At 45.1% G+C, this 57671-nt stretch carries 49 protein-coding genes and 1 tRNA gene (2 of these 50 cut by a window edge); 19 read left to right on the top strand and 31 right to left on the bottom strand.

The features are described 5' to 3' along the window. On the top strand, nucleotides 1–1231 hold the 3' portion of the coding sequence (locus KO473_RS08560; protein ID WP_032531956.1) for an RNA degradosome polyphosphate kinase. Its footprint begins 845 nt before the window's first position; only the last 1231 of its 2076 coding nucleotides appear in the window; the start codon falls outside the window, past its left edge; it ends in the stop codon at nucleotides 1229–1231. A gap of 65 nt (nucleotides 1232–1296) precedes the next feature. Next, the gene (locus KO473_RS08555) at nucleotides 1297–3546 is read left to right on the top strand and encodes an inorganic phosphate transporter (protein WP_005808257.1); all 2250 of its coding nucleotides are present in this window, start codon (nucleotides 1297–1299) and stop codon (nucleotides 3544–3546) included. Between the two features lie 78 nt (nucleotides 3547–3624). Here the strand turns inward: KO473_RS08555 and KO473_RS08550 are convergent, their stop codons facing one another. Further along, a complete protein-coding gene (locus KO473_RS08550) occupies nucleotides 3625–4023 on the bottom strand; it encodes a response regulator (RefSeq protein ID WP_122130364.1) in 399 nt (132 codons plus the stop codon). Between the two features lie 116 nt (nucleotides 4024–4139). Between KO473_RS08550 and KO473_RS08545 the strand changes: the two genes are divergently transcribed. The 6 genes from KO473_RS08545 (at nucleotide 4140) to KO473_RS08520 (ending at nucleotide 12607) form a co-directional block, all read left to right on the top strand. After that, a complete protein-coding gene (locus tag KO473_RS08545) occupies nucleotides 4140–5774 on the top strand; it encodes an ABC-F family ATP-binding cassette domain-containing protein (RefSeq protein WP_122130365.1) in 1635 nt (544 codons plus the stop codon). A 118-nt stretch (nucleotides 5775–5892) separates the two neighbouring features. Then, nucleotides 5893–6168: a hypothetical protein gene (locus KO473_RS08540; RefSeq protein ID WP_122130366.1), complete on the top strand. Its 276-nt coding sequence runs from the start codon at nucleotides 5893–5895 to the stop codon at nucleotides 6166–6168. Between the two features lie 124 nt (nucleotides 6169–6292). Next, the gene (locus KO473_RS08535) at nucleotides 6293–6697 is read left to right on the top strand and encodes a DUF6769 family protein (protein ID WP_122130367.1); all 405 of its coding nucleotides are present in this window, start codon (nucleotides 6293–6295) and stop codon (nucleotides 6695–6697) included. A 170-nt stretch (nucleotides 6698–6867) separates the two neighbouring features. After that, entirely contained in the window at nucleotides 6868–8106 is a 1239-nt protein-coding gene (locus KO473_RS08530; protein WP_122130368.1) for an efflux RND transporter periplasmic adaptor subunit, read from the top strand. A gap of 76 nt (nucleotides 8107–8182) precedes the next feature. Beyond that, on the top strand, nucleotides 8183–11269 hold the full coding sequence (locus KO473_RS08525) for an efflux RND transporter permease subunit (RefSeq protein WP_122130369.1): 3087 nt from the start codon (nucleotides 8183–8185) through the stop codon (nucleotides 11267–11269). 159 nt (nucleotides 11270–11428) lie between these two features. Further along, nucleotides 11429–12607, top strand: a complete 1179-nt coding sequence (locus KO473_RS08520; RefSeq protein ID WP_101603647.1) for a TolC family protein — start codon at nucleotides 11429–11431, stop codon at nucleotides 12605–12607. 144 nt (nucleotides 12608–12751) lie between these two features. Here the strand turns inward: KO473_RS08520 and KO473_RS08515 are convergent, their stop codons facing one another. Genes KO473_RS08515 through KO473_RS08505 form a run of 3 tightly spaced genes read right to left on the bottom strand, consistent with a single transcriptional unit; the run spans nucleotide 12752 to nucleotide 15521 of the window. Continuing rightward, complete coding sequence (locus KO473_RS08515) at nucleotides 12752–13498, bottom strand: hypothetical protein (RefSeq protein WP_044302044.1); 747 nt, start codon at nucleotides 13496–13498, stop codon at nucleotides 12752–12754. Between the two features lie 35 nt (nucleotides 13499–13533). Next, on the bottom strand, nucleotides 13534–14952 hold the full coding sequence (locus tag KO473_RS08510; protein WP_122130370.1) for an rRNA cytosine-C5-methyltransferase: 1419 nt from the start codon (nucleotides 14950–14952) through the stop codon (nucleotides 13534–13536). Continuing rightward, nucleotides 14949–15521 carry an ORF6N domain-containing protein gene (locus KO473_RS08505; protein ID WP_122130371.1) on the bottom strand — a complete coding sequence of 191 codons (573 nt, stop codon included), beginning with the start codon at nucleotides 15519–15521 and terminating at the stop codon, nucleotides 14949–14951. Before KO473_RS08505 ends, KO473_RS08510 begins: the two co-directional genes overlap by 4 nt. 118 nt (nucleotides 15522–15639) lie before the next feature. On the opposite strand from KO473_RS08505, the gene KO473_RS08500 reads away from it, so the two are divergent. From KO473_RS08500 to KO473_RS08475, 6 genes are all read left to right on the top strand, one after another. After that, a complete protein-coding gene (locus KO473_RS08500; protein ID WP_005821627.1) occupies nucleotides 15640–16266 on the top strand; it encodes a DUF6249 domain-containing protein in 627 nt (208 codons plus the stop codon). Further along, the gene (locus KO473_RS08495) at nucleotides 16263–16811 is read left to right on the top strand and encodes an RNA polymerase sigma factor (protein ID WP_005808274.1); all 549 of its coding nucleotides are present in this window, start codon (nucleotides 16263–16265) and stop codon (nucleotides 16809–16811) included. Before KO473_RS08500 ends, KO473_RS08495 begins: the two co-directional genes overlap by 4 nt. After that, nucleotides 16795–17124 (top strand): DUF5056 domain-containing protein, encoded by a 330-nt coding sequence (locus tag KO473_RS08490; protein ID WP_122130372.1) that lies wholly within the window; start codon nucleotides 16795–16797, stop codon nucleotides 17122–17124. Before KO473_RS08495 ends, KO473_RS08490 begins: the two co-directional genes overlap by 17 nt. Nucleotides 17125–17598: 474 nt before the next feature. Beyond that, nucleotides 17599–18873 carry a cardiolipin synthase gene (cls, locus tag KO473_RS08485; RefSeq protein WP_032531962.1) on the top strand — a complete coding sequence of 425 codons (1275 nt, stop codon included), beginning with the start codon at nucleotides 17599–17601 and terminating at the stop codon, nucleotides 18871–18873. 66 nt (nucleotides 18874–18939) lie between these two features. After that, nucleotides 18940–19734 carry a thymidylate synthase gene (locus tag KO473_RS08480; protein WP_005781248.1) on the top strand — a complete coding sequence of 265 codons (795 nt, stop codon included), beginning with the start codon at nucleotides 18940–18942 and terminating at the stop codon, nucleotides 19732–19734. Between the two features lie 17 nt (nucleotides 19735–19751). Beyond that, nucleotides 19752–20246, top strand: coding sequence for a dihydrofolate reductase (locus KO473_RS08475; protein ID WP_032542738.1), 495 nt, complete (start codon nucleotides 19752–19754; stop codon nucleotides 20244–20246). Nucleotides 20247–20248: 2 nt separating this feature from the next. On the opposite strand, the gene KO473_RS08470 is transcribed toward KO473_RS08475, so the two are convergent. Next, nucleotides 20249–20725 carry an Lrp/AsnC family transcriptional regulator gene (locus tag KO473_RS08470; RefSeq protein ID WP_005781250.1) on the bottom strand — a complete coding sequence of 159 codons (477 nt, stop codon included), beginning with the start codon at nucleotides 20723–20725 and terminating at the stop codon, nucleotides 20249–20251. A gap of 150 nt (nucleotides 20726–20875) precedes the next feature. On the opposite strand from KO473_RS08470, the gene KO473_RS08465 reads away from it, so the two are divergent. Then, nucleotides 20876–22156, top strand: a complete 1281-nt coding sequence (locus tag KO473_RS08465; protein WP_122130828.1) for an IgA Peptidase M64 — start codon at nucleotides 20876–20878, stop codon at nucleotides 22154–22156. 285 nt (nucleotides 22157–22441) lie between these two features. Here the strand turns inward: KO473_RS08465 and KO473_RS08460 are convergent, their stop codons facing one another. From KO473_RS08460 to KO473_RS08420, 9 genes are all read right to left on the bottom strand, one after another. Next, complete coding sequence (locus KO473_RS08460) at nucleotides 22442–22906, bottom strand: biopolymer transporter ExbD (protein ID WP_005781259.1); 465 nt, start codon at nucleotides 22904–22906, stop codon at nucleotides 22442–22444. After that, nucleotides 22906–23496: a biopolymer transporter ExbD gene (locus KO473_RS08455; protein WP_005781261.1), complete on the bottom strand. Its 591-nt coding sequence runs from the start codon at nucleotides 23494–23496 to the stop codon at nucleotides 22906–22908. The genes KO473_RS08460 and KO473_RS08455 overlap by 1 nt, the downstream gene beginning before the upstream one ends. Before the next feature lie 36 nt (nucleotides 23497–23532). Beyond that, complete coding sequence (locus KO473_RS08450; protein ID WP_005781263.1) at nucleotides 23533–24003, bottom strand: hypothetical protein; 471 nt, start codon at nucleotides 24001–24003, stop codon at nucleotides 23533–23535. A 6-nt stretch (nucleotides 24004–24009) separates the two neighbouring features. After that, nucleotides 24010–24834, bottom strand: coding sequence for a MotA/TolQ/ExbB proton channel family protein (locus tag KO473_RS08445; protein ID WP_005808294.1), 825 nt, complete (start codon nucleotides 24832–24834; stop codon nucleotides 24010–24012). Nucleotides 24835–24913: 79 nt separating this feature from the next. Further along, nucleotides 24914–25001, bottom strand: a tRNA-Ser gene (locus tag KO473_RS08440). Nucleotides 25002–25162: 161 nt separating this feature from the next. Continuing rightward, on the bottom strand, nucleotides 25163–25939 hold the full coding sequence (locus tag KO473_RS08435; RefSeq protein WP_005781265.1) for a TatD family hydrolase: 777 nt from the start codon (nucleotides 25937–25939) through the stop codon (nucleotides 25163–25165). Nucleotides 25940–25942: 3 nt separating this feature from the next. Next, complete coding sequence (locus KO473_RS08430) at nucleotides 25943–26653, bottom strand: hypothetical protein (protein WP_005821640.1); 711 nt, start codon at nucleotides 26651–26653, stop codon at nucleotides 25943–25945. Nucleotides 26654–26660: 7 nt separating this feature from the next. Further along, a complete protein-coding gene (locus tag KO473_RS08425; RefSeq protein ID WP_005821642.1) occupies nucleotides 26661–27635 on the bottom strand; it encodes a polyprenyl synthetase family protein in 975 nt (324 codons plus the stop codon). Between the two features lie 80 nt (nucleotides 27636–27715). Next, complete coding sequence (locus KO473_RS08420) at nucleotides 27716–28399, bottom strand: energy transducer TonB (protein WP_005821644.1); 684 nt, start codon at nucleotides 28397–28399, stop codon at nucleotides 27716–27718. Nucleotides 28400–28554: 155 nt separating this feature from the next. Here KO473_RS08420 and cmk point away from each other — a divergent pair, with 155 nt between their 5' ends. From cmk to pfkA, 3 genes are all read left to right on the top strand, one after another. Beyond that, nucleotides 28555–29244 carry a (d)CMP kinase gene (cmk, locus tag KO473_RS08415; protein WP_032537559.1) on the top strand — a complete coding sequence of 230 codons (690 nt, stop codon included), beginning with the start codon at nucleotides 28555–28557 and terminating at the stop codon, nucleotides 29242–29244. Nucleotides 29245–29356: 112 nt separating this feature from the next. After that, nucleotides 29357–30229, top strand: coding sequence for a 4-hydroxy-3-methylbut-2-enyl diphosphate reductase (locus KO473_RS08410; RefSeq protein WP_005808303.1), 873 nt, complete (start codon nucleotides 29357–29359; stop codon nucleotides 30227–30229). Between the two features lie 74 nt (nucleotides 30230–30303). After that, nucleotides 30304–31284, top strand: coding sequence for a 6-phosphofructokinase (gene pfkA / locus KO473_RS08405; protein ID WP_005781272.1), 981 nt, complete (start codon nucleotides 30304–30306; stop codon nucleotides 31282–31284). A 60-nt stretch (nucleotides 31285–31344) separates the two neighbouring features. Here pfkA and KO473_RS08400 read toward each other — a convergent pair whose 3' ends face one another. The 6 genes from KO473_RS08400 to KO473_RS08375 form a co-directional block, all read right to left on the bottom strand. Continuing rightward, complete coding sequence (locus KO473_RS08400) at nucleotides 31345–32211, bottom strand: SDR family NAD(P)-dependent oxidoreductase (RefSeq protein ID WP_005821646.1); 867 nt, start codon at nucleotides 32209–32211, stop codon at nucleotides 31345–31347. Further along, the gene (locus KO473_RS08395) at nucleotides 32211–33443 is read right to left on the bottom strand and encodes an NADH:flavin oxidoreductase (protein WP_005821647.1); all 1233 of its coding nucleotides are present in this window, start codon (nucleotides 33441–33443) and stop codon (nucleotides 32211–32213) included. Before KO473_RS08395 ends, KO473_RS08400 begins: the two co-directional genes overlap by 1 nt. A 14-nt stretch (nucleotides 33444–33457) precedes the next feature. Continuing rightward, complete coding sequence (locus KO473_RS08390) at nucleotides 33458–34219, bottom strand: DUF1295 domain-containing protein (protein ID WP_005781275.1); 762 nt, start codon at nucleotides 34217–34219, stop codon at nucleotides 33458–33460. A gap of 116 nt (nucleotides 34220–34335) precedes the next feature. Further along, on the bottom strand, nucleotides 34336–35679 hold the full coding sequence (locus tag KO473_RS08385) for a citrate/2-methylcitrate synthase (RefSeq protein ID WP_005781276.1): 1344 nt from the start codon (nucleotides 35677–35679) through the stop codon (nucleotides 34336–34338). A 12-nt stretch (nucleotides 35680–35691) separates the two neighbouring features. Next, complete coding sequence (gene icd / locus KO473_RS08380; protein WP_005781277.1) at nucleotides 35692–36882, bottom strand: NADP-dependent isocitrate dehydrogenase; 1191 nt, start codon at nucleotides 36880–36882, stop codon at nucleotides 35692–35694. A 116-nt stretch (nucleotides 36883–36998) separates the two neighbouring features. Next, the gene (locus KO473_RS08375; RefSeq protein WP_005821648.1) at nucleotides 36999–39242 is read right to left on the bottom strand and encodes an aconitate hydratase; all 2244 of its coding nucleotides are present in this window, start codon (nucleotides 39240–39242) and stop codon (nucleotides 36999–37001) included. Nucleotides 39243–39380: 138 nt separating this feature from the next. Between KO473_RS08375 and KO473_RS08370 the strand changes: the two genes are divergently transcribed. After that, complete coding sequence (locus KO473_RS08370; RefSeq protein WP_032537691.1) at nucleotides 39381–41285, top strand: AAA domain-containing protein; 1905 nt, start codon at nucleotides 39381–39383, stop codon at nucleotides 41283–41285. A gap of 166 nt (nucleotides 41286–41451) precedes the next feature. Here KO473_RS08370 and KO473_RS08365 read toward each other — a convergent pair whose 3' ends face one another. The 11 genes from KO473_RS08365 to KO473_RS08315 all read right to left on the bottom strand — a co-directional run. Next, nucleotides 41452–43383 (bottom strand): LruC domain-containing protein, encoded by a 1932-nt coding sequence (locus tag KO473_RS08365; RefSeq protein WP_005821649.1) that lies wholly within the window; start codon nucleotides 43381–43383, stop codon nucleotides 41452–41454. A 196-nt stretch (nucleotides 43384–43579) separates the two neighbouring features. Continuing rightward, nucleotides 43580–44623: a ketol-acid reductoisomerase gene (ilvC, locus tag KO473_RS08360; protein ID WP_005808312.1), complete on the bottom strand. Its 1044-nt coding sequence runs from the start codon at nucleotides 44621–44623 to the stop codon at nucleotides 43580–43582. Nucleotides 44624–44709: 86 nt separating this feature from the next. Continuing rightward, complete coding sequence (locus KO473_RS08355) at nucleotides 44710–45294, bottom strand: porin family protein (RefSeq protein ID WP_005821653.1); 585 nt, start codon at nucleotides 45292–45294, stop codon at nucleotides 44710–44712. 16 nt (nucleotides 45295–45310) lie between these two features. Next, on the bottom strand, nucleotides 45311–46054 hold the full coding sequence (locus KO473_RS08350; protein ID WP_005821654.1) for an acyl-[acyl-carrier-protein] thioesterase: 744 nt from the start codon (nucleotides 46052–46054) through the stop codon (nucleotides 45311–45313). After that, entirely contained in the window at nucleotides 46055–46615 is a 561-nt protein-coding gene (gene ilvN, locus KO473_RS08345; protein WP_005781288.1) for an acetolactate synthase small subunit, read from the bottom strand. It lies immediately after the preceding gene. 13 nt (nucleotides 46616–46628) lie between these two features. Continuing rightward, nucleotides 46629–48326 carry a biosynthetic-type acetolactate synthase large subunit gene (ilvB, locus tag KO473_RS08340; RefSeq protein WP_005821655.1) on the bottom strand — a complete coding sequence of 566 codons (1698 nt, stop codon included), beginning with the start codon at nucleotides 48324–48326 and terminating at the stop codon, nucleotides 46629–46631. A gap of 54 nt (nucleotides 48327–48380) precedes the next feature. Further along, entirely contained in the window at nucleotides 48381–50183 is a 1803-nt protein-coding gene (gene ilvD, locus KO473_RS08335; protein ID WP_005821656.1) for a dihydroxy-acid dehydratase, read from the bottom strand. A 613-nt stretch (nucleotides 50184–50796) separates the two neighbouring features. Beyond that, nucleotides 50797–52872, bottom strand: a complete 2076-nt coding sequence (locus KO473_RS08330) for a PL29 family lyase N-terminal domain-containing protein (protein ID WP_005821657.1) — start codon at nucleotides 52870–52872, stop codon at nucleotides 50797–50799. A 16-nt stretch (nucleotides 52873–52888) separates the two neighbouring features. Next, nucleotides 52889–55039: an FISUMP domain-containing protein gene (locus KO473_RS08325; RefSeq protein ID WP_005821658.1), complete on the bottom strand. Its 2151-nt coding sequence runs from the start codon at nucleotides 55037–55039 to the stop codon at nucleotides 52889–52891. Between the two features lie 18 nt (nucleotides 55040–55057). Further along, complete coding sequence (locus KO473_RS08320; RefSeq protein WP_005821659.1) at nucleotides 55058–57214, bottom strand: FISUMP domain-containing protein; 2157 nt, start codon at nucleotides 57212–57214, stop codon at nucleotides 55058–55060. A 5-nt stretch (nucleotides 57215–57219) separates the two neighbouring features. Next, nucleotides 57220–57671, bottom strand: partial view of an OmpA family protein gene (locus tag KO473_RS08315; RefSeq protein WP_181996065.1) — the 3' end only. The gene runs 856 nt beyond the window's last position; the window shows 452 of its 1308 coding nt (coding positions 857–1308); the start codon falls outside the window, past its right edge; its stop codon occupies nucleotides 57220–57222.

Here is a 57671-nt window from a genome sequence, read left to right as displayed (position 1 = left end):
AGATGCCTTCCGAATCCAACGTGAAGAGTTGGTACCGGGAGACAAACATCTGAATCTGGAAGACCTGCGCCATCTGCCCAATCCCAGCCATTCTATTCCCCGGATGGAGAAACCTGTACCGATGAAACTGAACCGGCTGAATGATAAGGAGTCTATTTTCAGTTACGTAGAAAAGAAAGATCTGTTATTATACTACCCTTACCACTCTTTCGACCATTTCATTCATTTCCTTTACGAAGCCGTGCACAATCCCGAGACCCGGGAGATCATGGTGACGCAATATCGGGTAGCGGAAAATTCGGCTGTCATCAATACCTTGATTGCCGCGGCACAGAATGGCAAGAAAGTAACGGTATTTGTAGAACTCAAAGCCCGCTTTGATGAAGAAAATAATCTTGCCACTGCCGAAATGATGAAAGCTGCCGGCATCAATATCATATATAGTATACCGGGACTGAAAGTTCACGCCAAAGTGGCCCTTATACGTCGCCGTAGTTTCAACGGAGAAAAGATTCACAGCTATGCTTACATCAGTACCGGCAATTTCAACGAAAAGACAGCAACGCTATATGCGGACTGCGGATTATTCACCAGCAATCCGGTCATCGTACATGACCTTACCAACCTCTTCCGTACCTTGCGCGGTAAAGAAAATCCCAAGTTCACCCGGCTGCTCGTGGCCCGTTTCAATCTGATTCCCGAACTAAACCGATTGATCGATAAGGAGATCGAACTGGCCGAGAAAGGAAGAGGCGGCAGGATTATTCTGAAGATGAATGCCTTGCAGGACCCTATCATGATTGACCGACTCTATGAAGCGTCACAAAGGGGTGTAAAAATAGACCTGATTGTGCGGGGCATTTGTTGCCTGATCCCCGGACAGGAATACAGCCGTAACATACGTGTCACCCGTATTGTAGACAGTTTCCTGGAGCATGCCCGCATCTGGTATTTCGGTAACGCCGGACATCCCAAAGTATATCTGGGTTCACCCGACTGGATGCGCCGAAACTTGTACCGGCGAATAGAAGCCGTGGTGCCTGTCCTCGACAGTGAATTACGGGAAGAAATCGTCGACATGCTGCATATCCAGCTATCAGACAATCAAAAGGCCTGCTTCGTTGACGAAAAGCTGAATAACATATTCAAATTCAAAGCAAGTGCTGCACCGGTCAGGGCACAGTATACCTTTTATAATTACCTTAAAGAGAAGAATGAAACATTTCTGTAACATGTATGACATTTCTCTGCAATACGAAAATCCGTCCTTTGCAGCCAGAAATAACATACACATTTATGGAGACAATTTATCTATGTATCATTATCTTCCTATTCGTGCTTGCCGTATTCGATTTGATGGTCGGCGTAAGTAACGATGCGGTAAATTTCCTGAATTCGGCTGTCGGAGCGAAGGCGGCATCTTTCAAAACAATATTGTTTATAGCCGGTGCCGGCATCTTCATCGGGGCCTCCTTATCAAACGGCATGATGGACATTGCAAGACACGGCATCTACCAACCGGAGCATTTCTACTTTGCCGAAATCATGTGCATCCTGCTTGCCGTAATGCTGACGGACGTCGTCCTGCTCGACGTTTTCAACTCAATGGGAATGCCTACCTCCACCACCGTTTCGATGGTATTCGAACTTCTCGGAGGTACTTTTGCCCTGGCACTGATTAAAGTGCACAACAGCGACACGCTGGGACTGGGAGATCTTATCAACACCGACAAAGCCCTGTCCGTCATCATGGCAATCTTTGTCTCAGTTGCCATTGCCTTCTTCTTCGGTATGCTTGTACAGTGGTTGGCACGTATGGTGTTTACATTCAATTATAAAAACAAGATGAAATACAGCATTGCCCTGTTCGGTGGCATTGCTTCCACTGCCATCATCTATTTCATGGTAATAAAAGGATTGAAGGACAGCTCGTTCATGACTTCTGAAAACAAGCAGTGGGTACAAGAAAATACAATGATGCTGGTAAGCTGTTTTTTCGTCATCTCTACCATCCTGATGCAGATATTACACTGGTTGAAAGTAAATGTATTCAAAGTAGTTGTCCTGCTGGGAACTTTTGCATTGGCATTGGCATTTGCAGGTAACGACCTTGTCAACTTCATCGGTGTACCTTTGGCTGGTTACTCTTCTTTTATGGATTATACAGCTAACGGAACCGCTGTAGGTCCTGATGGTTTCCTGATGACCTCACTGATGGGTTCAGCCAAAACACCGTGGTACTTCCTGATAGGTGCCGGAGCCATCATGGTATATGCCTTGTGCACCTCCAAAAAAGCACATGCAGTAATCAAGACTTCAGTAGACCTCTCCCGCCAGGATGAAGGAGAAGAGAACTTCGGAAGCACACCGATAGCACGTACCTTGGTACGCTTCAGCCTCACGCTTGCCAACGGCATTTCACGTATTACTCCCGAAAGCGCCAAACGCTGGATGGATACCCGCTTCCGCAAAGACGAAGCCATCATAGCCGACGGAGCGGCATTCGACCTGGTTCGTGCCTCTGTCAATCTGGTACTTGCCGGCCTTCTGATCGCCGTGGGTACTTCACTGAAACTCCCCCTCTCTACCACTTATGTTACTTTCATGGTGGCCATGGGTACTTCACTTGCCGACCGTGCCTGGGGACGTGATTCAGCCGTTTACCGCATCACAGGTGTACTAAGTGTCATTGGCGGATGGTTCATCACAGCCGGAGCCGCTTTCACCATCTGTTTCTTCGTTGCTATGATCATCCATTTCGGAGGCAGCATTGCCATCATCGCACTGATCGGACTGGCAGCATTCACATTGATCCGCAGCCAGTTGATATACAAGAAGAAAAAAGAAAAGGAAAAAGGCAATGAAACCCTGAAACAACTGATGCAAGCTACAAGTAGCCACGAAGCCTTGTCGTTGATGCGCAAACACACACGTGAAGAACTGGGCAAAGTATTGGAATATGCAGAACAAAACTTCGAACTGACCGTCACATCGTTCTTACACGAAAACCTCCGCGGACTACGCAGAGCAATGGGATCTACCAAATTCGAAAAACAACTGATCAAACAGATGAAACGCACCGGGACTGTAGCAATGTGCAAACTGGATAATAACACCGTACTTGAAAAAGGACTTTATTACTATCAGGGAAATGACTTTGCCAGTGAATTGGTATACAGTATCAGCCGTCTGTGCGAGCCCTGCCTTGAACATATCGACAATAACTTCAATCCGCTGGATGCCATCCAGAAAGGTGAATTCGGAGATGTAGCCGAGGACATCACCTATCTGATCCAGCAATGCCGCCAGAAGTTAGAAACCAACAATTACAATAACTTTGAGGAAGATTTGCGCCGTGCAAACGAACTGAACTCACAACTCTCACATCTGAAGCGCCAGGAGTTACAGCGTATCCAGAGCCAAACAGGCAGTATTAAAGTGAGCATGGTTTATCTGACCATGATTCAAGAAGCACAAAACGTAGTGACTTACACGATCAATCTAATGAAGGTAAGCCGTAAATTCCAAATGGAAACAGAAATCTGAAAACAAATATCCTCTTAAAATAAATAGGGCTGATTTCATTATTGAAGTCAGCCCTATTTATTTTAAGAGGATATAATCTTACCATTTAATCTCGGGGAAATAACTATTCAGGCAATTCCGGAGAGCACTTACCGTAATGGGCTTTACCAGCACCTCGGTTGCACCGGCCTCGATGGCATTATCCCGGTCCGAACTGAAGGCATAAGCAGTCTGCATGATGATAGGCAGGGTAGCTCCTTGTTGACGAATGATCCGGGTTGCTTTCAGTCCATTCATAATCGGCATCTTAATATCCATTAAAATAGCCCACGCTTCTTTTCCGTGATCACGGTATAAGTTCAGCATTTCTTCACCGTTCTTTGCCCATAGAATGTCGCATTTTTTACCGATAATAGCTTTAATCAATTTGAAGTTACTATCATCATCTTCGGCCACAAGAATAAGAGGACGAAGACTTTTTATTTCTTCATTTTCCATTTTATATAATAGGTTTACTTTTAATTCTACATTCAATCTTATTCGATTCAGCCCGCAAGGTATAAAAAAAAATCATAGTTTTGATTATCTTTGCGGCTAAAATTTAAAGAAGCGATATGATTTCAGTAGACGGATTGGCCGTGGAATTCGGCGGAACCACTTTATTTAGCGATATTTCATTTGTCATTAACGAAAAAGACCGCATCGCGCTCATGGGAAAAAACGGTGCCGGCAAAAGTACCTTGCTCAAAATTCTGGCAGGAGTACGCCAGCCTACCCGTGGCAGAATATCTGCCCCTAAAGAGTGCGTCATTGCTTATCTGCCCCAGCACCTGATGACAGAAGACGGACGGACGGTTTTCGAAGAGACAGCGCAAGCTTTTGCCCACCTTCACGAGATGGAAGCCGAAATAGAACGTATGAACAAAGAGTTGGAAACACGCACAGATTATGAAAGCGACAGCTATATGGAGCTAATAGAAAATGTGTCGGCCCTCAGCGAAAAGTTCTACGCCATCGATGCCACCAACTACGAAGAGGATGTAGAAAAAGCACTGCTCGGTTTAGGATTCATGCGTGAAGACTTCCACCGGCAAACAAGTGACTTCAGTGGCGGATGGCGGATGCGCATCGAACTGGCAAAACTTTTATTGCAAAAGCCGGATGTACTTTTACTGGACGAGCCTACCAACCATTTGGATATCGAATCCATCCAATGGCTGGAGGATTTCCTGATCAATAACGGAAAGGCGGTAATTGTCATCAGTCACGACCGAAAATTCGTCGATAACATTACTACCCGCACCATCGAGGTGACCATGGGACGTATTTACGACTACAAAGTAAACTATTCCAAATACCTGGAATTGCGTAAAGAACGCCGCGAACAGCAACAGAAAGCCTATGAAGAACAACAGAAGTTTATCGCTGAGACAAAAGACTTCATCGAACGCTTCAAAGGTACCTACTCAAAAACACTTCAGGTACAAAGCCGGGTAAAAATGCTCGAAAAACTGGAAATACTGGAGGTGGACGAAGAAGACACATCGGCATTGCGTCTGAAGTTCCCGCCTTCACCCCGTTCGGGCAACTATCCTGTCATTATGGACGGTGTCGGCAAAACCTATGGCGACCATGTTGTTTTCCGTAACGCCACTCTGACAGTTGAACGCGGCGATAAAGTAGCATTTGTCGGCAAAAACGGTGAAGGTAAATCGACATTGGTAAAATGTATCATGAACGAAATAGAACATGACGGAACACTGACCCTGGGACACAATGTCCAAATAGGATACTTCGCTCAAAATCAGGCATCATTGTTGGACGAGAACCTAACTGTGTTCCAGACAATCGATGATGTGGCCAAAGGAGAAATACGTAATAAAATACGCGACCTGCTGGGAGCGTTCATGTTTGGCGGACCGGAAGAGTCGATGAAAAAAGTAAAAGTACTTTCAGGAGGTGAACGTACACGCCTGGCCATGATCAAGCTGTTGCTGGAACCTGTGAATCTGCTGATTCTTGACGAACCTACCAATCACCTCGACCTGAAAACCAAAGACATCCTGAAGCAGGCACTGAAAGATTTCGATGGTACACTGATTGTGGTATCACACGACCGCGATTTTCTGGACGGACTGGTGACCAAGGTATATGAGTTTGGCAACAAAAAAGTAACAGAACACTTATGCGGCATCTATGAATTCCTTGATAAAAAGAAAATGGATTCGCTACGGGAGTTGGAAAGATAATACTTCCATGATTTATTCGCATGAATTTAATATTTGATAACTAACATACGGCAACCCTTACCTGTTAAATTATAAAGAAAGGTACAAAAACCGTTTAATCAACTAAAAAAGAAACCGTATGAAGAAATTAGTTTTCTGTGCTGCTTTCGTTGCAGCAATGTGCATGGTGGGCACTACTGCCCAAGCTCAGGACGCAAAGAAGAAAGAAGTCAAGAAAGAGCAATGTGATAAAAAAGACAGCAAAGCATGCTGTAAAAAGGAAGAAAAAGCATGTTGCAAGAAAGAAGCAGGTAAGAAAACAACTGACGGATGCAAACAAAAAGCTGATTGTAAAGCCAAAACCGGATGTAAAGACGCCCAATGCACCAAAGACAAAGGAGGAAAGAAAAAATAAACGTTTCTGACGTTCTCTTCTGAAAAGACAAGTAGTTATCTGCTTGTCTTTTTGTTTTTTAAGTAACACTGTTTGTTTTTTACCCGATGATAGACTATCTTTGTCGCTCAATATAAAAATAAGAATGAGGAATAAACGGTACATACTCTCTTTTCTCCTTTTTATCAGCATGATCATGTTGGTCGTACCCGTTATTCCACATCATCATCATGCCAATGGCATGATATGTATGAAAAATGATGTGACACCAGAGCCTCAGTGCACCAAACATCATCATTATCCAAGCAATGATTCGTGCTGCAATGACGGATGCATGACACGTCTCAATTCGCCAACCCCATCCGTACAGGCAGACCACAGCCCTCACTATCTGTTTACTGCCATCTTATTTACGGACCTTATCATAGAGAATTTATTCAAGCCCCAAGAGCGGCGTATTAAGAATTATTACGCCTACCGGGAATCTCTTCACAGCACGGTTATCAACTGTGCCTTCGGCCTTCGTGCCCCTCCATACCCTGTTGTATAGGCTTATAAGCCCTATTTCGTAAGGTTAGGAATCTACTGACCGTTGGTTTAAAACCAATGGGATATTCCTTTAAAACCAACGATGCCTTAGCTTTAAACCAAAGGCATTTGGTTTAAAACCTACACAGATCTACTTCCCAGAATCATCAAAAGTAAAGAATTTATATCATCATGAAGAAACTTATCTTTATGGGAATCCTCGGATTGTTTATCCTGGGTTCCTGCAACAGTAAATCGGGTGGCAACCACGAAGGCCACGACCATGGAACAGAAGCACATGACCACGACCATGAAGGTGAAAACCACAATCACGAAGGCGAAGATCATGAAGGACATGATCACGAGGGTGAAGAACACAGCCAAAGTACCGAACCGGTAGCCGGTCACAGTGACGAAATCATCCTGCCGAAAGCAAAAGCTGAAGCAGCCGGAGTGAAAACAAGCGTCATCGCACCGGAAGCTTTTGAACAAGTGATAAAAACGAGCGGACAAGTGCTGGCTGCACAGGGAGACGAATCCGTAGCGGTAGCTACTGTGGCCGGGGTCGTTAGTTTTCGCGGTAAAGTGACCGAAGGCATGAGTGTGGGCAAAGGCACTGCATTGGTGACCATTTCATCCAGCAACATTGCCGATGGCGACCCGGTACAACGTGCCCGCATCGCCTACGAAATATCCAAGAAGGAGTACGAGCGTATGCAAGCACTTGTAAAAAACAAAATCGTATCCGACAAAGAGTTTGCACAAGCAGAACAAAATTATGAAAATGCACGTATCAGTTATGAAGCACTTGCCAAGAATCATTCGGCAGGCGGACAAGCTGTGGTTTCCCCTATTGCCGGGTTCGTAAAGAATATCCTGGTGAAAGAAGGAGATTACGTGACCATCGGCCAGCCATTGGTCAGCGTTACACAGAACCGCCGTCTCTTCCTGCGAGCCGAAGTTTCGGAGAAATACTATCCGTCTCTGCGCACCATCGGTTCGGCCAATTTCAAGACACCGTATGATGATAAAGTATACGAACTGAAAGGATTGAACGGCCGCCTTTTGTCATTCGGCAAATCGGCCGGCGACAATTCATTTTACGTGCCGGTCACTTTCGAATTCGACAATAAGGGTGACATCATTCCGGGTTCGTTCGTTGAAGTATACCTGCTGTCGTCACCCATGGAAAACGTGATATCGCTTCCACGCACCGCACTAACCGAAGAACAGGGCCTATTCTTCATCTATCTGCAACTGGATGAAGAAGGATATAAGAAACAGGAAGTCACCCTCGGAGCCGATAACGGTAAGAGCGTACAGATACTTTCGGGTGTTAAAGCCGGTGACCGGGTAGTGACCCAAGGTGCTTATCAGGTAAAACTGGCTTCAGCAAGCAACGCAATACCTGCACACAGTCACGAACATTAAAAGATTTACGATTGGAAGATTTACAATCGAAGTAAATCCGGCAATCATAGGTTACAAACTATAAACAAAGAATATTGTGTTAAATAAAATCATACATTTCTCTCTTCAGAACCGTATCCTGGTGCTTGTAGCCTCGGTACTGTTGCTGATTGGCGGAACTTATACCGCCATGCATACCGAAGTAGACGTGTTCCCCGATCTCAATGCCCCGACGGTGGTCATTATGACCGAAGCCAACGGTATGGCAGCCGAAGAGGTGGAACAACTCGTGACTTTTCCCGTAGAAACAGCCGTAAACGGTGCCACCGGTGTGCGCCGTGTACGTTCGTCTTCGACCAACGGATTCTCTGTCGTATGGGTAGAATTCGACTGGGGAACCGACATATACCTTGCCCGCCAGATTGTAAGCGAAAAGCTGGCCATCGTAGGCGAAGAACTTCCTTCGAATGTAGGTAAACCGACACTGGGACCACAGTCGTCCATTCTGGGTGAAGTCCTGATTATCGGATTAACAGCCGACTCGACTTCCATGCTCGACCTGCGCACCATTGCCGACTGGACCATCCGTCCGCGCCTGCTCTCTACCGGAGGTGTAGCACAGGTAGCCGTATTGGGAGGTGAATTGAAAGAATATCAGATTCAACTCGATCCGGAACGTATGCGTCATTACGGTGTATCGATGAACGAGGTGATGACCGTCACCCGGGGAATGAACCTGAATGCAAACGGAGGAGTACTTTACGAGTATGGCAACGAGTACATTGTACGCGGCGTACTTTCTACCGCCAAAGTAGATCAGTTGGGCAAAGCAGTGGTAAAGAGCATCAATAGTGTACCCGTACTGCTGGAAGACATAGCCGATGTCCGGATTGGCCCAAAAGCTCCCAAACTGGGTACCGCCTCGGAAAGAGGGAAACCCGCAGTACTGATGACCGTCACCAAACAACCTTCCACCAGTACGTTGGAACTGACCGATAAACTGGAGGCTTCACTGAAAGACCTGCAAAAGAATCTGCCACCGGATGTAAAAGTATCTACCGACATTTTCCGCCAGAGCCGTTTCATCGAGAGCTCCATCAGCAATGTAAAGAAGTCACTCTTTGAGGGCGGCATCTTTGTAGTCATCGTCTTGTTCCTGTTCCTTGCCAATGTTCGGACTACGGTCATTTCACTGGTGACACTGCCTCTCTCACTGCTTGTCTCCATACTTACCTTACACTTCATGGGACTGACCATCAATACCATGAGTCTGGGAGGTATGGCCATCGCCATCGGTTCGCTGGTGGACGACGCCATTGTCGATGTAGAAAACGTATACAAACGGTTGCGTGAGAACCGCCTCCTGCCCGAGAGTGAACGCCTTTCGGTTATCCAGGTGGTATTCAACGCTTCCAAAGAGGTTCGTATGCCTATCCTGAACTCTACGCTGATTATTGTCGTCAGCTTTGTGCCTCTCTTCTTCCTTTCCGGTATGGAAGGACGCATGCTGGTTCCGCTGGGCATTGCCTTCATCGTAGCATTATTCGCATCGACGATAGTGGCATTGACACTGACCCCGGTACTTTGCTCGTATCTGCTGGGTAAAGACAAAGGGGACAAACTCCCGAAAGAGGCCCTCGTAGCGCGCTGGATGAAAGGAGGGTATGAAAAAGCACTGACTTGGGTATTATCCCACAAACGCGTAACTTTGGGAAGTACCATCGGGCTATTCATCATCGCTCTGGGATTCTTCTTCACTTTGGGACGCTCGTTCCTTCCGCCGTTCAACGAGGGGTCGTTCACTATCAACATCAGTTCGTTGCCGGGTATCTCACTCGAAGAGAGCGATAAGATGGGACACCGTGCCGAGGAACTTCTGCTCTCCATCCCCGAGATACAGACAGTGGCCCGCAAGACCGGACGTGCCGAACTGGACGAACATGCCTTAGGTGTAAACGTATCGGAAATAGAAGCGCCATTCGAACTGAAAGACCGCTCGCGTACCGAACTGATGGCGGATGTACGAGAGAAATTAAGTACCATCACCGGAGCAAATATCGAAATAGGACAGCCCATCAGCCATCGTATCGACGCTATGCTCAGTGGTACCAAAGCCAATATCGCCATCAAACTGTTCGGTGACGACCTGAACAAGATGTTCTCTCTGGGCAACCAGATAAAAGGGGCTATCGGCAACATTCCGGGCATCGCCGACCTGAACGTAGAACAGCAGATCGAACGTCCGCAATTGAAGATCACCCCCAAACGGGAAATGCTGGCTAAATATGGCATTACTCTGCCGGAATTCTCTGAATATATCAATGTGGCATTGGCCGGTGAAGTGATTTCGCAAGTATACGAACAGGGTAAGAGCTTCGACCTGATTGTGAAAGTGGAAAACAATTTCCGTGACGAAGCCGAAAAGATACGCAACCTGATGGTAGACACACAGGACGGAAAGAAAGTGCCGTTGAGTTACATTGCCGACGTAGTTTCGGCTATGGGGCCGAATACCATCAACCGCGAAAACGTAAAACGCAAAATCGTCATTTCTGCCAACGTAGCCGATCGTGATTTGCGAAGTGTGGTAAATGATATTCAAAAGCAGGTGGACGAACAAATCAAGCTCCCCGAAGGTTATCACATCGAATACGGCGGACAATTTGAAAGCGAGCAGGCAGCCAGCCGCACTCTGGCACTGACCTCATTCATGTCCATTGTAGTGATCTTCTTGCTGCTGTATCATGAGTTCCGCAGCGTGAAGGAGTCGGCGGTCATCCTGATAAACCTGCCTCTGGCACTGATCGGAGGTGTGTTTGCCTTGCTGATCACAACGGGAGAAATCAGCATCCCGGCCATCATCGGTTTCATTTCGCTGTTTGGTATCGCCACGCGTAACGGTATGTTGCTTATCAGCCATTACAACCACCTGCAACAGGTAGAAGGATTGGGAGTATACGACAGCGTTATCCGTGGATCACTCGACCGTCTGAACCCGATTGTAATGACAGCCCTCTCGTCCGCTCTGGCACTGATACCGCTGGCATTAAGCGGAAGTCTGCCCGGTAACGAAATTCAAAGTCCGATGGCAAAGGTAATCCTGGGCGGTCTGTTGACGTCGACTTTCCTGAACGGATTTATTATCCCGATTGTTTATCTGATGATGAACGGAAAAAGAAAATAATAAAAGGCCTCACTCCTGAGAGTGTGTCATCATGCACCACAGAGTTACCTTAATCTATTGATAACTTGATAGTCATCTGTGGAACTCTGTGATACTCTGTGGTGAATACGAATTTCGATATACCCTCAGAGATGTGAAGCCATAAACCCCAATAATCATATGAAACGAATAACCATACTTGCCGCCACCCTCTTTGCGCTATCCGGATTGCAGGCACAAACCGGTATAGACGGGGTACTGCGCAACATCGAAACCAATAATAAAGAGTTGCAAGCCAACGCACAATTGATTGCCTCACAGAAGCTGGAAGCCCGGACGGACAATAATCTGCCTGACCCTACCCTTTCGTATGCCCATTTGTGGAACAACAAAGATAAGAATAATACGATCGGTGAGCTTGTAGTCTCCCAAAGTTTCGACTTTCCGAGCCTGTATGCCACCCGCAATCAACTGAACCGACTGAAGTCCGGTGCTTTTGACGGGCAAAAAAATGTATTCCGCCAAAGTATCCTGTTACAGGCTAAAGATGTTTGTCTGGATATCATCATGTTGCGCAAGCAACAACAGATACTGGCAGAACGTTTGCGAAACGCCGAGGAGCTATCTGCCATGTATGCCAAACGTTTGCAAACAGGAGATGCCAACGTGATCGAAACCAATAAGATCAATCTGGAACTGCTGAACGTGAAAACAGAAGCATCGTTAAACGAAACGGCCCTTCGGAATAAAATACAGGAGCTGACGGCACTGAACGGAAACATACCGGTCGTGTTTGAAGACTCCGACTATCCGGCTGTTATCTTTCCTACCAATTACGAAGAACTGAAAACGGAAGTTCTGGCATCGGACTACACACTGCAGGCTCTCAACAGTGAAAGTGCCGCCGCCCGCAAACAAATCTCAGTCAACAAATCGCAATGGCTTCCGAAGCTGGAACTGGGATACCGTCGGAATACCGAATCGGGCGAGCCTTTCAACGGAGTTGTCGTAGGTTTCTCATTCCCCCTGTTTGAGAACCGCAACAAAGTGAAGATAGCCAAAGCACAGTCACTGAACATCGACTTGCAACGGGCCAATACTTCGGTACAGGTGGAATCGGAACTGACACAACTTTACCGCGAAGCCCACACACTACGCACTTCAATGGAAGAATACGAGAAAACCTTTCAGGCACAACAGGATTTATCTTTGCTGAAACAAGCACTGACAGGCGGACAAATCAGTATGATAGAATATTTTGTAGAAGTATCGGTAGTATATCAGAGCAAACAGAACTATCTGCAACTGGAGAACCAGTATCAGAAGGCCATGGCAAAGATATATAAGAATAAACTATAAGAGTTGAGTTGCCCCCTTTTCACCACAGATTACGCAGATTAACATAGATTGAATTGCAAGCTGTTGATTATCAAAATGAATTATCTATGAGAATCTGTGTAGTCCGTGGTAAAAAAGACTTTTGACACCTCAACTGAAAGTCCGTCAGAATATCCGATAAGATAACTGGAAGTTCAGTACGGGATAAGCCTTAAAGTTTTTCAGGAATTTATTGAAACGGCTCAGTTCCTGGTCAACCGCATCTTCCACGATCTTTCCGGTAGTTGCTTCAATCTTCGGATTGCCATGGAACATAGCTCCCAATTCGAACTTGAAACCTACGCGTGAGTGAGCCACCGAACGCCCGAATCCGAGTCCGACGTAAGGCTTCACGGCATTGGTTTTCAGAGCAGCTTCCACACGTCCGTCCGCTCCCGGCTCGATGATAATATCTCCCACCTCAATCCGTTCGTCTGTCTCACCCGACACTTTCAGGATGGACGACGTTCCGAAAAGCAGTCCGGCAGTCACATGGAAGACTGATCTTCTGAACGGGAAATAATCAAGCAACACCATTCCGTTTGCCATATTTGCTTTGGCCTTCAAAGGAACCGTATAATATCTATCCGGATCCTCATTACCGACACGGGCATTTGCCGGCAACGGACCTTCATAGGTTCCGTCATAATCATAATTATAATTGAACTTCAACAAAGAGAATCCGGCACGAAGTCCCAGATAATCGTTCAACGGAGCGGCCACCTGCAATCCTCCTCCCAGTGTTCCCGCATTCAGCGAAACAGATAAATGACTGAAAGGTTTTACCCTTTCCGTACCAGTCTGAGCCATAGCCGGGACACCTATACTAAAAGCAACCAGCCAGACCAAAAGATGATAAAAGTTTGTTTTCATTAATAAGCTTGTTTGTGTGAATATTGAGTGAACTATCATAATGTCCGTATGTCCTCGGGCAAATATCCGCTTCGGATACGCCACTCTTGCGGATAAAGATTATTGGCGCGATTGCCGATGTTCTTCACAAATCCTAAAGGTATCTTTTTATAAGTGACCAGCACGTATCCTCTGGGAGCAGAGGGCGAGAGAGTGATGGCTTCTTTCCGCAGATAGGCAATGGCTTGTTCGTAAGTCAGCTCTTCGGCCGGGAAAAGCGATGTTTCCAGCAGACGGCTCATGGCAAGCCCATGTGCCGGAATCAGATCTTTCCCTTTGACTTCGGCTACTTCCGTGCCTGCCTGGACAATGCGGAGAGACGAACGAAGCATAGCTAAATCATCCAGAAAAAGTGCAGGAAAAGCAGTAATCACAGCACCGTTCACCAACAAATCATACTTGTCGGAAGTTGCCAACCAGCCTCTGGCAACGGCCAAATTCTCTTTGGATACCGATGAAGCAGCCGTTTCACCTTTCGATTTCTTTTTTTTCGGAAAATGGAAGCCTCCATCCGTTTCTTCTGCTTCTTCCGGCTTGCGAAGCACGGCGAGGAAAAAACCTTCTCCCTGTGTTTTATGAGGCAGGAAGCGGTAGACAGGCGCATCGGCCCCGACGAGCAAACCACCGGTAATGTTCCACTCTTCGGGAACGGTAAGCGGCAGCGGTTCTGCTCCGAATTCCTGCCTGATCCAAGCAATGTTCTCTTCGTCTTCCCGAGTATTATAGGTACAGGTACTGTAAATCAAGATTCCTCCCGGTTTCAGACAAGGCCAGATGTCGGTGATAATCCTGCGTTGGCGTTGCCAGCAGATTTCCACGTTCTCAGGGCTCCACTCTTCTATGGCACCGGGATCTTTACGAAACATTCCTTCACCCGAACAGGGCACGTCAGCCAATATGACATCGAAGAAGGAACCAATCCGCAAAAAATCAGAAGGGTCATTATTGGTAACCACAACATCGGGATGTCCCCATTTCGTCAGATTTTCTGCTAATATCTGTGAGCGGTTACGGATGACCTCGTTGGCCACCAACAAGCTCCCGTCCGGCAACAGGCTGCGGGCATGAGTAGACTTCCCCCCGGGAGCGGCGCAGAGATCGAGCATCTTCACCGGAGCCGTGACATACTGGCGCAACACCTGTTCCACAAACATCGACGAGGCCTCCTGCACGTAATAGCATCCGGCATGAAAAAGGGGATCGAAGGTGAACGTCAGCCGCTGATTGAGATAATATCCTCCTGCCGCCCAGGGAATGCACCCTGAAATGGAAGAACAGGACAGCGAATCAGTAAACTTGCTGTTCAGCCGGACACTAACAGGCGGCTCTTGTTCCAATGCAACGGATAATTTCTGATACTCTTCATCCCCCATCAGCGCACGGGTCGATTCGATAAATGATATAGGTAATTTCATTCTCCTTTATTATAAGATATAAAACCGATCGGATTACGGGATTTCCCGTCCGGTCGTTTGTCGTTGACCTGCAACTCGGCAATTGCCTGATTAATCAATTCTAATTGCATCCTCGTATCTTCATTGATGTCATTGTAATCGGCAAATGCCTCTTCTACATATTCTTTTAATTCTTTGATTTCATTTTGCAACCTGGTGATATCATTCACCGGAAGAGCCGAAACCAATTGGCGGACAGCCACAAAAGCGCGCATGATGGAGATATTCACTTCGATGGCAATATCACTGTTCAACACCCCGGAAAGCATGGCCAGCCCCTGTTCGGTAAAAGCAAAAGGAAGCTTGCGGGTACCTCCCCAACTTGACATCACAATTTGTGACTTCAAGATTTCCCATTCTTCCGCATTCAATTGGAACATAAAATCGACAGGAAACCTTTTACTATTCCTCTTTACTGCCTGATTCAGAACACGGGTTTCTACCTGATACAACCCTGCCAGATCAAAATCCAGCATCACTTTCTGCCCCCGTATCTCGTAAATCTTGCTCTGTATGATTTGTAGCTCCATCACTTTTGTGTATTAATAGCTGCAAATATCAAAAATATTTCGTCTCTTTGCAACTTTCTGCGCTATGAACTACGTCTAACAGACAAATAAACAAAAACAATTAAAAAACAACAGTAATATGAAACGTATCTTTATCGCTTTGATGGTAGCTATGACCTTCTGTTCGCTGGCAATGGCACAGAACCAAACCATCACCCAAAACAACAATGACTCTTCAGACTCTACCTTCGTTGCTGAATACACGGACATTGTGGACAGCAGTACCGTAGACACCGACTACCAGAGCAGCAGCTTCGATTTCGGAAACGAATTTCCGTTCAATATGGGCAAAGGAGCTATTAACGGAGGTATACTGACAGGTTTAATAGTCGTCATACTGATATTCGGATTCCCTTTCTTTATCGTATTCGTTGCTTTCTACTTCCGATACAAAAACCGGAAAGCAAAGTACAAACTGATGGAACAGGCACTGGCAACCGGGCAACCCCTGCCGGAAGGAATTTTCAAAGATAGCCTGCCACAGGACTACCGGACGAAAGGCATCAAGAATATCTGTACCGGAATCGGACTGTTCATCTTCCTTTGGGCCATCACAGACGAATTCAGCATAGGATGTATCGGATTGCTGGTGTTGTTCACCGGAATCGGGCAGTGGATCATCTCACGCAACCAGCAGCACGGACGCCCGGAAGACCCTTTCACAACTCCTACACACAGAGACGAAACCCAGAATGAACAGAAATGAGCCAGCTCAATGATATATCGTTAGTCGCACAGGTCGTGGTGTTCAGAAACACCAGGGCCTTCGACCAATTGGTACAGAAGTATCAGTCGCCCGTCCGGCGCTTCTTCCTGAACCTGACCTGCGGCGACAGCGAACTGAGCGACGACCTGGCACAAGATACGTTTATAAAAGCCTACACAAACATCGCAAACTTTAAAAACCTTTCAAGTTTCTCAACATGGCTTTACAGAATTGCTTATAACGTATTTTATGATTATATTCGCAGCCGAAAGGAAACAACGGATCTGGATGCCCGTGAAGTGGATGCTGTCAACAGCACCGAACAAGTGAACGTGGGCGAACAGATGGATGTTTACCAATCACTCAGAACGCTGAAAGAAATAGAACGCACCTGTATCACTTTGTTCTATATGGAAGATGTCAGTATAGAAAAGATTGCGGGAATAACGGGATGCCCGGTAGGAACGGTCAAATCGCACCTGTCGAGGGCTAAAGACAAATTGGCAATTTACTTAAAACAAAACGGTTATGACGGAAACAGATGATAAACTCCTGAAGCAATTCTTCAGCGAGCAAAAACAAGAAGTAAAAGATAATGGGTTCAGCCGCCGCGTCATGCGTAATCTACCGGGACGAAACCACCGGTTAATCCAGATATGGGGAACGGTCTGCACAGTATTGTGCGTCATCCTGTTCTTCGCCTTCGGAGGTCTGCAAGCCACTATCAGTACGCTGCGCGAAGTTTTTGTATCCATGGTACAACACGGGCTTACAACAGGATTCGATCCGAAATCTCTCTATATCGCCATTCTGGTACTCGCTTTCTTCGGAGCACGCAAGGCATGGTCTATGGCTTGATGCGGAGATAATCCGGAAGCCGTACAGGGATTTGTGCGCAACAGCCCTAAAAAACAAGTGAAAAACTTGCTTTCAGGATCAGAATGCGTTATCTTTGTAAACAAGATACATACAATATATTCAATTTAATATGAGGTAAAAGGGAAGAGTTGCAACTCTTCCCTTTTTTTATGGTATCACCGGCAGATCTTCCGGAAGACGGTGCGTCCGGAGGAAACAGACGGTGTCTTTCGGTCCGGAAGACGGTGTATTCCTGCCAAAAGCAGTAAGCTTTCGCCCCCGAAGCCCGGCTCTTCCACCCGATAACATCAGGAGTAAATCAATTATCTCCTGATGTTATCAAGCATTACTCCTATTCTTTCCCGAAAAAGCGACCCACTGTTAATATATACTAAATCTGCTCTTGACAAAAAGAAGCCAAGAACAGAGATGTTGTATCTTTGTTTCCTTGTAAACTAAATAAAGACTGAGGTTTTGAAATTATACGTTTTAATAATAGCGACCATTCTCTCTATAGGCACTGCCCGAACACAGAATATTGACAGCCTGCTGATGCAGCGGGAGGACACTACACAATTTATTCGAAGCGACTCTCTCGTCATGCAGTTCCTCGAGTACTCTAACATCCCTATCACTGACAATAATAAGGTGAAACTTATCAAAAGCGGGCGGGAGAAATTTGAAGACTTGTTCGAAGCCATCCGCGGAGCAAAGCATCACATTCATCTGGAATATTTCAATTTCCGTAACGACTCCATAGCCAATGCACTGTTCGACCTGCTCGGCGAAAAAGTGAAAGAAGGTGTCAAGGTACGGGCATTGTTCGATGCATTCGGTAACTGGTCGAACAACAAGCCGCTCAAAAAGAAGCATCTGAAAGCAATCCGGGAGAAAGGAATCGAAATCGTAAAATTCGATCCGTTCAAGTTCCCGTATATCAATCATGCAGCCCATCGTGACCATCGGAAGATTGCGGTCATCGACGGAAAAATAGGATATACGGGCGGAATGAATATTGCGGATTACTACATCAACGGGCTACCCAAGATAGGTACCTGGCGCGATATGCACATCCGGATCGAAGGTGACGCGGTGAATATTCTGCAAGAAATCTTCCTCGACATCTGGAACAAGACTACCAAACAAAACATCGTGGGCGAAGAATATTTCCCGAATCATCCGGAACGTGCAGACAGTTGCAACACAATCATCGCAATCGTAGACCGTACTCCCAAACGGAACTCCCGAATGCTGAGCCACACGTATGCCATGTCTATCTATGCCGCGCAACACGATGTACGCATCGTGAATCCATACTTCGTTCCGACTTCATCCATCCGCAAGGCCCTCAAAAGGGCACTGAACCGGGGAACGAAAGTAGAGATCATGATTTCTTCCAAATCGGATATCCCTTTCACACCGGATGCCTCGCTCTATGCCGTGCAGAAACTGATGAAAAAAGGGGCAAATATCTATCTGTACAACGGTGGATTCCACCACTCAAAGATCATGATGGTGGACGATCTGTTCTGCACCGTAGGTACAGCTAACCTGAACAGCCGGAGCCTGCGATACGATTATGAAACGAATGCCTTCATTTTCGACAAAAACATCACTCAGCAGTTGAATGACGTTTTTGAAGCCGACACCCTGCATTGCACCCGCCTGACTCCAGAAATGTGGAGACAAAAATCGGCCTGGAAAAAGTTTAAATGTTGGTTTGCGAACTTATTCACACCGTTCCTGTAAGTTATTCGGGCTGTTTTTGTAACTTTGGCAGGAATTTTTAGTAACTCAAAAAGTATAACCATCCATATGAAACAATATTTAGATCTGCTCAACCGGGTGTTGGCAGAAGGAACAGAAAAAGGTGATCGCACCGGAACGGGAACCATCAGTGTCTTCGGACACCAGATGCGTTTCGACCTGGACGAAGGCTTCCCTTGCCTCACTACCAAGAAACTTCATCTGAAATCGATCATTTACGAACTGTTATGGTTCCTGAAAGGAGACACAAATGTGAAATATCTGCAGGACCACGGTGTACGCATCTGGAACGAATGGGCGGATGAGAAGGGCGACCTGGGACATATTTATGGTTATCAGTGGCGTTCGTGGCCCAACTATGACGGCGGATTCATCGACCAGATCAGTGAAGCGGTGGATGCCATCAAGCACAATCCGGATTCACGCCGCATCATCGTCAGTGCCTGGAACGTCGGTGACCTGGATCACATGAACCTCCCTCCCTGCCACGCGTTCTTTCAGTTTTACGTAGCGAACGGACGATTGAGCCTGCAACTCTACCAGCGCAGCGCCGATATCTTCCTGGGTGTACCGTTCAACATAGCCTCCTATGCACTGCTGCTACAGATGATGGCGCAAGTCACCGGTTTGAAAGCGGGAGAGTTCATCCACACGCTGGGTGATGCGCATATCTACCTGAATCATTTGGAACAGGTGAAACTGCAACTTAGCCGGGAGCCCCGTACACTGCCGCAGATGAAAATAAATCCGGATGTGAAAAGTATCTTCGACTTCCGGTTTGAGGATTTTGAATTAGTAAACTACGATCCGCACCCGCACATTGCAGGGAAAGTTGCGGTATAACATAACTCCACCGGACTATGAGTAAAATTAGCATTATTGCCGCTGTAGACCACCGAATGGCCATAGGATTTCAAAACAAGCTTTTATTCTGGCTGCCCAACGACCTGAAACGTTTCAAGGCGCTGACCACAGGAAACACAATCATAATGGGACGAAAAACTTTCGAATCGCTTCCTAAAGGAGCGTTACCCAATCGACGGAATGTGGTACTCTCTTCCAATCCGGCAACCGAATGTCCCGGAGCAGAGGTGTTCACTTCGCTGGAAGCCGCTTTGAAAAGCTGTCAGGAAGAAGAGAAAGTATACATCATCGGAGGAGCAAGTGTCTACCGCCAAGCCATGCCTTTGGCCGACGAACTGTGCCTGACCGAAGTTGATGACACAGCTCCGGAAGCAGATGCCTTTTTCCCGGCTGTAGATACAGCCATATGGCACGAAAAAAGCAGAGAAGTCCATCCTGCGGATGAGAAACATCTCTGCTCATATGCTTTCGTAGATTACGTTCGGGGATAAACTTAATCCTCGTCCGTTTCTACCATGATCGGCATTTGCCGCTTGATAGCTTCATGGAATGAAATAAGCGTCTCCGTACGAGCCAATCCCAACGGTTGAAGTTTATCATGGATCACACTCAGAAGGTGATGGTTGTTCCTTGCGTATATCTTGATAAACATATCGTATTTCCCGGTGGTGAAATGACATTCCACTACTTCCGGAATCGCTTCCAAAGCTTTGGTCACAGAATCGAACGACTCAGGATCTTTCAGATAAATCCCAATATAAGCACATGTCTCATATCCAATCTTCTCCGGGTCGATAACATACTCCGAACCTTTCAATATACCCAGATTAGTCAACTTCTGTATGCGTTGATGAATAGCCGCACCCGAAACGTTGCACGCTCTTGCCACTTCCAGAAACGGAATGCGGGCATTGTCGGCAATCAACTTCAGAATCTGCTCGTCTAAAGTATCTAATTGATGATGTCCCATTTTAAATCAATTTGTTTTAATATATCAATCTCTAATGCAAAGTTAGTTATTTCCCCGGCAATAAATACTATAGTTTATTACTTTTATTTGTAAAAATAGAATAAATCGGCAATAGTTCGTACCTTTGTAAAAACAATAAATTCACACGATATGAAGCTAATATTGACCTTATTCACCTGTCTTTTCGTGACAGGATGTGCATACGCACAAAACTTTTCGGACTACTTTACGAACAAAACACTGCGCATCGATTATCTTTTCACCGGAAATGCGGAAAAGCAATCAATTTGTCTCGACGAACTTTCGGAACTGCCCACATGGGCAGGCAGACGGCATCATCTTGCAGAATTACCACTGGAAGGAAACGGGCAAATTGTCATGCGTGATGTGGAAAGTGGAAAAGTTATCTATACCACTTCGTTTTCCTCACTATTCCAGGAATGGCTGGAGACAGACGAAGCTAAAGAAGTAACCAAAGGATTTGAGAATACTTATCTCCTGCCCTACCCTGTAAAACCAGCGGAAGTAGAAATCACGCTGCGCAACAACAAACACGAAGTAAGCGCAAGCCTGAAACATATCGTCAAGCCCGATGATATCCTGATACATAAAAAAGGACTCACACACATCACCCCACACAAATATTTGCTGAAAAGCGGAAACGAAGAACAATGTATCGATGTGGCAATCCTGGCCGAAGGATATACCACAGCCGAAATGGAAACTTTCTATAAAGATGCAGCCGTGGCATGCGAAGCACTATTTTCGCACGAACCGTTCCAGTCTATGAAGAACCGTTTCAATATCATAGCCGTAGCCAGTCCTTCCGCAGACAGCGGAGTCAGTGCTCCGAAACAGGGAGCATGGAAACATACTGCCTTCGGTTCGCACTTCGATACTTTCTACTCTGACCGCTATCTGACTACCAGCCGTGTAAAAGCAATTAACGACGCATTGGCAGGCATTCCCTATGAACATATCATAATCCTCGCCAATACAGAGCAATATGGCGGAGGCGGCATCTACAATGCTTTCACATTAACCACCGCACATCACCCCAATTTCCGCCCGGTAGTGGTACACGAATTCGGACATAGTTTCGGTGGTCTGGCCGATGAATACTTCTATGACGAAGATGTGATGAACAGCCTCTATCCACTCAGTATCGAACCATGGGAACAAAACATAACCACACGTGTCAACTTCGCTTCCAAATGGGAAGATATGCTCACTAAAGACACCCCGGTTCCGACTCCGGTAGCAGATAAGGCCAAATACCCCACAGGTGTATACGAAGGAGGAGGTTACTCAGCTAAAGGTATCTATCGTCCGGCATTCGATTGCCGCATGCGCACAAATGAATATCCCACATTCTGTCCGGTTTGCCAGAGATCCATCAAACGAATCATAGAATTCTATACAGGTAAATAAGATCATCTCAAACCAACGAAAAGGAATACATTAACCACTGTACGAATTACACAGACTTCACAGGTCTTATCAAGATTATCGACTATTTCAATCTTTATATCTGCATGTGAGTCTGTGTAATCGCCCATACAGGAGTTACGATATCGCCACTAAATACATACAGGCAACCCATATAATTCCCGAGGGATATTAGTCCTATAAGAGCTGAAAGCGATAAGCCCGGGTATCTCATAAAAAAAGGCCGTCTGAAACAAATCAGACGGCCTTTTCTATGTATAGAATAACTTATTCGCGAGCTCTCGCAGAATAGTTAATTTTCAGTGCATAAGCTTGACGAAGAGCCTGTTTAATATCGGTAACGATACCCATTTTTGTATCCTGGTCAATTTTCAAAGACACAGTCATAAAGGGTTGGTCTTCCTCTTTCATACTTGAGCGCTCGTTAGTTACGTAAGCCTGAATTTCGTCAACTTCAGCATATGCGTCATTCAACTGGATACGGCTTTCAGACCCCAGTTTTTTACGAAACTCTGCTGTCGGTTTACCTACATAGATAAACGTAACCAAAGATTTCTTTTCAAGCTTTTCCAACTCAGTACCTTGCGGAATCTTAAACTCAACCTTCAAAGAAACTTCACGCATTGTTGTTACAATCATAAAGAAGAACAACAATGTAAAGATCAAGTCAGGTAGAGAAGAAGTATTCAGCGTAGGCATCCCGCGCTTACCTGTTTTATTAAATTTTCCCATTAATTATTCTTTTTAACTCCTTTAGGTTCAGCCTCAGAGATCTTCTGAGGAAAAATTTCACGAATAGCTTTCTGCTGGTCTTCATTCAACTCAGCATAATTCTTCTGCCACTTTTCCTGAGCCAATTCATCTCTTAACTCGTTGTAAGCAGCAACCAGCTCATTTTGAACATCAAAATAAGCCTGATAAGAAGATCCGCGGTCACTCTGCAAAGAAATTACATGATTCTCCGTAACCATGGTATTACCAAAGAAAGGCACATCTTTCGCATGTTTTTCCGGTAATTTTTCATCGTTATATGGATTGGCAATGAATTCTTTGGCTTTTTCCCTCAATTGCTTCACATCAACAACTTCGCCACCGCACATCAACTGATTCTGAAAGTTCAGAAAAATCTGCAGAACGTTACGATCCTTAACAACGATGTCATTGTCAACCTGATCCTTATCGGGAGGTGGAGGCAATTGTCTTGCCAAACCACGGTCAGTATCCATAGATGTCGTAATCAAGAAGAAGATAAGCAATAAGAATGCAATATCCGCTGTTGAACTTGAATTAATTTCAGGAACTTTTCTATTTCCTTTTGCCATTGTAGTTACTGTATTTTATTGAGTTTCCCCAATTAGTTATGATAATTTCTTTTTAATACTACTTCCGATGATAGCAACAACTGTTACCAACAACAAGAAATAAATACTGTAAAGGAACATATCAGTCAGTTTCAACCAGAAAGGAACATTGTCAGTTCCTTCATATCCCTGAATTGTCAGTGTTTCACCACTACCCATAGACCATGCTACAACCAATACAAGAACAAGAAGAATAAGTCCGAGCAATGATCTGATAGCACCCTTAGGATTGTCTTTCAAAGCAGAACCGAACTGGAAGATAGCAGCAACAACAGTTGCAACTACAGCAATGCCAAACAGACCGTACATCAGGTACAGCAAGGCATCTGTGTTTGCAGGATTATCCATGTCGTATACAAGCGGAGTTTCCATTTGTCCACCAAAATAGAAAAGACCCAATACGATCACGATAAGAGCAAACATCGCGTATAGTACGTAATACGATACTTTATATGTTAACTTACTCATCTCAGATTATTTTTTGTATTTCAAGTTATATTTGATTACCATGTCAAGCAAAGAGATAGAAGAGTCTTCCATTTCGCTTGTAAGAGCTTCAATTTTAGCAAGGATGTAGTTATAGAATACCTGAAGGATCAAAGCTACAACCAAACCGAAGATAGTAGTAATCAAGGCAACCTTCATACCACCAGCAACAACTGTCGGAGAGATATCACCCTGCTGTTGGATTTTATCGAATGCCATAACCATACCTACTACAGTACCCAAGAATCCCAATGACGGAGCCATCGCGATGAACAGTGTGATCCAAGAGCATCCTTTTTCAAGGTAACCAGCCTGAACGCCACCATAAGATACTACAGATTTCTCAACCACGTCGATGCCTTGGTCGATTCTCATCAAACCTTGATAATAGATAGAAGCAACAGGACCTCTCGTGTTACGAGCGATATCTTTAGCAGCTTCAACATCACCTTTTTCCAAAGCAGCTTCGATAGAAGACATAAATTTCTTTGTGTTGATTTCAGCCAAGCTCAAGTAAATGATACGTTCAATACAGAAAGCCAAACCAATAACCAATGCGATAGCAACCAAACTCATGAAAGATGCAGTACCTTCGATGAATTTTACTTTAATTTCTTTGTGGATACCACCTTCTTCTTCAGCACCAGCAAGAGGAGCAGAAGCTTCAGCAGCCTCAGCTACAGCGTCAGCAACCGGTTTGTCTGCTGCAGGAGCAGCTTGTTCGGTAGCAGCAGCATCCTGAGCCTGAACGAGTTGAGTTGAGCCAAATGTTAAGACTCCCATCACAGCAACAATTGCAAATAACTTTTTCATTGTGTGTCTAATTTTTAAGATTAATTAATTAAATTATTATTATTGTATTTACTTATCGTCTTTTGTTTAATATTTCCTGCGGAGAGAGCGGGATTCGAACCCGCGATACACTTTTGGCGTATACACGCTTTCCAGGCGTGCCTCTTCAACCACTCGAGCATCTCTCCAATTGGTGCTTTCCTCAAATCGGGTGCAAATTACAAAAAAAATGCGAACCACAAGCGTTTTCAGCTACAAATGTATTCTTTTTTTTCTTCTTCTGCAGCATTATCCTTCTTTTATCTTTAATAAATCCACTAAATTAATAAAATTTAAAATCTAACAGAGCTTATTTGAGTATTCCAAACACTTTCAATGCGCTGATAGCAGTCAATTCCGCAACTTTTTCGGGATCTTCCTTGTATATTTCGGCAACTTTTATTAATGTATCTTTCACATTCGCACTCTCATTCCTCTTCCCACGGTTAGGGACCGGCGTGAGGTAAGGAGAATCCGTTTCCAGCACAATGCGTTCCAACGGAATATGTTTAAGCGCTTCCGGCAGAGTTGACTTTTTGAAAGTGACCACACCATTTATGCCAATCTTAAACCCGGAGAACTCCATCATCCGGGCGGCTTCTTCGGACGTCCCGGTGAAACTATGAAAAATGCCGGTCAAGCCACTGCTTTTATAAGGCTGCAATACCTTATATATATAATCAAAAGCTTCACGGCAATGAATGACAATCGGCAACTGGTACTGAAGAGCCCACTGAACCTGTTTCTCAAAAACAATCAACTGTTCTTTCAACCAGGTTTTGTCCCAGTAAAGATCGATCCCGATCTCTCCTACGGCCACAAATCGTTCCGAAGTTGCCAGGTGATTAGCCACTATTTCAAGTTCTTTTTCATACGAATCGTTCACGGAAGTAGGATGCAACCCGATCATCGGGAAACAAAAGTCACGATAGGTATCACAAACCGACAACATAGGTTCGATTGTCGTACTGTCTATATTGGGCATAAAAATATGCGTAACACCGGCAGCACGGGCACGCTCCATTACCAAAGGCAAATCTTCGGCAAATTCTTCCAGAAAAAGATGGGAATGTGAATCGACAAGCATATTTTAAAGAATCTCTTTATTTGTTTTTTCACCGGTCCGGTAATAATAAATCAGACCGTAATCACGACATTTCTCCAACCGTTTTTCATTAGGCAGTACCTCCTGGTACTTGGCCTCCACCTGATTCCAGATATCGAGAATCAACCGGTCAGCCTGCGCACGCATAGACGAAAGTTGTTCTAAGCTACGATTTGTGAGGAGTTGAAGGTTTTTCTGCTTTTCATAACCTTCCATGAATATATCATAATGTACTTTCACTTTGGCAATCGTCGGGTTATAGATAGGTATGCCTCCCCGGGAAGTACGTTGCCGTTCTCCTTCTATGATTTTCTGTCCCCACTCGGCTATAGAAGCCTCACTGTTCAAGTCGGGCACACCGAAATTATCCATAGGCAAGCTGTACATATCTTTATGGGATTCTTTAATTTCGGCTCGAATCACTGCCAGGTTCAAAACTTGTATAAAGTGAGAAATATAAAGACGGGCCGCTTTTACATTGGCCTGATGCTTCTTACTGTTTCTGCTCTGTTCGCCATAACAGTGTACATAATAAGAATGCGCAGCCTCAAATTTAGCCAGAAACATACGTGCTTCCCCCAATGTCTTTAACGAAACGGCCAAATCATAGACATTACATACGTCCCCCTTTACGACCGCTGCTTTCAGCGCCCGTATCCTGGCTTGATCAGTATTTGGCAAACGTCTATAAGGCATCGTTATATTACATCTCGCGGTACATTAAATGCTTCATCAGCTTTTTCAGCTCACTTTTCCTATCTTCTATGACAGATACGGCCCCCAGACTGGTCATCGCACGAGTATAGTACTCACGCATCTTGTTTTCACAGACAGCTTTGATACCTATCTGATTGTACAACTCGGTTACAGCACTGATTTTTTCTTCGGCACAGAATGAAGTCGCATTCAGCCAACGGTTCAGTTCATCCAACTGATTCCGGTCGGCCCGTTCCAATGCTTTAATCAACATATATGTTTTCTTATTGCATAAAATATCACCACCGATATTTTTACCAAACACGGCTGAATCGCCATATACATCCAGCAAATCATCCTGCAATTGGAAAGCAACCCCAATCTGCATGCCGAAATCATATAGATTTTCAGCATCTTCATGGGAAGCTCCTCCCAAAATAGCTCCGATTTTCAAACTTGCCGCCAATAGAACGGCAGTTTTCAAACGGATCATTTCCAGATATTCCTCTTCTTTCACATCATCGCGGGACTCAAACCCCATATCCATCTGCTGACCTTCGCAAATCTCAAGTGCTGTCAGGCTAAACAAGTCCATTACCTCTTTCAGATACTCTGAAGAACAGCTTGCCATATACTGATAAGCCAGCACCATCATGGCATCTCCCGACAAAATTGCAGTATTGTCATTCCAGACTTTATGAACCGTTGTTTTTCCACGGCGCATATCGGCCCGATCCATCAAGTCGTCATGCAAAAGAGTATAATTATGATAAACTTCAATTGCCGTAGCAGGATCATAAACAGAAGTAACATCCTCCTTATAGAGATTGTATGCCATTAACATTAGAACAGGGCGAATGCGTTTCCCCCCCATGGAAAGTACGTATTTAACAGGGTCATACAAACCAACCGGTGTGCGTGTAAACTGGATATCTGAAATGTGAGAATTTATTTTATCAAGAAGCTGAAATGCTGTATACATAGTAATAAGTTATAAAAAAAGAGGATTGAATGAAAAGAGGCTGCTTGGACGGCAGCCTCTCTTCTTATACTATACAATGATTATTGCAGTCTGAATCGTACAGGTAATGTAAATCTACAACGAACAGGTTTACCTCTCTGCTTACCCGGCTTCCATTTAGGCATGGTTTTAACCACACGAAGAGCTTCTTTATCAAGATATGGGTCAACGCTCTTTACAACCTTAATGTCAGTAATACTACCATCACGTTCAACAACGAACTGAAGAACAACCTGTCCCTGGGTTCCGTTTTCCTGAGCAATGGTCGGATAGTTGATATTCTTATACAGGAACTGCAAACAAGCAGGCATACCACCCGGAAACTCAGCAGCTTCTTCTACTACTTCAAAAATTTCCTGTTCCGACGGTTCTTCCTCTTTCACCTCAACCGGCACGTATTTTACTTCCACTTTCTGTCCGGTATCCTCTGTTGAAGCAATAGCTGTTTCTTCCACATCAGCCTGGTCATCAACAATCTTCAGGATTTCAGCCTGTTTCGGAACCTCAACAGGAGGTGGGGCCGGTTTTTCTTCCTGTTGTGTAATAGGAATCATTTCCTCTTCAAACTCAATTTGGGCTACTGCCTGGCTTGTATCGATCTTTATATCACGTTCCGTCCATTCGAACGCAACGAATATAAAGGCGAGCACCACAACGTAACCGATCAGCAGCCACTGGGTCTTCTTACCTTCGAGGTCTGCTTTGGGCGATTTTTTTACTTCCATAAAATTATTATATAAAAATTGGTGTTCTTCTGGTTTTTAAGCTGTTATTGCTTTTGTGCCACAAATATAACGCAGATATTTTAAAAATGCAGTATATTTGGCGAAAAAATTTAGATAAGACGTTAAAAAAGGGAATAAACCTGCTGCATAACATCATGAAAAAGATAACAATTGCAATTGATGGCTTTTCTTCTTGCGGGAAAAGTACCATGGCTAAAGATTTGGCTAAAGAAATCGGATACATTTATATCGACAGTGGAGCTATGTATCGTGCCGTTACACTATACAGTATAGAGAACGGCATCTTCAGCGGAGATACGATTGATACTGAAAAACTGAAACAGCGTATCGACGATATCCACATCTCTTTCCGGATTGATTCGGAAACCGGTCGCCCGAATACTTACTTAAATGGAGTGAACGTAGAGAACAAAATCCGCACCATGGAAGTTTCTTCTAAAGTAAGTCCGATCAGTGCGCTCGGTTTTGTCCGCGAAGCCATGGTGGCCCAGCAACAAGAAATGGGCAAAGCCAAGGGCATTGTTATGGATGGCCGTGATATCGGTACAACTGTATTTCCGGATGCAGAATTAAAGATATTCGTAACCGCCTCACCGGAGATTCGCGCCCAGCGCCGTTATGACGAACTGAAAGCCAAAGGACAGGAGGCCAGTTTCGAAGAAATATTGGAGAACGTGAAACAACGTGACCATATAGACCAGACGCGTGAAGTGAGCCCGCTAAAGAAAGCCGACGATGCTTTACTATTAGACAACAGTCATCTCACCATTGCCGAGCAGAGGGAGTGGCTGACAGCCGAATATCAAAAAGCGATAAAAGAGTAAAAACGGAAGGGTGTAGCCATACGCCCCATAGGGTGTAGCCATCCTGAGGAAAGGGTGTAGCCATCCGGTCAGTATGGCTACACCCTTTTTTAATCACAGATTTTGTAATTATATGGTAAAAGTAGAAATAGATGAAGGTTCCGGTTTTTGTTTCGGAGTGGTCACAGCCATCCACAAAGCCGAGGAGGAACTCACAAAAGGGGTGACGCTCTATTGCCTGGGAGATATTGTACACAACAGCCGCGAAGTGGAGCGTCTGAAGGAAATGGGACTGATTACCATCAACCATGAGGAATTCAAGCAACTTCATAACGCCAAAGTACTTTTACGCGCCCATGGCGAACCGCCTGAGACCTATATCATCGCCAAAGAGAATAACATCGAGATCATTGATGCCACTTGTCCGGTAGTACTCCGTTTGCAAAAACGGATCAAACAAGAATACATGCAGGAGGACTCTGATGAGAAACAAATCGTGATCTACGGTAAAAACGGACATGCAGAGGTCCTGGGATTGGTCGGACAAACAACCGGCAAGGCGATTGTGATAGAAAAACTCGATGAAGCCCGTCAGCTGGACTTCAGCAAAAGCATACGCTTATACTCACAGACTACCAAATCACTCGATGAGTTTTGGGAAATTGTGGAATACATCAAAGAACACATTTCGCCTGACGCGACTTTTGAATATTATGATACCATTTGCCGCCAGGTAGCCAACCGCATGCCCAACCTGCGAAAATTTGCCGCTTCACACGATCTGATCTTTTTTGTCAGTGGTAAAAAAAGTTCAAATGGCAAAATGTTATTCGAAGAGTGCAAAAAAGTCAACCCAAACTCACATTTGATAGACAGTGCTGAGGAAATCGATGATTCTTTGCTCCCCGGAGTCAATTCTATCGGCGTATGCGGGGCTACATCCACTCCCAAATGGCTGATGGAAGAAATCTCCGAAGCCATAAAGGCACAGATTAAAAGACAATGAATTAACGTTATTTAATCATACAGGGCACTCCTTTTTGTTATCTTTGCAACGTCAATTAAAAAAACAAGATTGTTATGGGAACAGTTAAGTGTGTTGGTATTTTAACTTCCGGTGGTGATGCACCGGGAATGAACGCTGCTATTCGTGCAGTGACACGTGCAGCAATCTATAACGGACTGCAAGTAAAAGGTATATATAGAGGATACAGAGGCTTGGTAACAGGAGAGATCAAAGAATTTAAAAGCCAGAATGTAAGTAACATCATTCAACTGGGAGGAACGATCCTGAAAACAGCACGTTGCAAAGAGTTTACAACTCCCGAAGGACGCAAAATGGCATACGATAACATGGTAAAAGAAGGTATTGACGCCCTTGTTGTAATTGGTGGTGACGGTTCGCTGACCGGAGCACGCATCTTTGCACAAGAATATGACGTTCCCTGTATCGGACTTCCGGGTACTATTGACAATGACCTTTTTGGCACAGATACCACTATCGGATATGACACGGCGCTGAATACCATTCTGGATGCAGTCGACAAGATCCGTGACACAGCTACTTCGCACGAGCGTTTGTTCTTTGTAGAAGTAATGGGACGCGACGCCGGTTTTCTGGCATTGAACGGTGCGATTGCCTCGGGAGCAGAAGCCGCCATCATTCCGGAATTCAGTACGGAAGTCGACCAACTGGAGGAATTTATAAAGAGCGGTTTCCGCAAATCAAAAAACAGCAGTATCGTACTGGTAGCCGAAAGTGAACTTACCGGAGGTGCCATGCATTATGCCGAACGTGTGAAAAACGAATATCCTCAATATGATGTTCGCGTCACCATTCTGGGACACTTGCAACGTGGTGGCAGCCCGACGGCACATGACCGTATTTTGGCCAGTCGTCTGGGTGCGGCAGCTATCGATGCTATCATGGAAGACCAACGTAATGTCATGATCGGCATAGAGCACGACGAAATTGTTTATGTTCCGTTCAGCAAAGCCATCAAAAACGATAAACCTGTCAAAAGAGATCTCGTCAATGTGTTGAGAGAACTGTCTATTTGATAACAGTATACAACAGGAAAAGACAGACGGTGGACGGTAAACATACAAAATGTTTATGGTTCACCGTTTATCATTTACGGTAAACCCCTTCTCTGACAAGATTCTTTCTGTTTCCTCCCATAATTGCACCCTTTGAACATGGTGAGTATATTTTTCGGAAAGAGGATGCAAATGATTATTCAAATTAAATGTCGCAGTCTGTTTCCCTGCTTCCACATCAAGTAATAGTCCGATTGCAGTAGAGGCCCCCTGAAGAGGTGTCCGTATAAAAGGACGGAAGAAAATGTCGGTCAATGGATCGAACCATTGATGCATCCGGATGATATCGGTAGACACAATTCCTGGATCAGCAGCATTGACCGTTATTCCACGTACCCGAAGACGCTCTGCCAGTTCAAAAGTAAAAAGCAACAAAGCGAGTTTTGTATTACTATAAACAGGGATTCGCCAGAAATTTCCCCTTTTACCACGAAGAAAAAAATCGGGAAAATCCAGCTTACCAATTGCATAGGTACAAGACACCATATTGACAATACGTGTTCCCTGTCCCATCAACGGAAGCAAAAGCCGCGTCAACAGACAGGGACCTACATAGTTTACACTGACCGTACGCTCCAGCCCATCTTCTGTAATATGCAATCCGGTTTCCATCGTCCCGGCATTATTCATCAGCAAAGCTATGGAAGTGTTCCGCTGTAATACCCGGTTTGCAAAAGTTTTCACTGAAGCCAGTGATGCAAGATCTATCTCCCATACTTCCATATTCTTATTTCCTGTTTCCTTCGCCAACTCCCTGCATTTGGGCTCCGCCTTCGACAGCGAACAACAGGCCATGATTACTGCATAACCTTCACGAGCCACGGCACGGGTGATCTCCATCCCCATCCCACCATCGGCGCCGGTAATAATAGCAAGCTTACGTTCCATCATTTATTTTCCAAGTGTTCGATCTCTTTTTGCAAACAAAGAGGAAGTTCTTCTGCCAAATGATGATGACAAGCCATCTCAATGGTATACATCCTTCCTATGCAATAATTACTGTGCCCACAATTACAGCGGGCCTTTTCTTCACGCCGCATCCGGTTGACAAACCCGGGTTCATTAAGCAAAGCACGTGCCATCTGTACAGCCTCGAACCCTTCATTCAGCACTTCATCTATTTTCTCACGGGACACCAGCCCGCCAACATAAATTAAAGGAATTTTAATCTCAGAGCGGAACTTTAAAGCATCTTCCAAGAAATAGGCTTCTTTAAAAGGAACAGTCGGTATCATCACCCGTCCCGCCAACTTAACACCATACTTCAACCACCAGCAATCCATATAGTGCGTCAACGTTCTGATGGGCATCGCCCCACGCATAACATACATAGGAGCTTTACTGACAAAACCTCCACTCAAAACCAATGCATGCCCCCCCAATGACTCAAGCCGTCTGGCCACTTCAAGGGTCTCCTCTATTTCCATACCACCACGAAAGCCGTCACGCATATTCATCTTCACGAACACGGCTATATCACTGCCGGCCGCCTTCATCACCTCTTCCATTACTATCGTCATAAACCGCATCCGGTTCTCCAATGATCCTCCATATTCATCTTTCCGGCGGTTGGTGTAAGGTGAAAGAAACTGGCTGATCAGATACCCATGTCCTGCGTGAACTTCAACAGCATCAAAGCCGGCTTCACGAGCAAGACAGACTGCACGCCCGTAGGCTTTTGCCATTTCCGGCAATTCCTCCCGCCTCATCCCCCGTACCCATGTAGGCGAATAAATATTGAAGCCTGATGAAGCAGAAATAGGCGTAACTCCACAAATACTTTTATGAGACATGTTGCCACAATGCCCTATCTGTATACTGGCAGCGGCACCCTCCGCATGAATGGCATCGGTTAGCTCACGTAAGCCGGGAATGATCTCGGGACGAAGCCACAATTGCCTTGGAAATGATAATCCGCTACGGGTCACCGAAGCATAGGCAACCGTAGTCATCCCTACACCTCCGGCAGCAACGGAACGATGATAATCAAGCAACATCGGAGAAGGGGCGTTTCCCGGACACATACCTTCAAAAGCTGCCGAACGAATAGTACGGTTGCGCAATGTAAGCGGTCCGATGGTAATCGGTGTGAAAAGCTTAGAAGCAAGGTGTGTATTCATAAGTAATTTATTTTTTAATATAAGAAGGGAAAAATTCGTTTCTTATACTCGACCTGCGCCCCGAACTCTTCGTTATAACGATGCCAAATAGCATCTGCCCGTGGAACAAGGTTGGCAATAGTCCACCAAGCAAAGACACATCCCGGCAAAGACCAGGTCAAGACAGCCCAACCAATCCATTCAACAATCTCACCCAAATAGTTGGCAGAAGTCACGTAACGATACATTCCCCTTTGAGGAAGATAATGGCGGGTATCTCCGGAAGTACGCAGATTCCGGATGACTGAGTCGGAATGCCAGTTGATTAACATCCCACTGAAGAATAAAAGTGTTCCTATCCAAAAACAAGGTGACAGCAACCAGTCAGCTGTGTAGTATCCTGAAGGCGCAAGATAAAATATCCATTCACCCTGCATCAGTCCGTTGAGGATATTAAAGAGGACTCCCATCAAAAGAATGAGTATCGGCATCTTACTTTTTCCTTTCATCAAGAAGGGAAAAACAAAGGCCCGCTGGAAGTAATGCAACTGAAAGAAGAGAAAGAAAGTAAGTTCTACAGGAAAGAAACGACGGTCGGAATGCCACCACAACCAACTCATGACCAAAAAGACAGGGGCCTCCATAAGTATCCAGGCCAACTTATTGTTTACCGAGATACCCCAGGAACGGCTGCGGAACATACCGTATCCCGCCCTGATAAAATAAAGGGCTATGAAAACGACCAGAGCCACCAGACTCATTATCAAAAGAAGCAGATTAAAGCCTTCTATACTCATATCCAAGATTTTATACAATGGACAAAGTTAAAAGAAAAACTTTAAAGAGACAAATAGTTTACGGAAATAAAGTAAGGGTGCTGCAAAGTGATCTGCCACACCCTCAGACTTTTCTTTTATCTTTTTTTCAACGGCACATATTTTTCTTCTTCCAACACATTCTTGTAAGCCGGACGAATGATACGTTTGCCTTCAAAATTCAATTCTTCATTACGATGGGCACACCAACCGACAATACGTGCCATAGCAAACAAAGGAGTGTAGATTTCTTGTGGCAAGCCAATCATTTCGTATACAAAACCGGAATAAAAATCGACGTTGCTGGACACCGTTTTTCCATTATTCTTAATCTTACCGAATGTGGCAATGGCACGCTCTTCCAGAAGTTCAAGGAAAGCAAATTCGCGTTCACGCCCTTTCTCATGTGCCAGGTCACGTGCAAGTTCCTTCAGCAATACGGCACGAGGATCGGAAATGGTATACACGGCATGCCCGATACCATAGATCAATCCGGTCTTATTATAAACCTCTTTGTTCAGCATACGGGTAAAGTAAGTGTCAATCTCATCCACATTGGTCCAGTCCTGAATATTTTCCTGCAAATGATGGAACATGTCGGCCACCTGAATATTGGCACCTCCATGGAGCGGACCTTTCAACGAACCGATACCTGCGGCAATAGCCGAATATGTATCTGTACCGGTAGATGAAGTTACACGAACCGTAAAAGTAGAGTTGTTACCTCCTCCGTGTTCCGCCTGGAGCACCAGCAAAAGGTCGAGCGTACGCGCGTCCAGTTCGGTATAATCCCGTTTCAGCATATAAAGGAAATTCTCAGCAATCGACAAATTCTCCTGCGGATGACGGATGTGTAACGAACGGCCGAAAGTGGCATGACGCAACATATTGAAGGCATAAGCGATGATTGTGGGGAACTTTGAGATCAGATCAATGCTCTGACGCATCAGGTTATCACGTGAAGTGTCATCCGGATTGGAATCAAAACGATACATTTCAAGTACACTGCGAGCCAGAATGTTCATAATATTGTTCCCCTCAAGTTCAATGATATTCATCTTGGTTTTTTGTTCCAAAGGCATATTATCATTGATTAGTTCCCTAAACGAAGCCAGTTCTTCTTTATCGGGCAAACTGCCGGATAACAATAAATAAGCAACTTCTTCAAATCCAAAACGTTTTTCTTTCAGAATGGCATGTGCCAAGTCTTCCAGATCATATCCCCGATAGAACAGCTTTCCGGGAATAGGCTTCAATCCCCCTCCGGGAATTCGCTCATAACCTACGACATTACCAATCTTAGTCAATCCGACTAACACACCTGTACCGTCTTCGTTACGAAGCCCCCGTTTTACGTCAAACTTCGGAAATAAATCGGTGTCAATCCGGGTACAATCTTTCATTGCCTCGGAAAGTTTATAAATCAAATATTCTTTTTTCATGTCCTGAAGGTATTAATTTTTAATTCGGTTAATGATTTCTTCTGTAAATTCGGAGGTAGAAAGTGGCTGCCCTTTGTGCATGAAGCGCGCCAGGTCATTGGTGGCTTTCCCTTCGGCAAAACTGGCTTCAAGCGCCTCTACAATCAGGTCGGCAGGCTCCTGCCAACCCAGATATTCAAGCATCATGACGGCCGAAAGTATCAACGAACAAGGATTGACCACTCCCTTTCCGGCAATGTTGGGAGCCGTCCCATGGGTAGCCTCAAAAATGGCATGTCCGGAGTCATAGTTGATATTGGCTCCCGGCGCGATACCGATACCTCCTACCATGGCTGCCAACTGATCGGAAATATAATCTCCGTTCAGATTCAAAGTGGCGATAACCGAATAGTCTTCAGGAATCAAGAGAGTGTTCTGCAAAAAGGCATCAGCGATACAATCTTTAATCACCAGCTTGCCTGAAGCAATCGCATCGGAAAACTCACGTTCAGCCAACTCGTATCCCCATTTTTTAAAACCTCCTTCGGTGAATTTCATGATATTGCCTTTGTGCACCAAAGTGACTGAAGGCAGTTCATGCTGCAATGCATAGCGGCACGCGGCACGTACCAGACGCTCTGTACCTTCACGCGAAACCGGCTTCACCCCGAAAGAAGAGGTTTCGGGAAAACGTACTTTACTGACTCCCATCTCATCGTGCAAAAACTTATAGAATTTTCTTGCCTCCGGAGTACCTGCTTCCCACTCGATCCCGGCATAGATATCTTCCGTGTTTTCACGAAAGATGTGCATATTCACCTTCTCAGGCTCTTTGACGGGAGACACCACTCCACGAAACCAGCGCACCGGACGCAAGCAAACGTATAAGTCGAGCGTCTGGCGGAGAGCCACATTCAACGAACGGATTCCCCCGCCGACCGGAGTTGTCAACGGTCCTTTGATGCCGATCAGATATTCCTTAAAAGCCTCCATCGTTTCATCAGGTAACCATGAACCCGTTGCCCGAAAAGCACGTTCACCGGCCAATACTTCTTTCCATTCGATATGACGGCTGCCACCATACGATACGTCTACCGCCGCATTTACTATTGCCTGCATGGCAGGAGTGATTTCCGCCCCTACTCCATCACCTGTTATAAAAGGTATTGTCGGTACATCCGGCACCAACAATCCCCCATCTTTCTGTTTGGTAATTTTACTCATTGATTTATTTTTTTATATACTCCTCCAATCGTGTTCCAAAGTCAGGTTCAATTGGTTTAAAACCAAAGATTTATTGATTTAAAACCTAAAACAAGTCCCGGAAAGCTATCTACAAGCTATTTGGCGTTCAAAGCCGATCCAGCTCGGAACCAGCCAATCTGCTGTTCATTGTAAGTATGCTGTACCGCAAACCGTTCTTCAGTGCCATCTTCGTGATGCAAAATCACCTCCAGGTTATGTCCGGGCGAAAACTCTTTTAATCCAACTACCGAGATTAAATCGTGCTCACGAATCCGGTCATAATCGGCTTTATCTACAAAAGTAACAGCCAACATACCCTGTTTTTTCAGATTGGTTTCATGAATGCGAGCAAAGCTTTTGGCCAGAATCACCTTCACATTCAGAAAACGCGGTTCCATGGCAGCATGCTCACGACTTGAACCCTCGCCATAATTTTCTTCGGCTACTACAATGGAAGAGATATCATCCGCTTTATACTGTTTTGCGGTACCCGAAACAGTTTCATATGTATTGGTCAAACGGTTCCAGACCTTATTCGTTTCACCATTGAATGCATTCACCGCTCCCATCAACATATTATCGGATATGTTTTCCAAATGTCCACGAAACCGAAGCCAGGGACCTGCCATCGAGATATGATCTGTGGTGCATTTTCCCTGTGCTTTGATAAGCAGCGGCATATTGAGAAAATCATTGCCGTCCCATGCAGGGAAAGGAGTCAGTAACTGTAAACGCTGAGAATCCGGAGCAACCTTAATCTCAGCTTTCTCACCCGTAGGAGCCTGATATCCCTGATTGCCGGCAACAAATCCGGCAGATGGCAGTTCATCCCCCGTAGGTTCACTAAGTTTCACCTTTTCACCGTCATGGTTAACCAAACGGTCTTTCAACGGGTTGAAACAAAGATCGCCGGCAATAGTCAGTGCCAGAACAATCTCGGGTGAAGCCACAAAAGCAAAAGTATTCGGGTTACCGTCAGCACGTTTGGCAAAATTGCGGTTAAATGAAGTCACAATAGAGTTTTTACGGGTCGGATCGTCTGTATGGCGTTTCCACTGGCCGATACAAGGACCGCAGGCATTAGCCATGATAGTAGCACCCATCTTTTCAAATACATCCATCATACCGTCACGCTCGGCTGTCGCACGGATCTGTTCGGAACCCGGATTTACAATCAGTGGTGATGCCACTCCCAAGTTCTTCTCATTCACCTGCCGGGCTACGGAAGCCGCACGGCTAATGTCCTGATAAGAAGAGTTGGTACAGGAACCTATCAAACCTACTTCCATTTTTCGGGGATAACCGTTCATTACTACCTTTTCAGCAAATTCTGAAATAGGAGTGGCGGCGTCCGGAGTAAACGGACCATTAATATAAGGTTCCAACTCTGAAAGATTTATTTCGATAACCCGGTCATAAAAATCTTCCGGACGTGCCATTACTTCGTCGTCTGCACGCAGATCGGCAGCTACACTGTCAGCCATCACAGCCACTTCCTCGCGTCCGGTTGCTTTCAGATAAACAGCCATACGTTCATCATAAGGGAAAAGAGAGGTAGTAGCTCCTACTTCAGCACCCATATTACAGATTGTAGCTTTTCCCGTGGCCGATAACGAAGCCGTACCCGATCCAAAATATTCGATAATAGCGTTTGTTCCTCCTTTCACGGTCAGGATACCAGCCAATTTCAGTATGACATCTTTGGGAGCTGTCCATCCATTCAACTCTCCTGTCAGACGTACCCCGATCAATTTCGGCATCTTAAGTTCCCACTCCATACCTGTCATCACATCCACAGCATCGGCACCACCTACACCGATCGCCACCATTCCGAGCCCTCCGGCATTCGGGGTATGCGAGTCGGTACCGACCATCATCCCACCCGGAAAAGCATAATTCTCAAGCACCACCTGATGAATGATGCCCGCTCCCGGCTTCCAGAAACCAATGCCATAACGAGAGGAAACATCACGCAAGAAATCATACACCTCCCGGTTGGTTTGTGTGGCTGTTTCAATGTCACGTTCAGCACCCCGGTAAGCTTGTATCAAATGATCGCAGTGTACCGTGGAAGGTACTGCCACTGTATCTTTCCCGGCATTCATAAATTGCAACAAGGCCATTTGAGCCGTTGCATCCTGCATTGCAACACGGTCCGGACGAAAATTGACATAGTCCTCTCCCCGTTCATAATTCTTTAAATCCGCCACATTATACAAATGTGCATACAAAATCTTTTCAGCCAACGTCAAAGGACGCTTCAGTGCTGCACGAACATGCTCCATTTTCCCTTTATAGGATGTATAGAAGCTCTTTAACATATTCAAATCATATACCATAACAATTCTGGTTTTATCTGTTCTTCTATTTATTATAACCAATTATACGAAAGAAAGGTTTAACAAATTGAAATGTTTATTCCAATCCGGAAACAGATTTGTTATCTTTGCCGGAAATTTAACCCGCACCCCATTAACATGAACGATTATAATACAAACTCTTCTTCCCCACTTAGCGATCTTCAACGCCAACAGCTTTTGCTACGTATGGAATATGAATATGAAAAAGAAGAATTTCGCAAGCAGACAGAAACGATGGGCATTGCGAGGAAAGTGAAGCGAGGGCTTTGCTGGTATCCCGTCAGTACAGGCAGAAGTTTTTATAATTCGCTGAACCAACTTGTGATAGAAATAGAACGTCAAGAAGATAAAGAGATAGAACATGCATTTGAATTCGGACGTCCTGTTTGCTTCTTCGAACAAGGCTATGATGGCAGCATACATTATTTCAATTCCATCTACACCGTAAGCTATGCAGATGAAGAGCGTATGGTAGTCGTGGTACCCGGAGCAGGTGCACTTCTTGAAATACAAGGAGCAGACAGACTGGGGGTACAGTTGTATTTCGATGAGACTTCCTACCGCAGTATGTTCGAAGCCTTGGAAGACGTGATTCGTGCGAAAGGTAATCGCCTCGCCCAACTACGTGATATTTTACTTAGTAAACAACCTTCGCAATGGAGAGAGATATATCCGGTACGCTTCCCCTGGCTGAACACCACACAAGAGGAAGCCGTTAACAAAGTGCTACGTGCCAAAGACGTGGCTATCGTACACGGACCTCCGGGAACAGGTAAAACCACTACCCTCGTAGAAGCTGTCTACGAAACATTGCATCGTGAAAACCAGGTGCTGGTATGTGCGCAAAGTAATACAGCCGTCGACTGGATTGCGGAAAAGTTGGTAGACCGCGGAGTGCCTGTACTACGCATCGGCAACCCCAGCCGGGTAAACGACAAAATGCTTTCGTTCACCTACGAACGCCGTTTCGAAAGTCATCCGGCATATACCGAGTTATGGGGTATCCGTAAATCCATTCGTGACATGGGGCATCATATGCGTAAAGGAGGATATTCTGAACGCGAATCCACACGTAACCGAATACTCCGCCTGAAAGAACGTGCCACTGAACTTGAAATACTAATCAACGAAGACCTCTTTTCCAGTGCCCGTGTCATTGCATCTACACTGGTCAGCAGTAATCACCGGATTCTCACCGGACGGCATTTCAGCAGCCTCTTTATCGATGAAGCCGCACAAGCCCTGGAAGCTGCCTGCTGGATAGCTATCCGAAAAGCAGACCGTGTAATCCTCGCAGGAGATCATTGCCAACTCCCTCCGACTATTAAATGTATGGAGGCTGCGCGAAGCGGTTTAGACCGCACATTAATGGAAAAAGTCGTAATGAACAAGCAAGAAGCCGTTTCTCTGCTGAAAATACAATATCGCATGCATCGCTCCATCATGCAGTTTCCTTCCGCCTGGTTCTATCAAGGTGAGCTGGAAGCCGCACCGGAAATTTCTCACCGGGGAATACTCGAGCTGGACACTCCCATAAATTGGATCGATACTTCGGAAATGGACTTTCATGAAGAGTTCGTTGGAGAAAGTTTCGGACGTATCAATAAACCGGAAGCCAATCTGCTGTTGCAAGAACTGGAAAATTATATCCGCAAAATCGGAGAAAACCGAGTGGCAGAAGAGTGTATAGACTTTGGACTTATTTCACCTTATAAGGCCCAAGTACAATATTTACGGAATAAAATAAAAGGAAATCCATTCTTTCGCCCCTACCGTAGCCGAATCACTGTCAACACAGTAGATGGTTTTCAGGGACAAGAACGTGATGTTATCTTTATCAGTTTGGTACGAGCCAATGAAAACGGACAGATCGGATTCCTCAATGACTTAAGACGAATGAACGTAGCCATCACCCGTGCCAGAATGAAACTGGTAATATTGGGTGATGCCACAACCATGAGCAAACACGCTTTCTACAGAAAGTTAATTGAGTATATCAATGGACTCAGGCAAAATTCATAAGAATACCGATAACAAAAAACGAAGTTATGTCAAAACTCACCACGGAATAACACTGAGTATCTCAGAGTCTTTCTACTAATAATCAGCAACTTAAACCACCCTGTGCTACTCTGTGTTCTCTGTGATGAGTTTTGACAACCTCGTTTACAATAAAGCAGCAGTCTGCTTATTTCTTCAAATACCAATCCTTATCTGTCTTTCCACCTGATTTTGCCCATGAAGCAAAATGCGGATATGATTGATCAATAGATTCCTTCTCTTCCGTATTGAATGTTTCAACATCTGCCAAATGAATAGCAAACGGATAATTCTGGTCTGACACGTAATAGATCCCTTTATCTGTATCCGATAAATCCTGCTGGCTTCCAAAGAGAGCTGTATTTACCTTATCAGTTGGTTTATGGTTTACCAAATGTACTTCCGTACGATCCTTTCCTGTATTCTGGTGCAAGAAGATGAATGAATTGTAGGGAGCCACTCCAAAAGTTTCATGATCTACAGGTTGCTTAAATTTATTCCGTATCTTAAATACAGAGGTCTTTGTATTACTACCGGTCTCTTCAATAGCATTGGCAAATACAGCAACAGTAGCCTGGCTTAATTCATTATCCAACCCCTGACTTCCCCAAGCCGATTTCCCCTCGATGAAGTCACACTCTTCTACATTTGCCCTTTCTGTATTCATTTGGTAAGCAAAGCCATTCTTAAATAACGCTCCCGACCACATAGCAGTAAAAGTATCCTCAGTAGAAAGTACCTGATTTTTGGTGTTAAAACTCAAAACCGAATTATATTTCACAATCACATCATTCAGGTCATAATCACCTTTAGAAGGCCAATTATCTTCAAAAGACAAAATTCCTTTATACGTCATTTTATAGGCTATTGACTGATCGTCCGGATCTTCCGGATCAACCGAAGGCATATCGGGAGGGATAATAGCCTCTATCGGATTTGACCAGACATTAAACATAACATCATTATAATCATGATCATCCTTCCAATCTTCAAACGATAATACAATAAATTCATTTATTTTAAATGCAGCTGTATGTTTACGTCCTTTATTATTTAATGCAGAAGTTGAATAGAACATTCCCCGTCCTTGACCTACATTGCCAAGAGTAGTCGTCCCTTTTCTCGTAAAAGCATCATTACTAATAAACCAGCCTATTTTAGTCCCTTTTGGAAATACAGTTCCCTTATCTTCTCCGTCAGCATCAATATAATGTAGTTTTACACACTCCCCGCCTTTAATACCGACTCCTGTTTTGGTATTGGGGAATACAACGTACTTTTTAGCTTTCTGAATCTGAGCGACAGTTGCCCCTTCCGGATAGCAATAATAACCGAACGCACTATATGCCGCACTTGTCCCTCCGACAAAACGCACCTTCACTTCGGCACCTTGTTCGTCATTAATCATAAAATCAACCGACTGGCGATATTTCGAAGAACATTCTCCCTTCTCCGGTATCGTTTTGTTAATTGTTCTGTAAAATGCAGGCGTCAATTCAATAACACCTTCATTATCCAAATAGTTAGGCCGTCCTTTTATATCCCAACTGCCCAAAGTATAAAATCCTTCAGGCACCGTTTGATACTCACCACCTACACGCGTCTGCACAGATGCTTCGGCAGCCGTATCCCAGTTTATATCAGCCGTTATTGTATTCCCTTCTATTTTAGTTTTATACAACATAGGTACTCCGATATAAGAGGTATAAATATATACTTCCTCGCCATAAGCCGGGATTGTTTCTTTGGCATGATAAACTCCGGTTCCATCAGTCATTCTCACCACCTTAGGGTCGATATCAGTGCGTTTCACAACCTGTCCGTCAGCATCAGTTGTCAACGGATTCTCAAAATACAGCTCAAATAATACCTGATAATTCTCTGTAGGAATATCATACTTCAGATCCAATTGGACATCTTGTGTAGTTGCAAAATCAAAGGTATTAGCTACCCCGGACGGTTTTTCATCTGGTTTATAATGATCTTTCTCATCAATACATCCCACAACCACACATCCCAATAAAAGAGTACTTAATAATACTCCCAGCATCTTTTTCGTTGCATAAACACGATTTTTCATATTGACAAATAGTTTGTTTGTGAATTAGACTACAAAGATATATATAAAACTTGATACATTTATCCAACAAACAGACTTATTTTTCATATTATACAACATACGCACCTCACACAAAACCAATAAAACACTAAATATCAATAAAATAAAAAGAGGGAGAACAATCATTCTCCCTCTTATCAGAACTTGTATATTCTGATTAATTATTTTCCGGACGAAGTTTACGAACTGTCACGGCTGTCTGCCACATTTCGCTTTCACGCAATGCCTTCAGTTCTGCTTCCAGTTTCTCACGATAATCTGGTTTTGAATTGGAATCAATAGAAATTTGTGCTTCATTACCTGTCTTGACACTATTATATAATTTCTGAACAACGGGCTTGATTGCGTCGTGGAACGGGCCCATCCAATCAAGAGCACCACGCTGAGCTGTCGTAGAACAGTTGGCATACATCCAATCCATACCATTCTTAGCAAACAAAGGCATCAATGACTGAGTCAGCTCTTCTACTGTTTCATTAAATGCTTCAGATGGAGTATGACCGTTTTCACGCAAAACCTCATACTGAGCCAGCAGCAGTCCTTGTATAGCTCCCATCAGTGAACCGCGTTCGCCTGTAAGGTCAGAAGTAGCTTCACGAACGAAAGTAGTCTCAAACAAATATCCTGAACCAACTCCAATACCTAATGCAATGGTTCTCTCCATAGCTCTTCCGGTAGCATCCTGATAGATAGCGTATGAAGAGTTCAGTCCACGGCCTTCAAGGAACATCGTACGAAGTGAAGTGCCCGATCCCTTGGGAGCAACCATGATCACATCGATATCTTTCGGTGGAACGACACCGGTACGGTCACTCCAGGTGATTGCAAAACCATGAGAGAAGTAGAGCGCTTTTCCGGCAGTCAGGTAAGGTTTGATAGTAGGCCATACAGACATTACGGCAGCATCTGACAACAGACACATCACAATAGTACCTTTCTCGCAAGCCTCTTCGATGCCGAACAGTGTTTCACCCGGAACCCAGCCGTCTGCCACTGCTTTTTCATATGTTTTTCCCGGACGCTGACCAACGATCACATTGAAACCGTTATCACGCAAATTCAGTGACTGACCCGGTCCCTGCACACCGTAACCGATAACAGCGATTGTTTCATTTTTCAATACTTCACGAGCTTTTTCCAAAGGAAATTCTTCACGGGTTACTACATTCTCCGTAACACCGCCAAAATTCAATTGTGCCATTTTTCTTTTTTGTTTTAAAAGTCCTGCTCCATCTTATTTAGGAAGCAAAACCGATTATTAATAATTAAACTTATATTCTTTATTTATTATAGTGCAAACCGCCAGCCTACATTAAGCTGCACCACACTATTGTTTGCTTTCGGATTAGAATTACTTGCCCACGATTTATTCACATTAATCAATCCGATATTATAGTTAAGAGAAACCAGCAAGCCACGCTCAAACTGATATCCGGCGCCAAGTCCCACACCACAATCAAACGTACGAATCACGTTCATACCTATGACTGTGGTCGCATGATCGGAAGATGCTTTATTCTCTGAGTTCACATTAAAACTAAATTGCGGACCTCCGAATAGATACAATCCTTTATATATGAATTCTTTCGCATATACCGGGATGTTTATATAATCCAACTTGTCTGTATAAGAAACCCCATTACCGTTATATTTACTTCCCTGCATTGAGTAGTACACTCCTGCTTCTATTCCGAACCGTTCAGTCAGCATCACATCGCCACCCAATCCCACATTAAGTCCGGGACGTACTTTAGAATCCACTTCTCCGGTAGTGTTGGCCAAGTTCAAACCAACTTTAGGAATCAAATGAAACTGCTGGGCACCCACCCGGCAAGAAACAAAAAGCAGTAAAAGAAAAACTATTTTTTTCATCCTATTATATTTTAAACTATACAAACTTCACTTTTGCGCGGCAAACCACTTCACAATCGTTTTTCTTTATCTCTACGTGATACTCACCTTCGTTCACCTCTTCTTCAAAGAAAGAAAGTTCGTCACCGTAATAACTCTCTGCCACATAGGCCATTTCAAACCTCTGAATTTGTTTCCTCATATATAATTGAATGGGGAATAAATCCAAGATATGCTCTATATAACGAATACTGTTCACATGGCCATTGATATCAATATCACTATACTTAGCGGTCAACTTAGCAGAAGGCTTGTCTGTTGTCACTTTGATGCGCGAAGGTTTCTCAATGGGGCAAGGTTCGTCACATACATAATCCACGATACTGCCGCCATGCAATGTCAGCAAATCGGCAGGTTTACGGGTATTCAGATTAATCATCGCCCATACCGAACGGGCATACCCGATCTTCTTGCCATCTTTGTTCAGAATAGCAAAATTACGGTCTGTAAAAAGACGGTATACATTCTCCACCCACGTCTGTACGGTAAACTCTTCATATTGATAAGGCATCTCTTCCAGATCGATGGCCAGACGGGACAGTACCCAGGTATAATTGTCTTCATTCAGTGTAGCAATCCCAAACCCACGTTCACTGGCATGAAAACCGGCACAATTTAACAGATGATTACCGAGCACCCCCATTGTCAAACGCCCCTTGAAGTCGACATGAAAAGGTTCCGCAATAAACTTATAACTTCCTATCTTATTCGCATCACTCATCTACTTTTCCTCTCCTTTGCTTAAGTTATATTTAGTCTCACGATCTGCCAGAAATTCGTTCACGCGTTCAAAACAACTGGTGGTGATGGCCACCCGCCCCGAACGTACAAACTGCAACACACAGTTCAATGCACTCAATTCTTCGTAGAGGGAAGTAATTTCCTCACTGATTCCATTCTTCTCGACAATGGCAAATACCGGATTTACTTCTACAATCCGTGCGTTATAACGACGGATCACTTTCGACGCCTCCGGTTGTGACTGAAATTCTGGCATAGACACTTTGTAAAGTGCTATTTCATGGAAATAAATTTCATCTTCAGTGAAATAATGCGCCTGAAGCACGTCTATTTTCTTCTCGATCTGCTTGACAACCTTCTCAATCGTATCCTTGTCAGTCCAGGCTGTAATGGTGTACTTATGTACTCCCTTGATGGAAGAAGCCGAAACATTCAGACTTTCTATATTAATCTGTCGACGGGTAAATACCGCCGTAACCTGATTCAACAATCCGGCAAAGTTCTCTGAATGAACAATTAACGTATATAATGTTTTATCCATAACCTCTAAATTATTAGCATTCCAACAACATCTGATTAACCGAACCTCCCGGAGGAGTCATCGGCAATACATTCCCCTCTTCAATCACACAGGCTTCCAACAGGAACGGACCCTCTGTCGCAATCATTTCCTCTATCGCATCAGCCAGTTCTTCACGGGTGAAAACCCTTTTGGCCGGTATATCGTAAGCAGAAGCAATCTTGATATAATCAGGATTCAACATGGGTGTAAACGAATATTTACGGTTAAAAAACATTGCCTGCCATTGGCGTACATTTCCCAGAAAATTATTATTCAATACGATGATTTTAACCGGTGCCTTCTGTTCCATAATGGTTCCCAGCTCCTGAATGTTCATTTGCAAACCACCGTCACCCATAAATACACAAACCGTACGGTCCGGTCGGCCAAAAGTAGCACCGATAGCGGCAGGAAGCCCGAATCCCATAGTGCCGAGCCCTCCGGAGGTAATAATGCTACGATCCTTTGAGTATTTAAAGTATCGGGCAGACATCATCTGGTTCTGCCCTACATCAGTTACCAATACTGCTTCATGATTCGTTGCATCGCTTACTGCACGCACCACTTCTCCCATTGAAAGCGTATCGCCCATCGGGTGCAATTCCGGACGGATCACCTTTTCTTCTTCCACCTGTTCATAAGGCAAGAAACTATCCAGCCACTCTTTATGCTCACTGGGTTGAAGCAATGCCGTTACCGCGGCAAGTGTTTCTTTACAGTCACCCAGTACTGCCACATCCGCATGTACATTCTTATTCACCTCAGCCGGATCAATGTCAAAATGAATCACTTTAGCCTGTTTAGCATAGGTGGCTAAATTGCCGGTCACACGGTCGTCAAAACGCATACCGACAGCGATCAAGACATCACATTTATTGGTGTTCATGTTCGGTCCGAGATTACCATGCATTCCCAACATACCTTTATTCAGAGGGTGTTCAGTCGGCAAGGCCGACAGTCCCAGCAGCGTACATCCGGCAGGCATGCCTGCTTTTTCGATAAAAGCACGCAGTTCCTGCTGGGCATTGCCCAACTCCACACCCTGACCTACCAATACCAACGGCCGTTCCGCACCGTTAATTAATTCGGCAGCTACTTTCACAGCCTCCGGATCGGTCTCGGGTACAGGCACATAGCTGCGTATAAAATCAAGCTTTGTAGGAGAATATTCCGCCTTCTCCACCTGAGCATTTTTCGCGAAGTCAAGCACTACCGGTCCCGGGCGTCCGCTTTTGGCAATATAAAAAGCACGGGCCACTGCCCACGGAACATCTTCGGCACGGCGAATCTGATAACTCCACTTTGTGATCGGTTGTGTAATACCTACCAGGTCGACTTCCTGAAAAGCATCCGTACCGAGAAAAGCCGTTCCCACCTGTCCGGCAATCACCACAATCGGTGTACTGTCAATCATCGCATCCGCAATACCGGTAATGGTATTAGTAGCCCCGGGGCCACTTGTCACCAGACAAACCCCTACTTCACCCGAAGCACGGGCAAACCCCTGAGCAGCATGTGCCGCTCCCTGTTCATGGCGAACCAAAATGTGATTCAAAGTCTCTCTATGATCGTATAAGGCATCGAATACCGGCATGATGGAACCTCCGGGATAACCAAAGATTGTCTTTACACCATGATATTCCAAAGAACGCATTAATGCTTCACCGCCTGAAATTATATCTTTACTCATGTACTAAAATTTACAATTTAACGATTTATGATTTCGATTGAAACAACCCCATAGTTAATCAATCAGTCTCACCGCCCCTTTATCGGCAGAGCTTACCATGCTGGCATACGCTTTAAGACTTTTAGGCACATAGCGTTCACGAGTGACCGGAGTCATCGGACGTGCTGCCAGTTCTTCATCGGTCAGTCGCACGTTGATAGTCCGTTCGGGAATATTGATTTCGATGATATCACCATCTTTGATCTTCCCGATATTACCTCCGGCGGCCGCTTCGGGAGAGATATGCCCGATGCTGAGTCCCGATGTACCTCCGCTGAAACGGCCGTCGGTTATCAGCGCACACTCCTTGCCCAAATGGCGCGATTTGATATAAGAGGTAGGATAAAGCATTTCCTGCATACCGGGACCTCCCTTCGGACCCTCGTGCGTGATGACGACTACATCTCCGCTGACAACTTTTCCTCCGAGTATCCCATTGCAGGCTGCTTCCTGTGAATCGAACACCTTTGCCGGACCGGTAAACTTCCAGATGCTCTCGTCCACTCCGGCTGTTTTCACCACACAACCATCCTGGGCAATATTTCCTTTCAGTACGGCCAGTCCTCCGTCTTTGCTATATGCATGTTCCATATCGCGAATGCACCCTTCGGTACGATCCGTATCCAGTTCTTTGTAATAGACGTCCTGAGAGCCGAGCACCAGATTGAACTTCCCGGCAGCCGCACTCTTATACTTCTTAATAGCCTCTTCACATACGTTCGGGCTTGTTATATCATATTTATCAATTGCTTCACCCAATGTCATCCCATCGATACGGGCCACGGATGTATCTATCAATCCGGCTTTGGCAAGTTGTCCCATAATCCCCATAATACCCCCGGCACGATTCACATCCTGAATGTGATACTTCTGAGTGTTCGGCGCTACCTTGCACAGGCACGGGCTTTTGCGCGACAGTATATCGATATCATCCATTTTAAAGTCCGCTCCTGCTTCATGGGCTACCGCCAGCAGATGGAGTACCGTATTGGTAGATCCCCCCATCGCAATATCCAGTGTCATGGCATTCAAGAAAGCTTCACGGGTAGCAATGCTCCGGGGAAGCACACTCTCATCACCGTCCCGATAATATTTATAGGTATTTTCCACAATCAGTTTCGCAGCATCTTTGAACAATTGGGTACGGTTGGCATGAGTCGCCACAATCGTTCCGTTTCCGGGGAGTGCCAGACCAATCGCTTCGTTGAGGCAGTTCATCGAGTTGGCAGTAAACATCCCCGAACAGCACCCGCAAGTGGGGCAGGCCCGGTTCTCAATTTTGGAAACTTCTTCATCGCTCACACTTTCGTCGGCCGACTTAATCATCGCGTCAATCAGGTCCAAATGCTGCCCGTCCAATTCACCGGCTTCCATCGGGCCTCCGGATACAAATACAGTAGGAATATTCAGCCTCATAGCCGCCATCAACATTCCCGGAGTGATTTTGTCACAATTGCTGATACATACCATGGCATCCGCTTTATGGGCATTCACCATATATTCCACACTATCGGCAATGATATCCCGGGAAGGAAGCGAATAGAGCATTCCGTCGTGCCCCATAGCAATGCCATCATCAATGGCAATCGTATTGAACTCTGCAGCAAAGCATCCCAGCTTCTCAATTTCTTTTTTCACCAACTGGCCTATTTCATGTAGATGTACATGTCCCGGAACAAACTGAGTGAACGAATTGACGATGGCAATGATAGGTTTGCCTAATTGCTCTTTTTTCATACCGTTGGCTGCCCAAAGTGCCCGGGCACCCGCCATGCGACGGCCTTGTGTGCTGAACGAACTGCGTAACTGCTTTTTCATTTCAATATTCCTTTTAAGTAAAGAGCCTTTCCCACCGTAGTGAGAAAGGCTCTAAATCATATCTTCTATCTGTACGAATACATACATAACCTTTCTCACGCTCTTGATGGAATCACCACAACGCGAATAATATGCAGGACTGCCAGGTTAATTGATGTATGATTATTCATAACTTCTGTTTTTCTTTCTTTATGTGCTGCAAAGGTAAGTGCTTTTTTATAAACTCCAAACAAATTGAAGAAAAAAATCACCTAAAACAAAATAATTGTAAGCAAAGCCCATCTTTAAGTACGCATTTATCATTCAAAATCCTATATTTCGAACTATTCCTTATAAAATCCGCTTTCAGAATATATACAAATTTAATATAAACAGCACAAACATACCAATTTTACGATAAGCCTTCAAGGAAGAAAGCAAAGAAACATCAATAAAAATCAGGGAAAGAAGAAAAGAGCAGAAAGATTGAATTAAGATTGGGCCAATAAAACATGGGGATGTTGTGCGTTAAAACATCCCCATGTTCTAACACAAAACATCCGGATGTTGTGACGTAAAACATCCGGATGTTTTTCTACAGAGAGTTTAAAGTTTTAGAGTAGACAATAAGGTGTTACTGACGAATAAAACGTATGCTAAACCCGTAACCACGACTATATGTATCCGTGCATTGCGGTACGGACACATCCGATGGATTGACGGAAAGCGCCCAGCAATTACTCTCATCAACACTGTCAAACCACCAATACCCAACTTCATCTTTTTCCTGGAAAGCAAAAGGTTCATCTGCATTACGCCGCCCCCCGGGTTTTCCGACAAACCCTGCAATCTTCAATGCCTCGGCTACTTTAGGGTCTCCACCCAAGAAATCCCGCAATGTATCCCAGTCTCCCAAATGATTCGGTATCTTCCAGCCTTTAGAGACCAAGGACGTACTACCGGAAAATACACCTGCATTGTACAGCAGTCCATATTGGTTGCGAATAGCCCGACTATCCTGCGTAATGCCGGCAGGGAAACCATATACAGCATATCGCGGATTAGCATCTTTTTTCCACTCCGGAGAAATAGCTCCTACACTGTTTGTTATCGTCCGCAAATTATCCGCCATCCAATACTGTGTACCGATTTTCATCACCCGATACGAGTTGCCTTCATTATCAGTAGCCAAATAAGGGCGAAGTCCGCTTGCCTGATTGCCCGAGTAACCGATATAATCACCGGTAATAAAATTCACTCCGTCTTCGGTAAACAAAGAGGTGAATGGCTCCGTATTAGTACCCGGCGTATAAACGGTAGTCAGATAATCCACCTTTCCTCCGTTGTCCAGAACCACTCCTTCACCAAACGCCTTGTTATAAACATTATAAGGATAAAAGACCGAGGCACTTTTACCCGATCCAAATGAATAATCGGGAATAAACTCATGACATAGTTCTCCTACTTTCACTCCCTCAACATAAAGTTCATAAACAAACGAACGGGAAGAATCGGGCACTTTAAATTCAAGTAATAAGGTAGTTTCAAGCGTTGCCGGCAATTTCTTACCATCCTTAGCAGTCAGTTCGAGGACAGCAGTACCGGACAATGCTCCATCAGCCGAACCTTTACCAGGGGCAATCACTGTTATTTCGCCATCGGTGGCCGATGTATACCTTGCCGTAACTGTCCAACCGCGCGGAGCCGTACATACCGGAGCAATATCTTTATTCACGCCACTGCAAGTAAATGCAAAGGTCCGGGATTCGCTCCGATGGAAATATGCCACTTCCGAAGTCTCCAGTCCGACCTGTGATCCTTGCCATTCCGGCACTTTAAGAGTTTTTCCATCACTCAGATAAAATACAATATAACCGTCTTCACTGACCACCTTCCGGAACATAGGATCGCCGGATGCACCTTTCGCCTTCATCGGATTACCCGCAGCATCTTCCAATTCAACAGGACCACTCCCGTAGTCAAGCGTCCAGTATCCTGCCGCATTGACCCCAATGACCGGAACAATGCCATCGGCTCCCGAAGCTCTGACTTTCTGCCCGTTGTTATCCAAAAGAAAAGAAGAAGTTCCATCCGGAGCCTTGTTAGCCCAGTACAGATGCCCGTCCGTATCCATTTTCATGGTGATGACGGGAGCTACACCATTTTTTCCCTTATCTCCTTCCGCACCGTCTTTGCCATCCGTACCATCAACTCCGTCTTTACCATCGGTACCATCCTGACCATCTTTGCCGTCGGTACCGTCAACTCCATCTTTGCCATCAGTACCATCCTGACCATCCTGGCCGTCCTGACCGTCAACTCCGTCTTTGCCATCGGTACCGTCCTGACCATCTTTGCCGTCGGTGCCGTCCTGACCATTTTGACCATCTTTACCGTCCTCCCCTTTCTTACCGTCGTCTCCTTTCTCGCCATTCTTGATGACAATCGTACCACTTTTGAAAAAACTGATGGTATAGCCGCTTCCATCTGCAAGTTCCTTGAAACCGGTAATATAATCACCTGATTCAGACGAATTAATGATTAGCTTCAAAGCAACGATATCCCTATTCATATTTTTGCACAACTCCTCGATAGAGTTTGCCTGCCCCTCCATTTCCGCGTGATTCTTCAACACCTCGTTCATCTCCTCCTGGCTACAGGCGGTTGCGAAGAACAGACAGAGAAGCAATAGTTTGATTATATGATTCATATTCATTAGAGTTAAATTAATAATTTGCATCCCGGACACAACGAATGCTGTTACCTTCACCCGCCAACGCATTGCCAGAAGTCAACAGTTCTACAGAATTAGATTTGTAGGACATCCGGATGCGATAACTCGTTTCCGTCGACCACCATTGCCCTGTTGTTTCCTGGGCTCCGGTACTGCCATTACCGCCATCAACCGTATTAGCAGGCAAAGCCGTAAAACCGGTCAGATTGTTCGCCTCTATTCCCGTATTCTCCAACCAATTTCCAATTCCTTTCCCAACAGCTGTCGACTTCAGTTTACGTGCATCTGCCTCCACAAAGTCTACCAATGCTTGCAGTTCTGCTTTAGAAGGAACATGCCATCCTTGGGGAGCTATATTTCCTTTCATTGCAAACTGATTGTAAAGTACACCGTACAGGTTGCGATATTGCATAGCTCCCGGAGCATTGGCATTAACCGCCCGGTCGACCTGACAGGCCGGAAGACCTGCCCCGCACTGAATTTCCCAATCCAAAGATGTGGCAAAACCGGTAGGAATAGGAGTACCATTATTAAATTGGGTTGTCTTCAGATTTTCTCCCATCCAGTAGAGACTACCTATTTTTACAATCCTGTAAGCATATCCCTGCACATCGACAGCCAAGGAAGCTTTCAGCCCGCAAACAGTCCCGTTCACCAGTCCGTCTGTTCCATCTGCCGGCATTACATACTGACTGCCGTCTTCCGTCAGTATGGCGGTAGATGACGGATTACCCGTAACGGGAGTATACCCTGTTCCGTCATGCTGTATCGACGCTCCGTTCTCCAGAATAATCCCCGGACCAAAAACACGCGAAGCAGCATTATAAGAATAGACTACAGTAGCCCGGTCCGTTGTGGAATAAGCCGGCACATACTCCCGGCATATTTCTCCTACTTTAAGCCCCTCCATCAAAATATCATAAACCAGGGAACTATTGAACTTCGGAAGCTCAATACGATAATACAACGTTACCAAGATGTCTGCACTGACAGTATTTCCCAAAGCATCTGTGCCTTCTATCGTTATTCTTTCCGAAGCCGGCAGAGCCGAACCGGCAGCAGGCGCTTTCACAGTCAGCACCCCTTGCAAAGCTTTCGGCTGATAATTAATCGTAGCATCCCATGTTCCTGCCACCTTTACTATCTGCCGGAAACTACTACAATCAAACGGAATGTCCAGTGCTATCCCACGACGAAAGAAAAGAGGTCCCGTTTCATTGAATATCAGTTTATTATCTGCAGATTTGGCCACCTTATAGATACTTCCGTCGGTCATTGTGAAAATGACATACTCCGGATCTCCCGGATTCACAGACGTAAAGATGGACTGGCTGCCATCTGTCACGGTGGCTACAATTTTCTCTCCGCTTGCTCCTGTCATCCACTTCGTAACAGTTCCGACAGTAACCTGCCAGTAATATTCTCCGTCCGTATCTTTAGCTATGCCGACAGATGGAGTAATACCATTTACCGGAGTCATAATCACTTTATTACCCTCTCCGTCCGTCAGCCACTCTACCGCTCCGGCACCTATCTGTACTGTCCAGTAATAATTACCATCCGTATCCTGTTTAGCACCCATCAACGGAGTATCTCCGTCCGGACCTTTCACACCATCTTTACCGTCAGTACCGTCAACTCCGTCTTTGCCATCCGTACCATCTACGCCGTCCTGACCATCATTGGCATTACTGCCGTCGGTTCCGTCAGTTCCGTTCGAACCATTCTGGCCATCTGCTCCATCTTCACCGTCCACACCATCATTGCCATCCGTACCATCTGCACCATTCTGACCATCATTGCCATTACTGCCATCGGTTCCGTCATTACCATTTTCCCCTTTATTCCCTACCAGGCCATTCTTTACAAGCATGTCTCCCCCTTTATGAAAAACGATCAGTGTACCGCTCCCATCGGGCAACTCAGTCACACTTTCAATGTAATCATGAGTCGGTATCGTATTCACTATCGTGGCAAGCAGCCGTACTTCATTATTGGTATCGGATATCCATTCCCGGAGCTTTCCCATCCGGACATTCAACTCGGCTTCCCGGCGCAAGGCTTCGTTAATGTCCTCCTGAACACATCCTCCTGCCAACAAAACCGACAAAATGATAAATATATATTTTTTATATCTCTTCATGATTTCCTGTTTTAAAGATTAGTCTTCTCTCAAAATCCGTATGCTGTAACCCATCGAATTATTATCTCCACTATTAAACTCAAGCGTAGAAGAAGTCGCAGACAATCTGAATACAGCACCGACACTTTCCAGGCTGGCGCTACTCCACCAGATACCGGCTTGCTGAAGGTCCTTAAATAAAATACCCTCAGTATCCCTATACCCGCCTCCAACACCGGCAAAGCCTGTGAGGTCTGTTCCACCACCGACCTGCCAATGTTTCGTCCCGGATTCTTTCAATAATGTCCCGGCATTAGTGCCCAGAAAAGCCCGCAATGTAGATATGATATCTGATTCCGTTGGAAGCTTCCATCCGGCAGGTATTACTTTCTTTGCTGCCACCCTATTGTATAAAACACCATAAGATATTTTATTGGCAAAAGCTCCTGTAGCGGAGGCATCCTGATAATCATACACAGCACAAGCACCTGAACCCGTATCTTCAAATCCACTTTCTTTCCAAGCACGCCCCGATAAATTAGTTTCGACAGGACTTCCGTCAGGATAACTAAGCGCCCGTAGATTTTCCATGGTCCAATACTGTTTACCTATTTTCACGATGCGATAAGTGTTACCATCCACATCAGTCAGTTTTTCCGCTTGCAGGCCATCTCCGAAATCCGGTTCCCGCCCTTTCAACGAACTGTCGGTATAGAACTCAGACCCGTCTTCAGTATAGATATACATGACTGCCGGCCGGTCGGCAACAGGAGCATGATAGCCCGTACCATCGTGCTGTACCGTACCTCCTGTATTCGTGATAAGCCCCGACCCATAAATTCCTCCTGTCAGGTAAGGATAGACAATCGTTACAGACTGCCTTAAATCCCGCTGATATTCCCGGCAAAGCTCTCCCACCTTTTTGCCCCAAAGACGGATGTTATAGACATAAGAACCTTTGAAATCCGGAAGCATTATCTTATAAAGCATACTCACGGCGAAAGAGCTCCGTGCTGCTTCTTCTGTGGTATTCGTACTCCTCAGTACTACATCTCCGGATAATGCTACGCCCGCTGCTCCTGCCAAAGGAGCTTCAAGGGTCAGTGTACCTGCATCAAAATCAACCGTTGCCTTCCATCCCTCCGGAACATCTACCGATAGCCGTTCCTTGGAGATACCCTTACAACTGAAAGCAATCACCCGGGATTCGCCACGACTGAAGAAGAGCAGTTTGCGTCCCTCCGGCACCTCAATAGAGGGTTTTCCCACCGGTATTTTAAATTGGGTTGCTCCCCCACTTAAAGTAAACTCTACATAATCCGGATCTTTATATTCCACTTTCTCAAACACAGACACGGCATCTTTTGCGTTGGCAATTATTTTCTTTCCACCCGTCTCAATCCATGTTTCAGGATCGGACCCTATCTTCTGTGTCCAGTAATAATTATCATCACCGCCATCGGCCACCGCCCACTGTTTCACCCCTAACTGAGGAGTTTGTCCATCATGAACCGCAGAAACTGCCTTTATCCGGTTTCCGTCATTGTCCGCCAGATAATATGGTTCACCGGAGCCGACTTTTACAGTCCAGTAATATTCCGAGTCAGTGGGGTCCTGCATAATGCCAACCACCGGATTCTGTCCGGGATCACCTTGTTCTCCCTTACTTCCGTCCGTACCATTGACTCCATCTTTACCGTCTGTTCCATCCACTCCATCTTTACCATCGGAACCATTCGTTCCATCCACACCATCTTTACCATCAGTGCCGTTCTCTCCATCTTTACCATCCGTACCATCGGTACCGTCTACGCCATCTTTGCCGTCCGCACCATCTACACCATCCTTTCCGTCCGTACCGTCAATACCGTCTTTACCGGCATCTCCATCAGGACCCGTATTTCCCTTCTTTCCGTTACGAATAGTGATCGGAGCACTTCTGGAAAAGGAGATGGTATATCCCGTACCATCCGCCAACTCCTCAATGCGAGTGATATTGTCTCCTATCTTTTCAATATTGACAATCACCTGAAGATTATAAATATCTTCATTCAATTTTTTACATAACTTTGTCAGTTCCTGCAGTTCTTTCTTCTGATCGCCTTGTCTGTCAAGTAAATCGTTGAAATCGGATTCCTTACAGCCATGTAGCAATGGAATCAATAACAACAACAGATATATTCTCTTTCTAATCATAGTTTTCATTTTTGAATTTCAACAATAACTCGCCTGGCAAGTACACTGTAGCTGTTAGGATCGGAAGTAAGCGTATCTATACACTCTCCTTTCACGTTGATACGTTTGCTGTCAATTCCCTTCTTTTCAAGGTAAGCTGCCAACACCTCCGCACGCTGTAAAGAGATTTTTTGATTAATATCCGGATTACCCGTATGATCGGCATAACCCAAAAGAATGACTTTCAGATCAGGATACTTTTTCAGGGTTTCCACAATGCGGGATAATTCATTTTTGTATAAAGCTACATTCAGATAAGCCGATCCCCTCTTAAAGTAGACAGGAGGCAACTCATTGAATCCCAGCACCGGATTGGATTCCACTCTCTCTTTCGCATCCGTTTGCGCTTGCTGCAACTGCATATTTAAGGAAGCTATTTCCTGTTTCATCCGGTTCTTCTCTATCGAATCCTCCGTAC

The sequence above is a fragment of the Bacteroides sp. HF-4919 genome (genome assembly GCF_018860125.1).
This window is presented reverse-complemented; position numbering and strand designations above follow the sequence as displayed.

Excerpts from the sequence above, each read along its gene's own strand:
- KO473_RS08555 (WP_005808257.1), top strand. The coding sequence starts at position 1,297 with ATGGAGACAATTTATCTATGTATCATTATCTTCCTATTCGTGCTTGCC.
- KO473_RS08550 (WP_122130364.1), bottom strand. The coding sequence starts at position 4,023 with ATGGAAAATGAAGAAATAAAAAGTCTTCGTCCTCTTATTCTTGTGGCC.
- KO473_RS08545 (WP_122130365.1), top strand. The coding sequence starts at position 4,140 with ATGATTTCAGTAGACGGATTGGCCGTGGAATTCGGCGGAACCACTTTA.
- KO473_RS08540 (WP_122130366.1), top strand. The coding sequence starts at position 5,893 with ATGAAGAAATTAGTTTTCTGTGCTGCTTTCGTTGCAGCAATGTGCATG.
- KO473_RS08535 (WP_122130367.1), top strand. The coding sequence starts at position 6,293 with ATGAGGAATAAACGGTACATACTCTCTTTTCTCCTTTTTATCAGCATG.
- KO473_RS08530 (WP_122130368.1), top strand. The coding sequence starts at position 6,868 with ATGAAGAAACTTATCTTTATGGGAATCCTCGGATTGTTTATCCTGGGT.
- KO473_RS08520 (WP_101603647.1), top strand. The coding sequence starts at position 11,429 with ATGAAACGAATAACCATACTTGCCGCCACCCTCTTTGCGCTATCCGGA.
- KO473_RS08515 (WP_044302044.1), bottom strand. The coding sequence starts at position 13,498 with ATGAAAACAAACTTTTATCATCTTTTGGTCTGGCTGGTTGCTTTTAGT.
- KO473_RS08510 (WP_122130370.1), bottom strand. The coding sequence starts at position 14,952 with ATGAAATTACCTATATCATTTATCGAATCGACCCGTGCGCTGATGGGG.
- KO473_RS08505 (WP_122130371.1), bottom strand. The coding sequence starts at position 15,521 with ATGGAGCTACAAATCATACAGAGCAAGATTTACGAGATACGGGGGCAG.
- KO473_RS08500 (WP_005821627.1), top strand. The coding sequence starts at position 15,640 with ATGAAACGTATCTTTATCGCTTTGATGGTAGCTATGACCTTCTGTTCG.
- KO473_RS08495 (WP_005808274.1), top strand. The coding sequence starts at position 16,263 with ATGAGCCAGCTCAATGATATATCGTTAGTCGCACAGGTCGTGGTGTTC.
- KO473_RS08490 (WP_122130372.1), top strand. The coding sequence starts at position 16,795 with ATGACGGAAACAGATGATAAACTCCTGAAGCAATTCTTCAGCGAGCAA.
- KO473_RS08480 (WP_005781248.1), top strand. The coding sequence starts at position 18,940 with ATGAAACAATATTTAGATCTGCTCAACCGGGTGTTGGCAGAAGGAACA.
- KO473_RS08475 (WP_032542738.1), top strand. The coding sequence starts at position 19,752 with ATGAGTAAAATTAGCATTATTGCCGCTGTAGACCACCGAATGGCCATA.
- KO473_RS08470 (WP_005781250.1), bottom strand. The coding sequence starts at position 20,725 with ATGGGACATCATCAATTAGATACTTTAGACGAGCAGATTCTGAAGTTG.
- KO473_RS08465 (WP_122130828.1), top strand. The coding sequence starts at position 20,876 with ATGAAGCTAATATTGACCTTATTCACCTGTCTTTTCGTGACAGGATGT.
- KO473_RS08460 (WP_005781259.1), bottom strand. The coding sequence starts at position 22,906 with ATGGGAAAATTTAATAAAACAGGTAAGCGCGGGATGCCTACGCTGAAT.
- KO473_RS08455 (WP_005781261.1), bottom strand. The coding sequence starts at position 23,496 with ATGGCAAAAGGAAATAGAAAAGTTCCTGAAATTAATTCAAGTTCAACA.
- KO473_RS08450 (WP_005781263.1), bottom strand. The coding sequence starts at position 24,003 with ATGAGTAAGTTAACATATAAAGTATCGTATTACGTACTATACGCGATG.
- KO473_RS08445 (WP_005808294.1), bottom strand. The coding sequence starts at position 24,834 with ATGAAAAAGTTATTTGCAATTGTTGCTGTGATGGGAGTCTTAACATTT.
- KO473_RS08435 (WP_005781265.1), bottom strand. The coding sequence starts at position 25,939 with ATGCTTGTCGATTCACATTCCCATCTTTTTCTGGAAGAATTTGCCGAA.
- KO473_RS08430 (WP_005821640.1), bottom strand. The coding sequence starts at position 26,653 with ATGCCTTATAGACGTTTGCCAAATACTGATCAAGCCAGGATACGGGCG.
- KO473_RS08425 (WP_005821642.1), bottom strand. The coding sequence starts at position 27,635 with ATGTATACAGCATTTCAGCTTCTTGATAAAATAAATTCTCACATTTCA.
- KO473_RS08420 (WP_005821644.1), bottom strand. The coding sequence starts at position 28,399 with ATGGAAGTAAAAAAATCGCCCAAAGCAGACCTCGAAGGTAAGAAGACC.
- cmk (WP_032537559.1), top strand. The coding sequence starts at position 28,555 with ATGAAAAAGATAACAATTGCAATTGATGGCTTTTCTTCTTGCGGGAAA.
- KO473_RS08410 (WP_005808303.1), top strand. The coding sequence starts at position 29,357 with ATGGTAAAAGTAGAAATAGATGAAGGTTCCGGTTTTTGTTTCGGAGTG.
- pfkA (WP_005781272.1), top strand. The coding sequence starts at position 30,304 with ATGGGAACAGTTAAGTGTGTTGGTATTTTAACTTCCGGTGGTGATGCA.
- KO473_RS08400 (WP_005821646.1), bottom strand. The coding sequence starts at position 32,211 with ATGGAACGTAAGCTTGCTATTATTACCGGCGCCGATGGTGGGATGGGG.
- KO473_RS08395 (WP_005821647.1), bottom strand. The coding sequence starts at position 33,443 with ATGAATACACACCTTGCTTCTAAGCTTTTCACACCGATTACCATCGGA.
- KO473_RS08390 (WP_005781275.1), bottom strand. The coding sequence starts at position 34,219 with ATGAGTATAGAAGGCTTTAATCTGCTTCTTTTGATAATGAGTCTGGTG.
- KO473_RS08385 (WP_005781276.1), bottom strand. The coding sequence starts at position 35,679 with ATGAAAAAAGAATATTTGATTTATAAACTTTCCGAGGCAATGAAAGAT.
- icd (WP_005781277.1), bottom strand. The coding sequence starts at position 36,882 with ATGAGTAAAATTACCAAACAGAAAGATGGGGGATTGTTGGTGCCGGAT.
- KO473_RS08375 (WP_005821648.1), bottom strand. The coding sequence starts at position 39,242 with ATGGTATATGATTTGAATATGTTAAAGAGCTTCTATACATCCTATAAA.
- KO473_RS08370 (WP_032537691.1), top strand. The coding sequence starts at position 39,381 with ATGAACGATTATAATACAAACTCTTCTTCCCCACTTAGCGATCTTCAA.
- KO473_RS08365 (WP_005821649.1), bottom strand. The coding sequence starts at position 43,383 with ATGAAAAATCGTGTTTATGCAACGAAAAAGATGCTGGGAGTATTATTA.
- ilvC (WP_005808312.1), bottom strand. The coding sequence starts at position 44,623 with ATGGCACAATTGAATTTTGGCGGTGTTACGGAGAATGTAGTAACCCGT.
- KO473_RS08355 (WP_005821653.1), bottom strand. The coding sequence starts at position 45,294 with ATGAAAAAAATAGTTTTTCTTTTACTGCTTTTTGTTTCTTGCCGGGTG.
- KO473_RS08350 (WP_005821654.1), bottom strand. The coding sequence starts at position 46,054 with ATGAGTGATGCGAATAAGATAGGAAGTTATAAGTTTATTGCGGAACCT.
- ilvN (WP_005781288.1), bottom strand. The coding sequence starts at position 46,615 with ATGGATAAAACATTATATACGTTAATTGTTCATTCAGAGAACTTTGCC.
- ilvB (WP_005821655.1), bottom strand. The coding sequence starts at position 48,326 with ATGAGTAAAGATATAATTTCAGGCGGTGAAGCATTAATGCGTTCTTTG.
- ilvD (WP_005821656.1), bottom strand. The coding sequence starts at position 50,183 with ATGAAAAAGCAGTTACGCAGTTCGTTCAGCACACAAGGCCGTCGCATG.
- KO473_RS08330 (WP_005821657.1), bottom strand. The coding sequence starts at position 52,872 with ATGAATCATATAATCAAACTATTGCTTCTCTGTCTGTTCTTCGCAACC.
- KO473_RS08325 (WP_005821658.1), bottom strand. The coding sequence starts at position 55,039 with ATGAAGAGATATAAAAAATATATATTTATCATTTTGTCGGTTTTGTTG.
- KO473_RS08320 (WP_005821659.1), bottom strand. The coding sequence starts at position 57,214 with ATGATTAGAAAGAGAATATATCTGTTGTTGTTATTGATTCCATTGCTA.